Annotated in this window: 56 protein-coding genes (2 of these 56 cut by a window edge); 27 read left to right on the top strand and 29 right to left on the bottom strand. The window is 56.2% G+C overall.

Annotated features, from left to right (window positions below):
* The 5 genes from ACNT1W_RS00630 to ACNT1W_RS00610 form a co-directional block, all read right to left on the bottom strand.
* On the bottom strand, positions 1–80 hold the 5' portion of the coding sequence (locus ACNT1W_RS00630; protein ID WP_017894300.1) for a Tex family protein. The gene continues 2,254 nt to the left of window position 1, outside the view; the window shows 80 of its 2,334 coding nt (coding positions 1–80); its start codon is at positions 78–80; its stop codon lies off the left edge, out of view.
* Positions 81–432: 352 nt separating this feature from the next.
* Complete coding sequence (greB, locus tag ACNT1W_RS00625) at positions 433–906, bottom strand: transcription elongation factor GreB (protein WP_115183602.1); 474 nt, start codon at positions 904–906, stop codon at positions 433–435.
* Between the two features lie 85 nt (positions 907–991).
* The gene (locus tag ACNT1W_RS00620) at positions 992–1,855 is read right to left on the bottom strand and encodes a fumarylacetoacetate hydrolase family protein (RefSeq protein WP_012147300.1); all 864 of its coding nucleotides are present in this window, start codon (positions 1,853–1,855) and stop codon (positions 992–994) included.
* A 69-nt stretch (positions 1,856–1,924) separates the two neighbouring features.
* Entirely contained in the window at positions 1,925–2,959 is a 1,035-nt protein-coding gene (locus ACNT1W_RS00615) for a cupin domain-containing protein (protein WP_112364257.1), read from the bottom strand.
* A complete protein-coding gene (locus ACNT1W_RS00610) occupies positions 2,960–4,450 on the bottom strand; it encodes an aldehyde dehydrogenase family protein (RefSeq protein ID WP_419246280.1) in 1,491 nt (496 codons plus the stop codon).
* 113 nt (positions 4,451–4,563) lie between these two features.
* On the opposite strand from ACNT1W_RS00610, the gene ACNT1W_RS00605 reads away from it, so the two are divergent.
* From ACNT1W_RS00605 to envZ, 3 genes are all read left to right on the top strand, one after another.
* Positions 4,564–5,508, top strand: coding sequence for a LysR family transcriptional regulator (locus tag ACNT1W_RS00605; protein WP_419246279.1), 945 nt, complete (start codon positions 4,564–4,566; stop codon positions 5,506–5,508).
* A 331-nt stretch (positions 5,509–5,839) separates the two neighbouring features.
* Positions 5,840–6,559 (top strand): two-component system response regulator OmpR, encoded by a 720-nt coding sequence (gene ompR / locus ACNT1W_RS00600; protein WP_004709363.1) that lies wholly within the window; start codon positions 5,840–5,842, stop codon positions 6,557–6,559.
* Entirely contained in the window at positions 6,556–7,935 is a 1,380-nt protein-coding gene (gene envZ / locus ACNT1W_RS00595) for a two-component system sensor histidine kinase EnvZ (RefSeq protein ID WP_012147296.1), read from the top strand. Before ompR ends, envZ begins: the two co-directional genes overlap by 4 nt.
* Before the next feature lie 16 nt (positions 7,936–7,951).
* Here the strand turns inward: envZ and ACNT1W_RS00590 are convergent, their stop codons facing one another.
* From ACNT1W_RS00590 to ACNT1W_RS00560, 7 genes are all read right to left on the bottom strand, one after another.
* Positions 7,952–8,431: a type II toxin-antitoxin system VapC family toxin gene (locus ACNT1W_RS00590; RefSeq protein WP_012147295.1), complete on the bottom strand. Its 480-nt coding sequence runs from the start codon at positions 8,429–8,431 to the stop codon at positions 7,952–7,954.
* Positions 8,428–8,691 carry a FitA-like ribbon-helix-helix domain-containing protein gene (locus ACNT1W_RS00585; protein ID WP_012147294.1) on the bottom strand — a complete coding sequence of 88 codons (264 nt, stop codon included), beginning with the start codon at positions 8,689–8,691 and terminating at the stop codon, positions 8,428–8,430. The genes ACNT1W_RS00590 and ACNT1W_RS00585 overlap by 4 nt, the downstream gene beginning before the upstream one ends.
* Positions 8,692–8,816: 125 nt before the next feature.
* Positions 8,817–10,436: a phosphoenolpyruvate carboxykinase (ATP) gene (pckA, locus tag ACNT1W_RS00580; RefSeq protein ID WP_012147293.1), complete on the bottom strand. Its 1,620-nt coding sequence runs from the start codon at positions 10,434–10,436 to the stop codon at positions 8,817–8,819.
* A gap of 196 nt (positions 10,437–10,632) precedes the next feature.
* Positions 10,633–11,511 (bottom strand): Hsp33 family molecular chaperone HslO, encoded by an 879-nt coding sequence (gene hslO, locus ACNT1W_RS00575; protein ID WP_419246278.1) that lies wholly within the window; start codon positions 11,509–11,511, stop codon positions 10,633–10,635.
* A 25-nt stretch (positions 11,512–11,536) separates the two neighbouring features.
* Positions 11,537–11,944 (bottom strand): ribosome-associated heat shock protein Hsp15, encoded by a 408-nt coding sequence (gene hslR / locus ACNT1W_RS00570; RefSeq protein ID WP_419246277.1) that lies wholly within the window; start codon positions 11,942–11,944, stop codon positions 11,537–11,539.
* Positions 11,944–12,621 (bottom strand): GMP/IMP nucleotidase, encoded by a 678-nt coding sequence (gene yrfG, locus ACNT1W_RS00565; RefSeq protein WP_012147290.1) that lies wholly within the window; start codon positions 12,619–12,621, stop codon positions 11,944–11,946. Before yrfG ends, hslR begins: the two co-directional genes overlap by 1 nt.
* A 98-nt stretch (positions 12,622–12,719) precedes the next feature.
* Entirely contained in the window at positions 12,720–14,852 is a 2,133-nt protein-coding gene (locus ACNT1W_RS00560) for an intracellular growth attenuator family protein (RefSeq protein ID WP_375190583.1), read from the bottom strand.
* 465 nt (positions 14,853–15,317) lie between these two features.
* Between ACNT1W_RS00560 and nudE the strand changes: the two genes are divergently transcribed.
* Entirely contained in the window at positions 15,318–15,872 is a 555-nt protein-coding gene (gene nudE, locus ACNT1W_RS00555) for an ADP compounds hydrolase NudE (RefSeq protein WP_012147288.1), read from the top strand.
* Between the two features lie 51 nt (positions 15,873–15,923).
* On the opposite strand, the gene mrcA is transcribed toward nudE, so the two are convergent.
* Positions 15,924–18,482, bottom strand: a complete 2,559-nt coding sequence (gene mrcA / locus ACNT1W_RS00550) for a peptidoglycan glycosyltransferase/peptidoglycan DD-transpeptidase MrcA (RefSeq protein WP_259191290.1) — start codon at positions 18,480–18,482, stop codon at positions 15,924–15,926.
* 122 nt (positions 18,483–18,604) lie between these two features.
* On the opposite strand from mrcA, the gene pilM reads away from it, so the two are divergent.
* From pilM to trpS, 12 genes are all read left to right on the top strand, one after another.
* Positions 18,605–19,447 carry a type IV pilus biogenesis protein PilM gene (gene pilM, locus ACNT1W_RS00545; protein WP_419246276.1) on the top strand — a complete coding sequence of 281 codons (843 nt, stop codon included), beginning with the start codon at positions 18,605–18,607 and terminating at the stop codon, positions 19,445–19,447.
* Entirely contained in the window at positions 19,447–19,983 is a 537-nt protein-coding gene (locus ACNT1W_RS00540; protein WP_329909721.1) for a PilN domain-containing protein, read from the top strand. Before pilM ends, ACNT1W_RS00540 begins: the two co-directional genes overlap by 1 nt.
* Positions 19,976–20,497, top strand: coding sequence for a hypothetical protein (locus ACNT1W_RS00535; RefSeq protein ID WP_419246275.1), 522 nt, complete (start codon positions 19,976–19,978; stop codon positions 20,495–20,497). The genes ACNT1W_RS00540 and ACNT1W_RS00535 overlap by 8 nt, the downstream gene beginning before the upstream one ends.
* Entirely contained in the window at positions 20,490–20,852 is a 363-nt protein-coding gene (locus ACNT1W_RS00530; RefSeq protein ID WP_261414698.1) for a hypothetical protein, read from the top strand. The genes ACNT1W_RS00535 and ACNT1W_RS00530 overlap by 8 nt, the downstream gene beginning before the upstream one ends.
* Positions 20,849–22,090 (top strand): DNA uptake porin HofQ, encoded by a 1,242-nt coding sequence (hofQ, locus tag ACNT1W_RS00525; protein WP_419246274.1) that lies wholly within the window; start codon positions 20,849–20,851, stop codon positions 22,088–22,090. The genes ACNT1W_RS00530 and hofQ overlap by 4 nt, the downstream gene beginning before the upstream one ends.
* Before the next feature lie 350 nt (positions 22,091–22,440).
* Positions 22,441–22,962, top strand: a complete 522-nt coding sequence (gene aroK, locus ACNT1W_RS00520; RefSeq protein WP_004391482.1) for a shikimate kinase AroK — start codon at positions 22,441–22,443, stop codon at positions 22,960–22,962.
* A 91-nt stretch (positions 22,963–23,053) separates the two neighbouring features.
* Entirely contained in the window at positions 23,054–24,154 is a 1,101-nt protein-coding gene (gene aroB, locus ACNT1W_RS00515) for a 3-dehydroquinate synthase (RefSeq protein ID WP_012147281.1), read from the top strand.
* Positions 24,155–24,309: 155 nt separating this feature from the next.
* On the top strand, positions 24,310–25,332 hold the full coding sequence (locus ACNT1W_RS00510; protein WP_419246273.1) for an SPOR domain-containing protein: 1,023 nt from the start codon (positions 24,310–24,312) through the stop codon (positions 25,330–25,332).
* 255 nt (positions 25,333–25,587) lie between these two features.
* Positions 25,588–26,400, top strand: coding sequence for an adenine-specific DNA-methyltransferase (gene dam / locus ACNT1W_RS00505; RefSeq protein WP_012147279.1), 813 nt, complete (start codon positions 25,588–25,590; stop codon positions 26,398–26,400).
* Between the two features lie 63 nt (positions 26,401–26,463).
* Positions 26,464–27,141, top strand: coding sequence for a ribulose-phosphate 3-epimerase (gene rpe, locus ACNT1W_RS00500; RefSeq protein WP_012147278.1), 678 nt, complete (start codon positions 26,464–26,466; stop codon positions 27,139–27,141).
* Positions 27,134–27,832, top strand: coding sequence for a phosphoglycolate phosphatase (locus tag ACNT1W_RS00495; RefSeq protein ID WP_012147277.1), 699 nt, complete (start codon positions 27,134–27,136; stop codon positions 27,830–27,832). The genes rpe and ACNT1W_RS00495 overlap by 8 nt, the downstream gene beginning before the upstream one ends.
* Positions 27,833–27,834: 2 nt before the next feature.
* On the top strand, positions 27,835–28,839 hold the full coding sequence (gene trpS, locus ACNT1W_RS00490; RefSeq protein ID WP_012147276.1) for a tryptophan--tRNA ligase: 1,005 nt from the start codon (positions 27,835–27,837) through the stop codon (positions 28,837–28,839).
* A gap of 51 nt (positions 28,840–28,890) precedes the next feature.
* On the opposite strand, the gene cysG is transcribed toward trpS, so the two are convergent.
* Genes cysG through nirB form a run of 4 tightly spaced genes read right to left on the bottom strand, consistent with a single transcriptional unit; the run spans position 28,891 to position 34,046 of the window.
* The gene (gene cysG, locus ACNT1W_RS00485) at positions 28,891–30,294 is read right to left on the bottom strand and encodes a siroheme synthase CysG (RefSeq protein ID WP_419246272.1); all 1,404 of its coding nucleotides are present in this window, start codon (positions 30,292–30,294) and stop codon (positions 28,891–28,893) included.
* Between the two features lie 49 nt (positions 30,295–30,343).
* The gene (gene nirC, locus ACNT1W_RS00480; RefSeq protein WP_419246271.1) at positions 30,344–31,144 is read right to left on the bottom strand and encodes a nitrite transporter NirC; all 801 of its coding nucleotides are present in this window, start codon (positions 31,142–31,144) and stop codon (positions 30,344–30,346) included.
* Positions 31,145–31,173: 29 nt separating this feature from the next.
* Positions 31,174–31,500 carry a nitrite reductase small subunit NirD gene (gene nirD / locus ACNT1W_RS00475; protein WP_012147273.1) on the bottom strand — a complete coding sequence of 109 codons (327 nt, stop codon included), beginning with the start codon at positions 31,498–31,500 and terminating at the stop codon, positions 31,174–31,176.
* Entirely contained in the window at positions 31,497–34,046 is a 2,550-nt protein-coding gene (nirB, locus tag ACNT1W_RS00470) for a nitrite reductase large subunit NirB (RefSeq protein WP_115183613.1), read from the bottom strand. The genes nirD and nirB overlap by 4 nt, the downstream gene beginning before the upstream one ends.
* Positions 34,047–34,350: 304 nt before the next feature.
* Between nirB and ACNT1W_RS00465 the strand changes: the two genes are divergently transcribed.
* Positions 34,351–35,619 (top strand): cytosine deaminase, encoded by a 1,269-nt coding sequence (locus tag ACNT1W_RS00465; protein WP_419246849.1) that lies wholly within the window; start codon positions 34,351–34,353, stop codon positions 35,617–35,619.
* A gap of 67 nt (positions 35,620–35,686) precedes the next feature.
* Here ACNT1W_RS00465 and tsgA read toward each other — a convergent pair whose 3' ends face one another.
* The 4 genes from tsgA to ACNT1W_RS00445 all read right to left on the bottom strand — a co-directional run bounded on the left by tsgA (position 35,687) and on the right by ACNT1W_RS00445 (position 39,785).
* On the bottom strand, positions 35,687–36,871 hold the full coding sequence (tsgA, locus tag ACNT1W_RS00460) for an MFS transporter TsgA (protein ID WP_012147270.1): 1,185 nt from the start codon (positions 36,869–36,871) through the stop codon (positions 35,687–35,689).
* A gap of 189 nt (positions 36,872–37,060) precedes the next feature.
* A complete protein-coding gene (locus ACNT1W_RS00455; protein WP_259191341.1) occupies positions 37,061–38,041 on the bottom strand; it encodes a LacI family DNA-binding transcriptional regulator in 981 nt (326 codons plus the stop codon).
* A gap of 95 nt (positions 38,042–38,136) precedes the next feature.
* Positions 38,137–39,444: a 6-phospho-beta-glucosidase gene (locus ACNT1W_RS00450; RefSeq protein WP_017894273.1), complete on the bottom strand. Its 1,308-nt coding sequence runs from the start codon at positions 39,442–39,444 to the stop codon at positions 38,137–38,139.
* On the bottom strand, positions 39,441–39,785 hold the full coding sequence (locus ACNT1W_RS00445; protein ID WP_259191342.1) for a PTS lactose/cellobiose transporter subunit IIA: 345 nt from the start codon (positions 39,783–39,785) through the stop codon (positions 39,441–39,443). Before ACNT1W_RS00445 ends, ACNT1W_RS00450 begins: the two co-directional genes overlap by 4 nt.
* Before the next feature lie 354 nt (positions 39,786–40,139).
* Here ACNT1W_RS00445 and ppiA point away from each other — a divergent pair, with 354 nt between their 5' ends.
* The 3 genes from ppiA to btsR all read left to right on the top strand — a co-directional run bounded on the left by ppiA (position 40,140) and on the right by btsR (position 43,281).
* Positions 40,140–40,709 (top strand): peptidylprolyl isomerase A, encoded by a 570-nt coding sequence (ppiA, locus tag ACNT1W_RS00440; RefSeq protein ID WP_012147266.1) that lies wholly within the window; start codon positions 40,140–40,142, stop codon positions 40,707–40,709.
* Positions 40,710–40,870: 161 nt separating this feature from the next.
* The gene (locus tag ACNT1W_RS00435) at positions 40,871–42,556 is read left to right on the top strand and encodes a sensor histidine kinase (protein WP_112363696.1); all 1,686 of its coding nucleotides are present in this window, start codon (positions 40,871–40,873) and stop codon (positions 42,554–42,556) included.
* Positions 42,556–43,281, top strand: a complete 726-nt coding sequence (gene btsR / locus ACNT1W_RS00430) for a two-component system response regulator BtsR (RefSeq protein WP_012147264.1) — start codon at positions 42,556–42,558, stop codon at positions 43,279–43,281. The genes ACNT1W_RS00435 and btsR overlap by 1 nt, the downstream gene beginning before the upstream one ends.
* Here btsR and ACNT1W_RS00425 read toward each other — a convergent pair whose 3' ends face one another.
* Both ACNT1W_RS00425 and ACNT1W_RS00420 read right to left on the bottom strand, forming a co-directional pair.
* On the bottom strand, positions 43,282–43,566 hold the full coding sequence (locus ACNT1W_RS00425) for a type II toxin-antitoxin system mRNA interferase toxin, RelE/StbE family (RefSeq protein WP_012147263.1): 285 nt from the start codon (positions 43,564–43,566) through the stop codon (positions 43,282–43,284).
* 17 nt (positions 43,567–43,583) lie between these two features.
* Positions 43,584–43,853, bottom strand: a complete 270-nt coding sequence (locus tag ACNT1W_RS00420; protein WP_012147262.1) for a hypothetical protein — start codon at positions 43,851–43,853, stop codon at positions 43,584–43,586.
* Between the two features lie 230 nt (positions 43,854–44,083).
* On the opposite strand from ACNT1W_RS00420, the gene ACNT1W_RS00415 reads away from it, so the two are divergent.
* The 3 genes from ACNT1W_RS00415 to argD all read left to right on the top strand — a co-directional run bounded on the left by ACNT1W_RS00415 (position 44,084) and on the right by argD (position 47,633).
* On the top strand, positions 44,084–45,610 hold the full coding sequence (locus ACNT1W_RS00415) for a helicase HerA-like domain-containing protein (protein ID WP_419246270.1): 1,527 nt from the start codon (positions 44,084–44,086) through the stop codon (positions 45,608–45,610).
* Between the two features lie 98 nt (positions 45,611–45,708).
* The gene (locus ACNT1W_RS00410) at positions 45,709–46,284 is read left to right on the top strand and encodes an aminodeoxychorismate synthase component II (RefSeq protein WP_012147260.1); all 576 of its coding nucleotides are present in this window, start codon (positions 45,709–45,711) and stop codon (positions 46,282–46,284) included.
* Positions 46,285–46,415: 131 nt separating this feature from the next.
* Positions 46,416–47,633 (top strand): bifunctional acetylornithine/succinyldiaminopimelate transaminase, encoded by a 1,218-nt coding sequence (gene argD, locus ACNT1W_RS00405; RefSeq protein ID WP_115183618.1) that lies wholly within the window; start codon positions 46,416–46,418, stop codon positions 47,631–47,633.
* 37 nt (positions 47,634–47,670) lie between these two features.
* Here argD and ACNT1W_RS00400 read toward each other — a convergent pair whose 3' ends face one another.
* Positions 47,671–49,746, bottom strand: a complete 2,076-nt coding sequence (locus ACNT1W_RS00400; RefSeq protein WP_115183619.1) for a YccS/YhfK family putative transporter — start codon at positions 49,744–49,746, stop codon at positions 47,671–47,673.
* A 54-nt stretch (positions 49,747–49,800) separates the two neighbouring features.
* On the bottom strand, positions 49,801–50,433 hold the full coding sequence (gene crp / locus ACNT1W_RS00395; protein WP_004718520.1) for a cAMP-activated global transcriptional regulator CRP: 633 nt from the start codon (positions 50,431–50,433) through the stop codon (positions 49,801–49,803).
* Positions 50,434–50,812: 379 nt separating this feature from the next.
* Between crp and ACNT1W_RS00390 the strand changes: the two genes are divergently transcribed.
* Positions 50,813–51,220, top strand: coding sequence for an OsmC family protein (locus ACNT1W_RS00390; RefSeq protein ID WP_012147257.1), 408 nt, complete (start codon positions 50,813–50,815; stop codon positions 51,218–51,220).
* A 39-nt stretch (positions 51,221–51,259) separates the two neighbouring features.
* Here the strand turns inward: ACNT1W_RS00390 and ACNT1W_RS00385 are convergent, their stop codons facing one another.
* From ACNT1W_RS00385 to ACNT1W_RS00375, 3 genes are all read right to left on the bottom strand, one after another.
* Positions 51,260–52,129, bottom strand: coding sequence for a phosphoribulokinase (locus ACNT1W_RS00385; RefSeq protein WP_012147256.1), 870 nt, complete (start codon positions 52,127–52,129; stop codon positions 51,260–51,262).
* A 151-nt stretch (positions 52,130–52,280) separates the two neighbouring features.
* Positions 52,281–52,514 (bottom strand): YheU family protein, encoded by a 234-nt coding sequence (locus ACNT1W_RS00380; RefSeq protein WP_012147255.1) that lies wholly within the window; start codon positions 52,512–52,514, stop codon positions 52,281–52,283.
* Positions 52,511–53,491, bottom strand: coding sequence for a hydrolase (locus tag ACNT1W_RS00375; RefSeq protein ID WP_012147254.1), 981 nt, complete (start codon positions 53,489–53,491; stop codon positions 52,511–52,513). Before ACNT1W_RS00375 ends, ACNT1W_RS00380 begins: the two co-directional genes overlap by 4 nt.
* A gap of 118 nt (positions 53,492–53,609) precedes the next feature.
* On the opposite strand from ACNT1W_RS00375, the gene ACNT1W_RS00370 reads away from it, so the two are divergent.
* Both ACNT1W_RS00370 and ACNT1W_RS00365 read left to right on the top strand, forming a co-directional pair.
* Positions 53,610–54,212, top strand: coding sequence for a LysE family translocator (locus ACNT1W_RS00370; RefSeq protein WP_419246269.1), 603 nt, complete (start codon positions 53,610–53,612; stop codon positions 54,210–54,212).
* 10 nt (positions 54,213–54,222) lie between these two features.
* Entirely contained in the window at positions 54,223–55,005 is a 783-nt protein-coding gene (locus ACNT1W_RS00365) for a PhzF family phenazine biosynthesis protein (protein ID WP_261139884.1), read from the top strand.
* On the opposite strand, the gene ACNT1W_RS00360 is transcribed toward ACNT1W_RS00365, so the two are convergent.
* The gene (locus tag ACNT1W_RS00360) at positions 55,006–55,986 is read right to left on the bottom strand and encodes a LacI family DNA-binding transcriptional regulator (RefSeq protein ID WP_012147251.1); all 981 of its coding nucleotides are present in this window, start codon (positions 55,984–55,986) and stop codon (positions 55,006–55,008) included.
* Positions 55,987–56,229: 243 nt separating this feature from the next.
* Between ACNT1W_RS00360 and ACNT1W_RS00355 the strand changes: the two genes are divergently transcribed.
* Positions 56,230–56,272: the start of a GNAT family N-acetyltransferase gene (locus ACNT1W_RS00355; RefSeq protein WP_419246268.1), read on the top strand. 875 nt of this gene lie beyond the right edge of the window; 43 of the gene's 918 nt are visible here — the first part of the coding sequence; its start codon is at positions 56,230–56,232; its stop codon lies beyond the right edge, outside the window.

The following is a 56,272-nucleotide window of genomic DNA, read 5'->3' as shown; positions in this document are numbered from 1 at the left end:
AGCAGACGGATGGCGGAGTCAACTTGCTCCGGCCGGGCCTGCAGTTCTGTTGCAATAATGCGGCTCAGTGGGTCATTCATATGTCTGGTATCTGTTGGGAATGGTTAGTAAACAGGGGGACAGTTATACGGATTGCGCGGGGAAAATGCCAGTGAAGCGGGCCGCCTCTCGGTAGCCATGGCGCGCAAAACGGCCTGTACCGCGGCGGCGGGCGGCCGCTCGGAAAAAACTGAAATCTTTTAAGTTTGATTTTAGCCCGAGATACTCGGGCCTAGCGCACCGAGGGGCCATTATGGGACACATCCATGTGTCCCACCCTACGGGCCGACTGGCAGTCGTTCCAATTTGCTCCCGGCAAATTGGTCGGCGGGCAAGCCCGCTACGACCCCTTCGGCACGCTCTCCCTAATAATGGACTGGTTAGTCGCCAGCTCTATTTAACGTACTCGATCTCATTCACATACCACAGCGCATCTCCTGCCGGAGTGTTGACGGTGGCGGCGTCCCCCACTTCTTTTTTCAGCAGGGCGCGGGCCATCGGTGAATCGATGGAGATGTAGTCCCGGCGGCCAAAAATCTCGTCATAGCCGACGATGCGAAAGCGTTTAATCTCACCGTCTTCGTTTTCCACCACCACCCAGGCGCCGAAGAAGACTTTGCCTTCTTGCTGCGGTGAGTGGTCGACGACCTTCAACTGTTCGAGGCATTTGGTCAGGTAACGTACCCGGCGATCGATTTCCCGCAGCCGTTTTTTGTTGTACTGATAGTCGGCATTTTCACTTCTGTCGCCGAGGCTGGCCGCCCAGGTCACTTTTTTAGTGACCTCTGGCCGATCTTCACGCCAGAGGTAGTCCAGCTCTTGTTTCAGTTTGTCGTACCCTTCACGGGTGATAAGCGGTGTTCTCATGCAACCTGTTACCGTGGCAATAGTGGAACCTATAGCGCGAAGTGTACGACAGATACGGGGCCAGAGGCATCGAAAATAGGGCCAGTCAGGGGACGCTGTCGGCGATCGTGACCGACATCGCACCTATGCGCTCGATACTGACCTCGATGCGGTCGCCAGCCTGTATCGCGGAGACCCCAGACGGCGTACCAGTATAAATCACGTCCCCTGGCCACAGGGTAAACATCGCCGAGGCATAGGCGATCAGGCGTTGTACGTTATAAATCAGGTGGCGGGTGTTGGAGTGCTGCCTGAGTTGGCCGTTGACCCGAATGCTGAGATCCAGGGTGTTCGGATCGCCGATTTCGTCAGGGGTGACAATCCACGGGCCGAGTACCGAAAACCCATCGGCCGATTTACGAAAAGAGGGAAACTCCGAGCCGCGCACGGTCATGTCTATGCCGATAGCGTAACCGAACACCGCCTCCAGCGCCTGATCGACGGGCAAGTTCCGGGCACGTTGACCAATGATCACCGCCAGTTCGACCTCTGGATCGGTTCGTCGGCCGGGGATTGGCAGAGGTATGATTTCGTTCGGCCCGCACAATGAGCTGTTGGCCTTGAGAAACAGACCGTATTCGCTGATATCGGTATAGACCTTGCCATGGTTGATTTGCTGGTCGGCATTGGCTTCGGCAATATGATCGCGGTAATTAATTGGCGCAGCGACAATTTTTCCGGGATTGGCCACCGGTGCGTTCAGGCTTACCTGCTCCAGCGGGTAGTTTTCCAGCCGTTCCCAGTTCGCACCCAGCTGTGAGGCAATGTCGGGGAAATGGCTAATCATCCAGTCGACAGGCGGTGTGGGCCAGTGGGCGGGGGGGATGTCGTGAAACATTGGCGTGATGTCGTACACCCGCTGCTGCCGGATGATCCCTATCCGGTCGTGATTGAAGCGGCAGATCTTCATGATATAGGCCCTCTGAAAGCAAAAATGTGATGGTGTTAGCCGCTGAATGGGCCGATTGAGCTGGTGGTATTAGCCCTCAGGCGTGATCTCGTGCCGCCAGATCCCCAGTTTTTCCAGCACCGGCCGATCGGAAAAGCTAAAGCAGACCGTATCGCCGTCAGGTGCCGACAACTGATAGCTGAGCCACGAAGGCAGCGCAAAAATGTCTTTCGGTTTTAGCCGGAAGTGAATCCCGCCGGTTAACCGGACTTCCAGTTCTCCCTCCATCACCACCAGCACCTGGCTGGCATTGCCACGTTGGTAGAGGCTGGTAAAGCCTCTTGGCAGCAGCGTGATGACGGTGCCGAGGGTGGGAATGGCCCAATCGCCGTTGGCCGGATTGATATAACGCAGGCTGATGGCGCTGGCCGGGTCGATCTCGCTATGGCGCTTTAATTGTTCCAGCGCTTCGCGGGTGCGTTGATACGGATAGTTAAATATCGGCGAGGGCTGGCTCTGCCCCGTTGGGCGGTACTCCAGCGGTATCAGGCCGGTACCGTAACGGGCCAGAGCATCGCCCTCAGGGCGTGGCTCCAACGTTTGGCCTGCGGGCAGGCGATCTTGCCGAAACCCGGCCTTGAGAAAGTGCAGCAGCGGGGCATCCAGGCCATCGAGCCAGAATATCGGTTTATCGGTGTCATTTTGGTGCTGGTGCCAACGCCATGAAGGGGTAATGATAAAATCCCCCGGGTGCAGCGTAGTCTTTTCGCCGTCCACCGTGGTGTTGCCGCCTTCGGCTTCCAGAATAAAGCGCAGCGCGGTGGGGGTGTGGCGATGCAATGGGGCAATTTCACCCGGCAGCACCATTTGCATTCCGGCATACAGCGTGTCGGTGATGCGTGACGAGCCCGGTGGCAGCGACGGATTTTCCATGACCAGCACGCGGCGTTCGGCACGTTCGATGTCGATCTTTGAGCCGATATCCAGCAGCGCGTCTTTGACCTCAGCGTAATGCCATTGATAGGGCGTAGCCTGAGGTTCTGGCTGATTGGGGACCAGGCCATGCAGTGACTCCCATAGCGGGAACAGATGTTTCTTTTGCAGTTGCTGAATATCGATGCTCATTTAGTCATTCCTCTGCGGGTCGGTGACCCCCACATTTTGATAGACGTGTTTGTATTCGATAAAGCTGTCCAGCGAGGCGATACCGTTCAAACGCCCCAGGCCGCTCTGCTTGTATCCACCTTCTTCGAACTCATCGTGAATTTGCGCCCAGTCGTTGATCCACACGCTGCCGGCCTGAATTTCCCGCGCTACCCGGTGCGGGCGGTTGGCATCCATCGACCAGATACTGGCGGCCAACCCGTAGTCGTTATGATTGGCGGAGGCGATCGCTTGCGCTTCGTCGTCAAAGGCCTCCAGCGTGAGCACCGGGCCGAAAACCTCCTGCTGCACAATGTCCATATCGCTGTTGGGCACTTCCAGCAGGGTCGGCCGGTAGAACGCGCCTTTGGCCAGGGGGCCTTCCACTACCGGTCCACCGCGAACCACGGCCTTGGCCCCCTGGGCCAGCGCGGCAGTGACCATGGCATCGACCCGCAGGACGCTTTGTTGGTCGATCAACGGCCCCAACTCAACGCCCGCCTCCAGCGATGGCCCGATTTTTACCGCCTCCAGCAAGGCGGCCATGCGGGCTTTAACCTGCGGATAGATAGCGCGCTGCACCAGTAAACGGCTGCCGGTAACACAGAATTGACCGCTGAAGGTGGTGAGTGAACGCACGATCATCGGCAAGGCGCGATCCAGGTCGGCGTCTTCGAACAGCAGGTGCGGCGTTTTCCCACCTAATTCCAGCGAGATGCGTTTGACCCGCTGCATGGCGTTGGCCGCCAATGTGCGTCCGGTGCGGGTGCTGCCGGTAAAACTGATGCCCGGGACTGACGGGCTGCTGACCAGCAACATGGCACCTTCGCTGCCGCTTTCGGTGAACAGGTTCACCACCCCCTGCGGCAGGCTGTCGACTTCGGCCAGAATGCGGGCGAATGCCGCGTTAACCTGAGCGGTCTGAGCCGGAAGTTTGATGACGACGGTATTGCCCGCGGCCAACGCCGGGGCCAGCGATCTGATGGTAAGAATGGCCGGTGAATTCCACGGAGTGATCACCCCGACCACGCCCAGCGGCTCGTACAGCACCCGGGATAAGGCGCCGGGCTGGATCTCCATGGCACGCCCGTAAGTGGTCAGGGCCAGTGCGGCGGCATAGCGCAGTTTGCTGGGAATGAACTGAACCTCAAAGCGGGCTTCACTCAGCGGTTTACCGTTGTCCTGCGCCAGGATCCGGGCCAGGGTTTCTGCATGCTGCTCAAATCGATCGGCCATTTGATTCAGGCAGCGGGCCCGCAACTGTCGGTCGCGGCTCCATGCCGGCACAAATGCGCGTTGGGCGGCGGCAATCGCCATCGCGGCTTCCTCGGTGCCGCCGTCGGCAAATTCTCCCAGTTCGGAGCCATCCGCCGGGCTGATACTGATGCCTTGTTTGGTCGAGTCCTGCCATTGGCCATCGATCCAGTGCAGTGCTTTTGGCCTGGCTGAGTGGGTCTGGTCACCTGTCTGCATAACCGCTCCTGTGATGCATTTTTGTTAATGAAATGAAAATTCTTATGTACTGAGAGAATATCTGCTGCCTACAATCAATCAATCGAATGTGATTTATTGGGCGAATAAGAAAAATGAATTTGAAGAACGTCGATTTGAATTTATTGGTGGTGTTTGACGCTATCTTTCGCCAGCGTAGCGTCGGCCTGGCGGGGCAGATGCTGGGTATCAGCCAGCCGGCAGTGAGCCATGCGCTGGCTCGCCTGCGTCAACTGTTTGACGACCCGATGTTTGTGCGGATTAATAACGAAATGCGCCCGACTGACCGGGCCAGTGAACTGATGCCCTCCGTCGAGCGGGTGCTGTCGATGATCCGCGACGATGTTTTGCAACCGGTGGGGTTTGATCCTGCGGCTAACCGCAGAACGCTAACGCTCTGTATGCCGGACATCGGAGAGCAGTATTTTTTACCTCCTCTGATTAACCATCTGGCCCAGGTGGCCCCGGGGATGGCGGTGGTCAGCCATGAGCTGGCTCCGGCGCAATTGGAAGAGGCGCTGGAAAGCGGACGGGTCGATCTGGCTATCGGCTATTTTCCCGACCTGCGTCGCGCCGTTTTTTATCAGCAGCGGTTATTTTACAGTGGATTCTGCTGTGCGGTGCGCCAGGGCCATCCGCAGATTGGCAAAACGCTGTCATTGCCGCAGTTCTTGCAGGCAGAGCACGTCACTGCCCGTTTGCGCATCCGCAGCCAGGAAATTGCCGAACAGGCGATGAGGGAACAGGGGATTGTGCGCAACGTCAAACTGCAGACCAGCCACTTTCTGAGCCTGACCCAGATCATTGCCCAAACGGACCTGCTCGCCACGGTGACCTATGAGGCGGCACAGTTACTGCAGGCTGCGGGCAAGGTGAATATTTATCCGGTGCCTTTCCCAATACCTCAGTTCCCGGTGATGCAGTATTGGCATGAGCGCGCTCATCATGACCGTGGCAATCAATGGCTGCGGGGCGAAATACGAGGGTTATTCCAACGCGATGACGACAATAGTGCCGATGAATGCACGGCAGAACATTAGGTGCATTGTCACTGGCGGCTTAGACTGAGGCTACACTCGCCGGAATCAGGGCTAATCAGGTTATAAATACGTTATTAATTTGAGGGCCAGTCCCCAGCAGTCCACGGTGATGATGTCATTCTTCCGGGAGGGCTGAGTGAGCTTTTTACCGCGAAACGAGACAATAATGTGCGGATTAATTAGTCTGCGGAATGAAAGATATTGATAACTCGGTAAAAGAATAAGCTTTGTAACAATTTAGTCTAGAATATATACCAATAATCGCTGTCCGAATTGCCATGGTTTTTTAACAATATTCACGTCAGGCAATAAAGCCTTTGGGAGTACTACAATGCAAGAGAATCATAAGATTCTGGTCGTCGATGATGACATGCGCCTGCGCGCGCTTTTAGAGCGTTATTTAACCGAACAGGGTTTTCAGGTTCGCAGCGTAGCCAACGCTGAGCAAATGGATCGCTTGCTGACACGTGAATCCTTCCACCTGATGGTGCTGGACCTGATGTTGCCGGGCGAAGACGGGCTTTCTATCTGCCGCCGTCTGCGCAGCCAAAGCAACCCTATGCCGATCATTATGGTGACCGCCAAAGGTGAAGAAGTCGACCGTATCGTCGGTCTGGAAATCGGCGCTGACGATTACATCCCAAAACCGTTCAACCCGCGTGAACTGCTGGCCCGTATCCGTGCGGTATTGCGTCGTCAGGCTAATGAACTGCCGGGCGCGCCTTCGCAAGAAGAAGCGGTGATTGCCTTTGGCAAATTCAAACTGAACCTGGGTACCCGCGAAATGTTCCGTGAAGACGAGCCTATGCCGTTGACCAGCGGCGAGTTCGCGGTACTGAAGGCGTTAGTGAGCCATCCGCGTGAACCGCTGTCGCGTGACAAGTTGATGAACCTGGCCCGCGGCCGTGAATACAGCGCCATGGAACGCTCCATCGACGTGCAGATTTCTCGTTTGCGTCGTATGGTTGAGGAAGATCCTGCGCATCCACGTTATATCCAGACCGTTTGGGGTCTTGGCTACGTCTTCGTCCCGGACGGCAGCAAGGCATGAGACGATTACGCTTTTCACCGCGTAGCTCGTTTGCCCGAACCCTGCTATTGATCGTCACCTTGCTGTTCGTCAGCCTGGTGACGACCTATCTGGTGGTGCTGAACTTCGCCATCCTGCCCAGTTTGCAGCAGTTCAACAAGGTATTGGCCTACGAAGTTCGTATGCTGATGACCGATAAGCTGCAGCTGGAGGATGGGACCTTACTGGAGGTGCCGCCGGCGTTCCGTCGTGAAATCTATCGCGAACTGGGGATTTCTCTCTACACCAACTCGGCGGCGGAGGAGAGCGGTCTGCGCTGGGCGCAGCACTATCAATTCCTCAGCCAGCAAATGGCTCAGCAGCTCGGTGGGCCAACCGACGTCCGGGTAGAAGTGAACAAAAACTCACCGGTGGTGTGGCTGAAGACCTGGCTGCAGCCGGATATCTGGGTGCGCGTTCCGCTGACTGAGATTCACCAGGGCGATTTCTCGCCGCTGTTCCGTTATACCCTGGCAATTATGCTGTTGGCGATAGGCGGTGCCTGGCTGTTTATTCGTATCCAAAACCGCCCGCTGGTGGAGCTGGAGCATGCGGCTCTGCAGGTCGGCAAGGGTATTATTCCGCCGCCGTTGCGTGAGTATGGCGCATCTGAAGTACGTTCGGTAACGCGGGCCTTTAATCAGATGGCATCGGGCGTTAAGCAACTGGCGGATGACCGCACGCTGCTGATGGCCGGCGTCAGCCACGACCTGCGCACACCGCTGACGCGCATCCGTCTGGCAACCGAGATGATGAGTGCCGAAGACGGCTATCTGGCGGAGTCGATCAATAAAGACATTGAAGAGTGCAATGCCATCATTGAGCAGTTTATTGACTATCTGCGCACCGGCCAGGAGATGCAGACCGAGTTAAGCGATCTGAATGGCATTCTGGGTGAAGTGGTTGCGGCCGAGAGTGGCTATGAGCGGGTTATCGAAACTGCCATGGCACCGGGTGAACTGATGATGAATGTGCATCCGCTGTCGATCAAGCGTGCGGCGGCGAATATGGTGGTGAATGCGGCACGTTACGGCAACGGCTGGATCAAAGTCAGTAGTGGCCGTGAGCTGCAGCGCGGCTGGTTCCAGGTGGAAGACGACGGCCCGGGCATTAAACCGGAAGAGTTGAAACATCTGCTGCAGCCGTTTGTCCGTGGCGACAGCGCACGCAGCACCAGCGGAACCGGGCTTGGCCTGGCTATCGTACAGCGTATTATTGATGGTCATCACGGCGCTTTGGATATTGGCACCAGCGAACGCGGCGGGTTGTTGATCAGGGCTTATATTCCGTTGCCGATGGAAAAGAAAGAGTCGGCCAACGGGCATCAGGCAGTGAAAGACAGCGCCAAACTCCCCTGACAGCGAAGCTGCCCTGTCAGGGTTTTCTGCTCATGACGTAATATTCCGCCGCTTCTTCATGCAGACGCCGACCGGTGCTGGCTTGCCAGGGGTCGATTAATTCAATTCCGCAATGGATAAAGTCTTTGGTATTACGCGTGGCCAGGGCAGCACCGTAATGCAGGCAGGTGGCGGCGATTTGGGTGTCTGGGAAACTGACGCCGATGCCTTGGCGGCGGTTGGCACCCATTAACTCCGCATGCTGCAGAGCGCAGCCAGTGTCAAAGGGTAAAACCCTGTCCAGAAACTCTTCCTGCAGCATTACGCCGAGATTGGACTGTAACTCAAACTGCTTTTTGCCATGGGGCATGCAGGCTATGCCAGTATATAGCTCCGCTATCACGACAGCGCTCAGATAGAATTGATACGTATCTTGTTGATCCAGCCACCTTAAAACATGGTAATGAGGTGCCGGGCGCAGTAACTCTGAAATTACATTGGTATCGAGAATAATCATACCTGGTCATCATCGTCATCAAAGGTGACAATGCGCGCTGGTGTTTTATCACGCGGTGGGATTTCCAGTTCAACGCCACCCAACTCGGCAAAGTGTTGATGTATGCGAGTACCTAAACCATAGCGTGGCGTTTTTTTCACTAATGCCTGTTTCAAAATCATACGAGCTTCCTCCTCCATGGAATGGCCATTTTTCGCTGCCGAAACGCGCAGCAACTCTTTTACTTCGTCGTCCAGATTCCTGACGGTTATGGTAGCCATTGAAACCTCCTTTGCTATCAATGATTGCAGTGCTTATTATCCCTTTGTGTTGATTAAATAACAACCGATAAAAATAAAAAAAGGCGTGGGATCCACGCCTTAGATGAAGCTGTAAAAAGAAGGTTTTACAGTTTTGGACCGGCGCTGACCAGCGCGGCACCTGCCGGGGTATCGGTGTATTTGTCAAAGTTGGTGACAAAACGCTCGGCCAGATCCTGTGCCTTCTCTTGCCATTGCTCAAGGCTGGCGTAAGTGGCACGTGGATCCAGGATATCCGGGTTAACGCCCGGCAGTGAGGTTGGCATCGCCAGGTCGAAGATAGGCAGAGTAATGGTTTCTGCCTTATCGATTTCACCGCTGAGGATCGCGTCGATAATGCCGCGGGTATCCTTGATCGAGATACGTTTGCCGGTGCCGTTCCAGCCGGTGTTCACCAGATAGGCCTGCGCGCCGGCGGCCTGCATGCGTTTCACCAGCACTTCGGCGTACTGCGTTGGGTGCAGCGACAGGAAGGCTGCGCCGAAGCAGGCGGAGAAGGTTGGGGTCGGCTCGGTCACGCCGCGCTCGGTACCGGCCAGCTTGGCGGTAAAGCCAGACAGGAAGTGGTACTGGGTCTGGTTAGCGGTCAGGCGAGATACCGGCGGCAGTACGCCGAAGGCGTCTGCGGTCAGGAAGATCACCTTGGTGGCATGACCCGCTTTGGAAACCGGCTTCACGATATTCTGGATGTGATAGATCGGATAGGAAACGCGGGTATTCTCGGTTTTCGAACCATCATTGAAATCTATGGTGCCGTCAGCCAGAACGACGACGTTTTCCAGCAGCGCATCGCGTTTGATGGCGTGATAGATATCCGGCTCGGCTTCTTCAGACAGCTTGATGGTTTTGGCGTAGCAGCCGCCTTCGAAGTTAAACACGCCGTCATCATCCCAACCGTGCTCGTCATCGCCAATCAGTTGGCGTTTCGGATCGGTGGACAGGGTGGTTTTGCCGGTGCCGGACAGGCCGAAGAATACCGCCACGTCGCCTTTCTCGCCTACGTTGGCCGAGCAGTGCATTGAGGCGATGCCTTTCAGCGGCAACAGGTAGTTCATGATGGAGAACATACCCTTTTTCATTTCGCCGCCGTACCAGGTGCCGCCAATCAGTTGCATGCGCTCGGTCAGGTTGAAGGCGACAAAGTTTTCCGAGTTCAGGCCCTGTTGCTGCCAGTTCGGGTTAGTGCATTTGGCGCCGTTCATGACCACGAAGTCCGGCTCGAAATCCTGCAGCTCTTCATCCGTCGGACGGATGAACATGTTCTTAACAAAGTGCGCCTGCCAGGCTACCTCGGTAATAAAGCGAACTTTCAGACGGGAGTCGGCGTTGGCGCCGCAGAAGGTATCCATCACAAACAGACGTTTGCCGGAGAGTTGTGTGGTGACCAGCTGTTTCAGGTCTGCCCAGGTTTCCGGGCTGAGGGGTTTGTTGTCGTTTTTACCTTTACCCTGATCGGCCCACCACACGGTGTCGCGGGTGATGTCGTCACGGACGATGTACTTATCTTTCGGGGAACGGCCGGTAAAAATACCGGTGTCGACGGATACAGCACCCAGTTTGGTTACCACCCCACGCTCAAAACCTTCCAGAGATGGGTCTGTTTCTTCCTTGAACAGCAAGTCATAACTCGGGTTGTGAACGATTTCGCCGACGTTATGAATCCCATAAGCGGCCAGATCCTGAGGGGTTATACCTTTAACACGCATGTCACTACTCCTTGGTCACAGAATTTCTGGCGCCAATTGTAGGGATTCAGCAGCGAGTAACCGCGATAGGTATCAAATATTTAACGTTTTAGTCGGTTTTTCGTTACGTTATGAGAGATAGCACACGGAAAAAAGCAAACGTGCAAACGAAGAAAACCGGCAGGCGCAGGGCACGCCCGCCGATATAAGGTGCTACTTAGTGCAACTGCTCGCTTTCACCGGTGTTACCGGTGTACAGCGCGGCTACGTCCATGGCATCGAAGACATAGTGATTGCCGCAATAATCGCAGTGCATATCAATATTGCCGTCCTGCTCCAGCATTTGAGCCACTTCTTCCGCCGGCAGCGTGATCAGCGCATCGGCGCAACGCTGGCGTGAACAGGTGCAACGGAAGACAACGTCCTGCGGTTCATACAGGGTGACTTCTTCCTGATGATACAGGCGATACAGCACTTCGTTGGCCGGCAGGCCGAACAGCTCTTCGCTTTTCACCGTGTTGGTCAGTTGCACCAGATGATCGAAATCATCGGCGTTACCGTCCTGCGCCGGCAGGGCCTGCAGCAGCATGCCACCCGCGGCCGGTTGACCTTCAGACTCACCGGTACGGATGAACAGGCGGGTAGGCAACTGCTCTGACTGACGGAAGTAAGCCTCGAGGCACTCGGCCAGCGTTTCCCCTTCCAGCGCCACTACGCCCTGATAGCGTTCGCCCTCGGTGGGGGCGATGGTGATCACCATGACGCCATTGCCGATCATCTGGTGCAGCGTGCTGTCATCAGCAATTTCGCTCTGTACGCGTGCTACGCCACGCATTTCCTGGCGGTTGTTACCGTTAATCACCGCCAGCTTCAGCGGACCGTCGCCTTGTAACTGCACGGTGATGTCGCCGTCAAACTTCAACGTTGCGGTCAGCAGGCTGGTGGCAACCAGCAGTTCACCCAGCAGTTTTTTGACTGGTGCCGGATAGTCGTGGTTGTTCAGAACCTGCTGATAGGTTTCGCTGACGGTAACCAGCTCACCGCGCACCGCGTAGTTTTCAAACAGGTAACGGTGCAATTGGTCATGGTTAGACATAGTTTTCTCTCATTGCGGTGAGGGGTTATTCCTGCTCACCAAATTTAAATTTAATCAGGTCGCGCCGCTCTTTCTTGTCCGGACGGCGGTCCGGATGCGGCATGGTCAGCGCATTCATTTTGCGCGCGAGCGCCACTTTCTCTCGGTTGACGATGCTGGCCTCGGTTTCCTGATACATTTGCTGCGCCTCGTCGGCGCCGCGCCGTTGGCTGGTCAAAGCCAGCACGATCACCGTGCGTTCTTCATTTCCCTGACGCAGTTTGATCTCGGCGTTAAGCTCGACAATCTTGCTCGGTTTGCCGCGCTGTCCGTTGTAGTGCACCTTGCCGCCGTCGATCATCTCCCGTGCCAGTGCGCGGGTCTTATAGAAACGTGCCGCCCATAGCCACTTGTCCAGCCGGACGGCTTCGTCGCCTGCTGCTTTTCCTTTCATCAATTCCCCCTGGCCAGCGCCGGTATCAACAGGCGGTAATCGCGCATCGATGGGTAATGCTGGAAGGTTTTCTCCGCCATGCTGGAATCCGGGTTTTGCACGCCCAGGCAGTAGCGAATACCGAAGGTACGGGCGGCATCCAGTATCGGTTCGCCGTCGTCGACAAACAGCGTACGCTGCGGATCAAAACCGGTGTGTTGCTGCACTGCCTGCCACAAACGCTGATCTTCTTTCGGATAACCAAATGTGTGGGTGGAAAGTAATAAATCAAGGTGCCGATCCAAACCGGTATGCTCAATTTTTACCGCCAGGCTGTGCGGATGGGCGTTGGTCAACAAAATCGTCTGGTGGCCCGCCGCACGTAGTGCTTGTAAAAACGGCTCGGTATCCTCACGCAGACGAGCACGGTTGCCTACCTCGCTGGTCATGCGGTAAATATCCATATCCAGCCGTTCGCTCCAGTAATCGAAGCAGTACCAGTTCATGGTGTGCTGTACGGCCAGATATTCCTGATGAATAATTTTACGCGCTTCATCGAAGGGAATAGCCCGCTGCTCGCTCAGGGCCTGTGGTACCAGGCTGAGCCAAAAGTGGCTGTCGAACTCCAGATCGAGCAGGGTACCGTCCATATCCAGCAGCACGGTATCAATCTCACTCCAGTCAAACTCGGGAACCATGAAAACTCCATAGGCGAACCTTCGGCGGTCCGCAGGATAAGGGGAATAGCGTTAGCGTAGCATAAGCTGATGACAGGGCGCAGGCCGGGGCTAGTGGCTCAGGGCATCGGCCGCAATGACATCGGGGCGAGCTGCGGGTTAAAGCAGCTTTCGTAGTAGCGCTGGATATCGGCGATGCGGTGCTGATTGATGCGACGGCGCTGCACCAGTTTCCAGCTGTTGTAGCCCAGCACGACGGCGACGCTCAGCAGCAGCAGGCTGGTGCCGAGATAGCGCCACAGGGTGATGATATCTGGTTCGCTGTGCAGTGCAATATGACGGGTACCGTTGGCATCGACGCTGATATTGGTGATCACGCCCTGCGCCTCGAACGGCGTATGCAGCAGCATGCCGGCAAGGCGTTGTAGCTCATTCCACTGGTCAAGTGCGTTGTATTCGTTTAGCGGCACCGTCGGCTGCGGATGATTCACCAGCTGTTTGCCTTCATCACTGGTGATCAGGAACCCCCCCGGTGGCGGGCTGTTGAGCGCGGCGGCGGCCTGCCTGGTTTCGCTGTAGACGAAGGATGATGCGGCCACTTTGGTCAGGCTCTCCAGCGATTCGGCGCTCACCGGGCGCAGCAACACGTTCACCCCTTGCAGCGAGCCTGATTTGGCACGTTTCACCAGGGTGCCCCAATTTTTGACGTTGCCCAGATTGACCAGTGCGTTCTTCAGCCGGACGCAGTCATTATCCGCTTGGCACAGATCCTGCGTTTTCAGCACGATATCGGAAAAATCATCCAGCAGGATCATGCCGGATTTTTCGATTGCGCTGGCCAACTGTGGGTTGAGCTTTTGGTCGGAGCCGTCAGGGTGCAACTGGGTGTTGACCGTCGCCAGCAGGGCTGAGGCCTTGTCGATCACTTCCGACTCCGGCTGCGGCAGAGGCGCCGCGTTGTTCCAGTAAATTCCGGAACAGTCGAACGGCATAAAGCTGGCGGAGCGCGTGCCACTGGTTAACGGTGGTACGTAGCACATGCCCGTGCCCTGGGCTTTCAGGGTATCCCCGATGCGTAACGTTGCGCCTTCCAGTGCCTGTACGTTGGTCACTTCAATTTTTTGCGCGCCCTGTAGCCAGGCCATGCTCAGCTTGAGCGGCAGGCTGAGCGGGATATAGGTCAGCAACAGCAGCAGTACCAAAAGTGAACTGGCCATGAGAACCGCGTTCCTGCCCCATTGCTGCAGCGGGAAGTTTTTCACCTCATCATGCAGCGAAAGGTAGCGACCCTGGCGCAGCACCTGGCGGTTAAGGTAGATATCCACGTCGGTGGTTTTACCCAGATCCTGAGCGATGTATGGCTGCCAGTGCGGCGGATAAATCAGGTCAATGATGCCGAGTGAAATATTGCTGATTTGCCCCTGGTTGGATTCGCCAAACAGCCCCCAGCGCTTGGGGGTACCCCGCAGGCAGTGCACTTCTTTTAGTTCGCGTGTGGCAGGGCGGCGGAACAGGTTCCAGCAGCCCCAGGCGATCATCAACACGGCGACGACAATCATCCAGGGGATCACCACGACCGGGCTTATCAGGCTGAAGAACAGCAGCAGCAGAGCCGCCGAGATAATGGCGGCCTCTTTGATACCGTTCGGGCGATTGAGTGCGTGTTCTTCCGGGCTTTCCTTGCGGATGTTCAGCAGTTCGACATGCTCGCTCTCTTCCTTGCGGATAGAGGCGTTTTGGCTCGGGGTCGCCTTCACCACTGGCGGCAGCGGCCGATCGTGAATATGGTCTTTCAGCGAATGCCCGTTGAGAGAGATCACCAGCGGCAACGTCTGGGTTCTAATCACTTCCACATGGTTATCGGCGCTGATGTACTGCTCCCAGAACGGCGGCAGATGCACCTCTTCGGCGTCCAGATAATAGCGCCATTTATTGGGTTCATCGCTGGCCAGACCGTAGCGGGTAATGGCGTGGGTGACCGGGTAGACGTTGTCGCTTTGCGGCGTCAGCGCCAGTTTGGCAGAAGGCAATGAGTTGCTGCCGGGCAACAGTTTGTTGCTCAGCTTGTTTTGTTGGCCAAGATAGTGCTCAACGGCGGCGCGTTCTTCGCCGGTCAGCTTGCGGTGGGTGGGTTTGATAAAGGGCAGCGTACGCATCAGCAGCGGCTGATTGCGGGCTTTGAACCAAAGATACAGGCCGGCGGCAATCAGGCAGGCAAGCACTAAGGCCAATATCAACACTATTGTGCTCATGCTATCCCCATCCTGTACCCGTGAACCTCACCAACCTGATGAATCCTGGACTATTATACGCAGCCAAATCACCAAGAGACACCCTGATCCGTAACGAGAGAACAGATTCTCTGTCAGGATCTCACTTATTGGTAAAAATATTCGTCTTATTGCCCTTTCTTACCTGTGTGATGATAGCAACCAGGTTGCACTGTCGATATCGGCATTATCTTATTTTAATGCGCTCTTTTTACTGGATGAGAACAGAAAAGCGGCGGGTACTGGCTAGGCTTGTTAAAAAAAAGTAAATTACTGCTTGTGCTCGTTGCGGCAAAGGTTCTCATTAACGCACAATGTGATCAAGATCGGATTTGGTCAGCGTTTGAACGCATGCGGACTACGCGTCACGCCCATCATTATTCTGGTTACCCGCGTTAGCACGCCCGATGCTGTGGCTTGCTAGCGGATAACTCATTTGAGGCAATCATGGATAAACACCTGCAAAAACCCAAAATTCTGAAAGTGGAAACGGTCGCGCGTTCGCGTTTATTTAACGTTGAATCGGTCGATCTGGAGTTCAGTAACGGTGTACGGCGGGTGTATGAGCGGATGCGGCCCTCAGATCGCGAGGCCGTGATGATTGTGCCGGTGATTGGCGACGATTTGCTGCTGATCCGTGAATATGCCGTGGGCACCGAATCTTATGAGCTTGGCTTTCCCAAAGGCTTGATTGATCCGGGTGAAGGCGTGCTGGAAGCGGCTAACCGTGAGCTGATGGAAGAGGTAGGTTTTGGTGCCAGACGCTTTGATTTCCTCAGCAAGCTGACGATGGCCCCGTCGTACTTTTCCAGCAAAATGAATATTGTACTGGCGCACGATCTCTACCCGCAGAGTCTGGAAGGGGATGAGCCGGAGCCCTTGCCGCAGGTGCGTTGGCCAATAGCGGATATGATGGCGTTGCTGGCAGAGCCTGATTTCCGCGAGGCGCGCAACGTGAGTGCGTTGTTCCTCACCGAGGCATTTTTACGCGGTTCCCGCTAAGCGCGACGGTTAAATGAAAAAGGGCCCAGATGAATCTGGGCCCTTTTTTTGTTAGAACAACTCGTGGCTTTCGCCGCCGGGATCCGTCAGCGTAGTGCCGGTATCTCGTGAAGGATAGTCCGTCGGCTGAGTTCCTTCGATAAAGTACTCGGAACGGCTGCCGCCGCCACCGCCGGAAAGCTTACCGCTGCTCTTGTCGATGGTAACGCTGATAATGCCCGGTGGTGGGGTCACCTTCTGCTCTGGAATGCCTTCCAGTGCGGTTTTCATAAAGTCATCCCATGCCGGTTGCGCACTCTTGGCACCGCCTTCACCGCCGGAAACCTGATCCGGGATCGCACCGGATACCGTTGCACGGCCAAGGTCACGGCGGTGGTCATCGAAGCCAATCCATACCGACGTCACGGTATCCGGGCCATAGCCGGAGAACCAGGCGTCTTTTGAGCTGTTGGTGGTACCGGTTTTGCCACCGATATCACGGCGTTTCAGGTCACGACCTGCACGCCAGGCGGTACCCATCCAACCCGGTTCGCCATAGATATTGCTGTTCAGCGCATCGTGCATCAGGAACGCCAGCGGGGTGCTGATAACGTGCGGCGCATACTGCTGATCGCCATCCTGCTGAACCTGAGCGGGGGTCACCTGCTCCAACTGCGGCATTGGCACGTTGCCATTTTTGCCTTCCTGCGACGTCGCGACATTTTCAATGTTGTCTTCGGAAAGCACGGCCGAGCGGTGAGTGTCACCATAAATCACCGGCAGATTACAGCTGTCGCAGACAATCTTCGGCTTGGTTTCGAACACGGTGTTGCCGTTATCGTCTTCAATCTTGGTGATGAAGTACGGATCCACCAGATAACCGCCGTTGGCCAGCACCGCGTAACCGCGTACCAGCTGCATTGGGGTGAACGAAGCCGAGCCCAGTGCCAGTGATTCGGTATGCACGATGTTTTGCGCCGGGAAGCCGAAACGCTGCAGGTATTCCGCTGCGTAGTCGACGCCCATAGCACGCATCGCGCGCACCATCACCACGTTCTTCGATTGTCCCAGCCCCTGACGCAGGCGAATCGGACCATCGTAGGTTGGCGGTGAGTTCTTCGGCCGCCAGTCGGTACCGGCACCTGGATCCCAACGGGTGATCGGCAGGTCATTGAGGATAGTGGCCAGGGTCAGGCCCTTGTCCATCGCTGCGGTATACAGGAAGGGCTTGATATTGGAGCCGACCTGACGCAGCGCCTGAGTCACGCGGTTGAACTTGCTTTGGTTGAAGTCAAACCCGCCGACCAGGGCTTTCACCGCGCCGTCATTCGGGTTGATCGAAACCAGGGCTGAGTTGACGTCCGGCACCTGTGACAGCCACCAGTTTTCACCCACCTTGCGAACCCACACTTGTTGGCCGGCCTGCACCACATCGGTGACGCGTTTCGGCGTTGGGCCTTGCTGAGTGTCGGATCTATAAGGTCGTGCCCAGCGCATGGTGGACATTGGCAGCGCCACATGGCTACCGTCTGCCATCATGGCCGTTGCCTCTTCGGCGCTGGTTGAAATAATCACCGCCGGCGACAATGGGCCGTAGTTCGGCAGATTCTTCAAGGAATCGACGATCTGCTTTTGGTCCCAGGCCGCTTCACCCACTTTCCACAGCACGTTGGACGGGCCGCGGTAGCCGTGGCGCATATCGTACGCCAGCACGTTGTTACGCACTGAGTCCTGCGCCGCCAACTGCAGTTTTTTGGTGACGGTGGTGTAGACCTTGTAGCCGTCGGTATAAGCATTGTCACCGTAACGCTTGATCATCTCCTGACGCACCATCTCGGAGAGATAGGGGGCGGAGAAGCTGATTTCTGGCGCATGGTAATTGGCCACCAACTCTTCACTGCGCGCCTGATCGAACTGCGCCTGAGTGATGTAATGCTCATCCAGCATCCGCGACAGCACCACGTTGCGGCGAGCTACGGCGCGATCGTGGGAGTAGAGCGGATTGAAGGTAGATGGGGCTTTCGGCAAGCCGGCGATGGTCGCCATTTCGCTTAAGCTGAGCTGACTGACGTCTTTACCGAAGTAAACCTGCGCCGCAGCACCCACGCCATAGGCGCGATACCCCAGATAGATTTTGTTCAGATACAGCTCGAGGATTTCGTCTTTGGTCAGCATCTGCTCGATGCGTATTGCCAGGAAGGCTTCCTTGATCTTGCGCATCAGGGTGCGTTCCGGGCTTAAGAAGAAGTTTCTCGCCAACTGCTGGGTAATGGTACTTGCCCCCTGTGACGCATGGCCAGAGACCAGCGCAATAGAGGCAGCACGGAAGATACCGATTGGGTCGACGCCATGATGCTCATAGAAGCGGCTGTCTTCGGTGGCGATAAACGCATGCACCATAACCGGCGGAATTTGGTTCAATTTTAGCGGAATACGGCGTTTCTCACCGTATTGGGCGATCAGCTCGCCATCGGCGCTGTAAACCTGCATCGGTATTTGCAGCCGCACATCTTTCAGCGTTGCGACGTCAGGCAGCTGTGGCTCGACATATTTGTACAAGCCAAAAATCGAGGCTGCCCCCAACACGATGCAACACACTGCAAGGATTAGTAAATACTTTACGAACTTCACCTGAGATTTCCCATTTTCATGTCATTTGGGCAGTTTATAAACAACCGCGCGGTAGTATAAAGGCAAGCCTGCAACATGGATATGTTCTTTTGTTATCTGACGATAAGGAGGTCGGGCAAAATATGATCACTCAAGCATGGCAGGTGGGGCTGGATATACAAAGTCACTGCGTTCGTGCCCTGGCAGCACAGCGCCGTCGCAATGGCTGGCAACTGCGTCACTGGTGGCAACAAAGGTTGCCGCAACCGGTGCTGCGTGAGGGCTGTCTGGAGCAGAGCGACGCGCTGATCCAGGCGTTGCGCCAATGGCGGGTTCAGTTACCAAGACATATTTCCTTACGCATTGCTCTGCCCGCGCAGCGGGTTTTACAGCACAGGTTGCCACTGCCGGACGCCAGGCTGAAAGAGCCGGCGCGCGGTGACTACATCACCAGCCAGGGGCTGAAAAAGTTTCCTCTGGATAGCCAAACGTTGGCGCTGGACTACCGCCAATCCCTGCCCGAACACGCGACTCTGCTGCTGACCGCTGCCCGTCAGCAAGAGCTGCAACAGTGGCTGAACTGTTTGCGTCAGGCCAATTTACAGCCGCAGGTGGTTGATATTGCCCCATGCGCCCTACGCGTGATGGCGGCGGCCGCAGGCGTGTCGGGCGAAGCCGGTTTGCTGCACCGCCTCGATGAAGAATGGTTATGGGTGACCGCACACCGAGCGGAGTTTGCCTATGGCCAGGTATCGATTCGGGAAGCGGACGGGGCAAATCAGGCGTTGGCCGCAATGCGTACCGCCTGCCCATCGCTCGGCGAACATCAGATTTACTATAGCAGCGTGATGGATGAGCAGCCTCCGTCTGGAAGCTTGCCGTGGTCACCGCTCAGCGCTTTCAGCCAGCTGCGTCCTCCGTTACCCCCATTGCCGGCGGCATTTGCCCTGGCCGGCGGGTTGGCGCTGCGCGCTGAGGACAACTGATGTATCAGGTTAATCTTTTGCCCTGGCGCATAGGGGGCCAGCGTCGCCGCTATGCCTTTTGGCTACGCATATTCATCTTGCAGTTGGTGCTGGTGTTGGCGGTTCTGATGGTGGTTTTTGGCCTGTTGAGTCAGCAACAGGTACAGCGGCATGAGGCACTGCTGATGCTGAGCGGCCAACAGACAGAATTGACCGAACGCTATCAACAATTGCAACAGGCGGTGGCGCGTCTGGCACGCTTAACCGCGTTGGCGCAACAGCATGACAACAATCGGGTGCATAACCGGCGTTACCTGCAGCTGTTGCAGCAGCTCTCCACCCTGTTGCCTGCCCCGGTGTGGCTTATCGCACTGGAAAGCCACTCGCAGAATATCACTTTACGGGGACTTGGCCGGCGTTATGAGGCGGTGCTTCAGTTTGAGCAGCAACTGACGGCGTTACCCCTGTTACAGAACTACCGCCTGGCAGAGGTGGTACAGCGCCAGGATGGTCTGTTCTCGTTTACCTTGATGGCGCAGTGGGGGCCGGGTGGATAAGTCATTGCCGCTGTGGTTGGCGAGGGGGCTGAGTTTGCCGGGTTGGAAACTGTTGGCCATCCAGTGGCTGGTGTTGGGCAGCCTGATCCTGCTGTTCGGCCTGCTTCTGCTGCAAGGGAAATGGCAGCAACTGGCCGACACCGAGGCGCAGCAGCAGCGTCTGATGCAACAGATGACCCCCTTGTGGGAGCAACTGGCTCGTATGCCGACGCTGGATCAGGTGAATCAAAGTCTGCAGCAGGTCAGCCGCCCGCCTGCCGCCGATAGCGATTTGGCGAGCACGTTGCAACGAGCGGGGGCCGGGCTGCAGCGTTGGCAGCAGCAGGGTGATTCGCCGCGCCAAACCCTGATGCTGCATCTCAATTACGGCAGTTTATTAAGGCTGCTGGAGCGTTTTCCAGCCCAGTTGCGTATTGATCAAATGACCGTTGAGGCGCAGGTGGGGGAACTAGCGGCGCATTTCATTCTCCAGGCGGCTTTGGCAGAGGCAGAGGCGGTAAACCCCAATGAATAAATGCTGTGGGTTCTGGTTACTGTGGCTGCCTCTGGCGCTGATGGCCCAGCCTCAGCCACGCGATCCTTTTAAGCCATTACCCTTGCCCGACTGTCCGAGCGCGGCGGAGTTACCGGTGAATTGGCAATTGAAGGGCACCATTGGGCAAGCGGCGTTACACCATGCCTGGGTGGTTACGACCGCCGGGCAGTGGCTGCGATTAAAACCCCAACAAACCCTGTTAGACGGGCGTTGGCGGGTGGAGCAGGTCGTTAAGGGGCAAGTAACGCTGAAAGCGAACCAGGGCGATCCGCTGTGTCCGGCCGCTGAGAATGCAGTGGTGTTGACCCTGAGAAACCATAAGGAAGAAAAATGAAAGGATGCCATTGGTTGGCCGGGTTGCTCTGGGGTGTGGCTATCGCCGGTGCAGCACAGGAGCAAGAACCCGTTTCGCTGGAGTTTCAGGAGGCTCCCATTACGCTGGTGTTGCAGGCGCTGGCGGACTATCAACAGCTGAATATGGTCACCGCTGCCGGTGTGGGGGGCAACCTGACGCTGAGGTTGGATAATGTGCCCTGGCACCAGGCACTGGCGGTGATTTTGCGTATGGGGAAGTTGTCAATGACGCTGGAAGGGAATGTCATGATGGTCTCTCCTGAACCCAATGAGCAAGAAAAGCAGCGCCAACAGCAGGCGTTGGCACAAAAACAGCCGCTGAAAAGCGTAACCCTGCCGTTGAGTCATGCCGATGCCGAAGAGGTTGCGGAAAACCTGAACGCGCAGGGTGGAATATTGCTGAGCGAACGTGGCAGCGTGGTGGCAGATAAACGCACCAATGCGGTGTTGATCCGCGATACAGCATCGATCGTGGCGTTATTAACGCAAAGGATCGGCGAAATGGATACGCCTTTGGCTCAGGTGCAATTGGCGGCGCATATCGTCACCATCAACAGCGAGAGTTTACGTGAGCTTGGCGTGCGCTGGGGGTTGGCTCCCGACGACCGGCCGGCCAGCTCATGGCAGATGGACGGCTTTAACGTCGGGTTACCACTGGAGCGCAGTGCTGTCAGCGCGGGTTTCCATCTGGCGCGAATTGGCGGGCGATTATTGGATCTGGAGTTGATGGCTTTGGAGCAGGAGAACCGGGTAGAAATCATTGCCAGCCCACGCCTGCTGACTGCGAACCTGCAAACCGCCAGCATAAAGCAGGGGACTGAAATTCCCTATGAAGTGAACAGCGGTTCCAGTGGGGCGACGTCGATGGAGTTCAAGGAAGCAGTGCTGGGCATGGAGGTGACGCCGAAAATTTTGCCCAATGGCCGCATCACCCTGACGTTGCAAATCAGTCAGAACATGCCCGGGCGTTCAATCAGCCGTGCGGCCGGCGAAACGTTGGCGATAGATAAACAGGAAATCAAAACTCAGGTGACGGTAAAAGATGGCGAAACCGTTGTTTTGGGAGGCGTATTTCAGCGCCATAGCACCGAGGGGGCCGATAAGGTTCCCGGAATTAGCGACGTGCCGTTGCTGGGTTCCCTGTTCAAACAGAGCAGCAAACAGCATAAACGGCGCGAACTGGTGATATTCATTACTCCGACATTGATTAAGGCCTGAGCAACCGGGTGTGCGGTTCGTGGGAAATCGCCTAAAGTTGATGAGCAGATGCACTTTTTTATCACCTTCGAGGCATCTGCGTTTGACGCTGCGACCGATTTAGCTTACAAGGGTTACCGAATTGAGCACCGAGGTTTTTTTGTTAGCGCCAAGACGCCGTTAAAAACGTATGGTTTCCCTCCTGCGGCGTGGATTGCGATTTATTCGGTTGCCAAACTACCAAGAGTGTTGAGATAATTTTCCGTCTGATCTCGCACTATCGTTCATGAGGTTTCAGTTTAGGTCCCGCCGCTGATTTGATTGGCGGGGCGGGTTAACATTAACGAATTGTCTTAGTAATACCGAAAAACATGGCAGAGAAACGCAATATCTTTCTGGTTGGGCCTATGGGTGCCGGCAAAAGCACTATTGGCCGTCAGTTAGCTCAGCAACTCAATATGGAGTTTTTCGACTCCGATCAAGAAATTGAGCGACGTACCGGAGCTGACGTGGGCTGGGTATTCGACGTGGAAGGTGAAGAAGGTTTCCGCGATCGTGAAGAAAAAGTCATTAATGAACTGACGGAAAAGCAAGGCATCGTGCTGGCTACCGGCGGCGGTTCGGTTAAATCGCGTGAAACGCGTAACCGTCTGTCGGCGCGTGGCGTAGTGGTGTATCTGGAAACCACTATCGAGAAGCAATTGGCCCGTACCCAGCGCGACAAAAAGCGTCCGCTGCTGCAGGTTGATTCTCCTCCGCGTGAAGTGCTTGAAGCGCTGGCGAAAGAGCGCAATCCGTTATACGAAGAAATTGCAGATGTCACCATCCGCACCGACGATCAAAGCGCCAAAGTGGTTGCCAACCAGATAATCAACATGCTGGAAAGCAACTGATAGCGGTTTCCGTGTTCGCCACGGCAAATGCGGAAGACTGATTGTGTTCCCCGCGTTGCGGGGATAAACCACATTGAGAACTGAGCGCGACATGGAGAGAATTACCGTAACGCTTGGGGAGCGCAGCTACCCGATAACCATAGCCGCCGGATTGTTTAACGATCCGGCTTCTTTTATGCCGCTGAAGGCGGGTGAACAGGTCATGCTGGTCACCAACCAAACCCTGGCGCCACTCTATCTGGACCACGTCCGGAAGGTGTTGGAGCAGGCAGGCGTCATGGTGGATCAGGTGATTTTGCCTGATGGCGAACAGTATAAATCTCTGGCCGTACTCGAGCAGGTGTTCTCGGCACTGTTGGAAAAGCCGCACGGTCGTGATACCACGCTGATTGCCCTTGGGGGCGGCGTGATTGGCGATCTTACCGGCTTTGCCGCCGCCTGTTATCAGCGCGGTGTCCGCTTTATTCAGGTCCCTACCACGCTGTTGTCGCAGGTGGACTCTTCCGTTGGCGGTAAAACCGCCGTCAATCATCCGCTCGGCAAGAACATGATCGGCGCCTTCTATCAACCCGTTTCTGTGGTGGTTGATCTCGATTGCCTGAAAACCTTACCGGCGCGTGAGCTCTCCTCTGGTTTGGCTGAAGTGATCAAGTACGGGATTATTCTCGACCACGATTTCTTCGTCTGGCTGGAAAACAATATCGATGCCCTGGTGGCGCTGGATATGCAGGCTCTGGCCTACTGTATCCGTCGCTGCTGCGAGCTGAAAGCTGAGGTGGTTGCTGCTGACGAACGCGAAAGCGGGCTGCGCGCGCTGCTGAATCTGGGCCATACTTACGGCCATGCGATCGAAGCCGAAATGGGCTATGGTGTATGGTTGCACGGTGAGGCCATTGCCGCCGGTATGGTGATGGCGGCAGAAACCGCGCACCGTCTCGGCCAGTTCTCCCGCGAAGATATTGAACGTATTAAAGCACTGTTGTTGCGCGCCGGTTTACCAGTGTGTGGCCCGCAGGAAATGGCTCCGGGAACTTATCTGCCGCATATGATGCGCGATAAGAAAGTCCTGGCCGGTGAATTGCGCCTGGTACTGCCGACGGCCATTGGCCAGGCGGAAGTCCGTGGCGGAGTGGGGCATGATATGGTGCTCGCTTCGATCGCAGCTTGCTTTCCTGACGGAATGTCTAAGTAAATCGGACGAAGTAACAGTGGCTTAGCCGCCGTTTACATCTATATTAATTAATGTGCAAAGCATGACTGACGTCGCTTTGCCATCATCGGGTTAATCTGCCCGTGCCACGGTAGGTATACAGTGGTGGGCTTTTGCCTCTAGTTGGAGGGTTTCAGATGGATGAGTTTAAACCGGAAGACGATCTCAGACCTGATAGCAGCGATCGTCGTCCTGCACGTTCGCGTAAACCGGCTCCGGGACCGCGTTTTGCCATTTCACGTCAGCATTTAATGATTGGTATCGGTATTTTGGTGCTGTTGTTGCTGATTATCGGCATTGGCTCGGCGTTGAAGGCGCCAACCAAGCATGAGGCGGCACAGGATAGCGCACAGAATGGCGCAGCCAAGGACATTAATCTGTCAGGTTCTTCGTCACTGACTGCCGGTAATACCGGTGTTCCGGGCGGAACCACGGATACCAATGACAATAACGGCGTGAGCAGCAGCTCGCAGCCGCAAACCGTCAGCGTTCCTCCGATCTCCAGCACCCCGACGGAAGCGCCACCGCAGCCACCGCAGGGCGGCGCGCAGCAGCGTGTCGATCTGCCGGGCAATATGTCGGATGCATTGTCAGCGCAGCAGGGTCAGGTTGATGCCGCTACGCAGGGCATGACGGGCCCAGCTTCGACGCTGCCAACGGCCCCGGCAACCCTGATGAACGGCGCTGCGGCGAAAGAAACCGTCCGCCCGGTTCAGGGTACTGCGCCACAGCAACATAAAACACCGGCGAAAACCGTCAGCAAGCCGACGGCCACGGCCACACAGCATAAATCGCCAACCACGGTGTATACGCCGGCACCAACCTCTTCTGCCAAAGCGGGAGCAGCCAGCGCCAAGGCAGGAGCCGTTAGCGGCAGCGGCGGTTCGCTGCAGTCTGCACCGGCAAGCCATTACACTCTGCAACTGAGCAGCGCCTCGCGTTCCGATACGTTGAACGCCTACGCCAAGCAGCAGAAATTACAGCATTATCTGGTCTATTCGACTAAACGTGACGGCAAGCCTTGGTACGTGCTGGTGAGTGGCAACTATGCCTCTTCTGCGGAAGCCAAGCGTGCTATTGCGACGCTGCCGGCAGATGTTCAGGCGAAAAAACCCTGGGTCCGGCCTGTAAGTCAGGTCCAGCAGGATCTGAAAAAGTAACCCGATAGATTTCAAGCTGCATTCAGGCATTGAAGGGGCGCACAAACTGCGCCCCTGTTACTCAGGGCGGACAGAGTCGCCCATGACCGATGGCTGGAGTTGCCTGCGGACAGGCCGAATAACTGTGCGTGGCCAAGGGTGCTGCGGCTTGAAGGATGAAGGGTATCAATCACTTAAATTTGTGCGCTGATGTGCTGTCTGAAACAGAGTACAATCCGCCGCTCTGAATTGTATAATAAGTAGCTAATTGACGGCATGAAGAAAAACCGCGCTTTTTTAAAATGGGCTGGTGGAAAATACCCGCTGGTGGACGAGATCCGTCGTCACCTACCAGCAGGCGACTGCTTAATCGAGCCCTTCGTGGGTGCGGGTTCAGTCTTCCTGAACACGGAATACGACGCCTATATTCTCGCCGACATCAACAGCGATCTTATTAATCTGTATAACATCGTTAAACTGCGTACGGATGACTTCGTGCGTGATGCCCGCCTGCTTTTCACCGATGAATTCAATAAGTCAGAACAGTTTTACCTGCTGCGTGAAGAGTTCAATATGAGTGCCGATGCTTACCGTCGTGCGCTGCTGTTTCTTTACCTGAACCGCCACTGCTATAACGGCCTGTGCCGCTATAACCTGCGCGGGGAGTTCAACGTGCCGTTTGGACGTTATAAGAAACCGTACTTCCCGGAGGACGAGCTGTACTGGTTCGCTGAAAAATCCCGCAACGCCACTTTTGTCTGCGAGCATTACCGCGATACCATGGCAAAAGCCGAGCGTGGTACCGTGGTGTATTGCGATCCGCCGTATGCGCCATTATCGGCGACGGCGAATTTTACCGCCTACCACACCAACAGCTTTAGCATGGCCGACCAGCAGAGCCTGGCGCTGATGGCGCACCAGCTTGCGGTAGAAAGTCAGGTGCCGGTATTGATTTCCAACCATGATACCGAGCTGACGCGTGATTGGTACCAGCACGCCTCGCTGTACGTGGTGAAAGCGCGCCGTACCATCAGCCGCAATATTCTTGGTCGCAGCAAAGTGAACGAGCTTTTAGCGCTGTATCGTTAAACCGGGGTTACGCCCCGGCGTAGTTATCCTATGGATTTCGAACCCTACGTTTGGAGATAGCGGATGAAAAAATTTTTGATTGCCCCGTCCATTTTGTCAGCAGACTTTGCCCGTCTGGGTGAAGATACTGCCAACGTGTTGGCCGCAGGCGGCGACGTAGTGCATTTTGACGTAATGGATAACCACTACGTTCCCAATCTGACCATCGGGCCGATGGTTTGTCAGGCGCTGCGTAATTACGGCATCACCGCACCGATTGACGTTCACCTGATGGTGAAACCGGTCGACCGCATCGTGCCGGATTTCGCTGCAGCGGGCGCCAGTTACATCTCTTTCCATCCGGAAGCCTCCGAACACGTCGATCGCACCATTCAATTGATTAAAGAGCACGGCTGTAAAGCCGGCCTGGTGTTCAATCCGGCAACGCCGCTCAGCTACCTCGATTACGTGATGGATAAAATCGACGTGATCCTGCTGATGTCGGTCAACCCTGGTTTTGGCGGTCAGTCGTTTATCCATGGCACTTTGGATAAGCTGCGTCAGGTGCGCAAAATGATCGACGAAAGCGGTCGTGATATCCGACTGGAAGTGGATGGTGGCGTGAAGGTCGACAATATCGCCGAGATCGCTGCCGCCGGTGCGGACATGTTTGTCGCAGGTTCCGCTATCTTCAGCAAGCCGGATTATCGTCGGGTGATCGACGAAATGCGCAGCGAGTTGGCGAAGGTGACGCATGGCTGATTTTGGAGCCATCCGCGCTCTGGCTTTCGATCTCGATGGCACGCTGGTAGACAGCGCGCCGGGGTTGGCAGCCGCTATCGATCTGGCCTTGGCGGAAATGGGCCTGCCGCAGGCCGGTGAGGCCCGGGTGGGCACCTGGATTGGCAACGGCGCCGACGTGCTGGTACAGCGTGCGCTGCGCTGGGCAGAAGTGGAAGCCACGCCGGAGCACTGCGGGCAACTGCGCGAGCGCTTCGATCATTTCTATGCGCAAACCGTCGACAGCGGCAGTCGCCTGTTCCCACAGGTGAAAGAAACCCTGGCTCAACTGGCTGCGCAAAATTACCCGATGGCGCTGGTGACCAACAAGCCAACGCCGTTTGTTGCGCCGTTACTGGCCGCATTGGGCATTATTGATTACTTCTCGCTGATTATCGGCGGTGACGACGTGGTGGAAAAGAAACCGCACCCGGCGCCGCTGTATCTGGTCCTCGGCAAGCTTGGCCTGCGCGCCAACGAGTTGCTGTTTGTCGGCGACTCCCGCAATGATATTCAGGCTGCGCAAGGGGCAGGTTGTCCAAGCGCCGCACTGACTTACGGTTATAACTACGGCGAGGCCATTGCCCTGAGCCATCCCGACCGCGTGTTGGAGCGCTTTGCCGATTTGTTGCCCGCTCTTGGGCTGTCATCTTTAGAGAATCAGGAAATTTAAACATGAGTAAGCCCATCGTATTTAGCGGCGCGCAACCGTCCGGTGAACTGACCATTGGCAACTACATGGGTGCACTGCGTCAGTGGGAAAAAATGCAGGATGATTACGACTGCATCTACTGCATCGTTGACCTGCATGCGATCACCGTACGTCAGGATGCAGAAAAATTGCGTAAGGCCACGCTCGATACGCTGGCGCTGTATCTGGCCTGTGGTATCGATCCGCAAAAAAGCACCATCTTCGTGCAGTCGCACGTACCGGAACACACGCAGCTGAGCTGGGTGTTGAACTGCTACACCTATTTCGGCGAACTGAGCCGCATGACCCAGTTCAAGGACAAATCCACTCGTTATGCAGAGAACATCAACGCCGGCCTGTTCAGCTACCCGGTATTGATGGCGGCGGATATCCTGCTGTACCAGACCAACCAGGTGCCGGTCGGCGAAGACCAGAAACAGCATCTGGAGTTGAGCCGTGACATCGGTCAGCGTTTCAACGCGCTGTACGGTGACGTGTTCAAAGTGCCTGAGCCGTTTATTCCCAAGTCCGGCGCCCGCGTGATGTCGCTGCAAGAGCCGACCAAGAAGATGTCCAAGTCGGACGATAACCGTAATAACGTGATCGGCCTGCTGGAAGATCCGAAAGCGGTGGCTAAAAAGATCAAACGCGCGATGACCGACTCGGAAGAGCCGCCAGTGGTGCGTTATGACGTGGTGAACAAGGCAGGGGTATCCAACCTGTTGGATATTCTCTCCGGCGTGACCGGCAAGAGCATCCCTCAGTTGGAAGCCGAGTTTGAAGGGCAGATGTACGGCCACCTGAAAGGCGCCGTCGCTGACGCGGTCTCCGGCATGCTGGGTGAGCTGCAGGAGCGTTATCATCGTTTCCGTAATGACGAGGCCCTGCTGCAGCAAGTGATGCGTGATGGTGCTGCCAAGGCCCGTGCACGCGCTCAGGAAACGCTGGCTAAGGTTTACCAGGCTGTGGGCTTTGTTTCCCCGCAGTGAAGCTCCGAGCAAAAAGAAAAGCGGCCACTGGCCGCTTTTTTTACGTCTGTATCAGGCCATTTGCGCCAGTGGTTGCGGCGGCTCCTGGCTTGAGAACCAGTTCAGCTTGCTGCGCAGGCTGACTACGCTACCGACGATGATTAAACTTGGGCTGGCAGCCTGTAAGGCCAGCGTCCCCAGTTGGCTCAATTCCCCTTCGATCACTCGCTGGCGGCAGGAAGTGCCGTTTTCTACCAACGCCACCGGCGTAGCGGCAGGCATGCCGTGGGCGATCAGTTGGCGTTGGATGTCCGCCGCCTGCGTCAGGCCCATGTAAAACACCAGAGTTTGTTGCCCGGCAGCCAGCGTTGACCAGTCCAACCCACAGTCACTCTTGGCGTGGCCGGTCACCAGCCGCACGCTCTGCGCATGATCGCGATGGGTGAGGGGAATGCCGCTGTAGGCCGAACAACCGGAGGCGGCGGTAATGCCCGGCACCACCGAGAATGCAATATTGGCGTCGGCCAGGGTTTCCAGCTCTTCACCACCGCGGCCGAAGATAAAGGGGTCACCGCCTTTCAGCCGCACCACGCGTTTACCGAGCTGCGCCTGCTGCAGCAAAATTTGGTTGATCTGCTCCTGCGGCACGCAATGGTGGCCGGCCCGTTTGCCGACAAAAATGCGTTCGGCATCGCGGCGCACCAGTGTCATGATTTCATCAGACACCAGCCGGTCGTAAACCACCACGTCAGCCTGCTGGATTTGCTGCAGGCCTTTCAGCGTCAGCAAACCGGCATCGCCCGGCCCGGCGCCCACCAGCACCACTTCGCCGCACTCTTGCGGTTGATGGCTAAACAGTTGCTCAATTTGCCGCTCCGCCAGCGCTACGTCATTATTGGCCAGTGATTGTGCCAGCCGATCGTGGGCAAACAGCTTTTCCCAAAAACGGCGGCGTGAGCCGATGTCGCTGAAGTGCTTTTTCACCCGCTGACGTAGTGAACCGCCCAACTGTGCCAACTTGCCAAGATGTTGGGGCAGTACGGCTTCCAGCTTTTCGCGCAGCAGTCGTGCCAGCACCGGGGCTTTACCGCCGGAGGACACTGCGACCATAATCGGCGAGCGATCGATAATCGACGGCATGATAAAGCTGGCGCGCTTCGGATCGTCGACCACGTTGCAAAATACCCGCTGCTGGTTGGCACATTGGTATACCAACGCATTGACCTCGACCTTGTCGGTAGCGGCGATCACCAGCCATTTTTCCGCCAGTAACTCTGCGCTGAATTCACCGGCCGCCAGCGTGAGGCGGCCAAGATCAGCCCACTCGTGGAACTGTGGGGTGAAGCTACAGGCGTTGACGGTCAGAGCCGCACCGGCGTCCAGCAGCAGGCGGGCCTTGCGCTCGGCAATCTCACCGCCACCGACCAGCAGGCAGGCTTTGTGTTGCAGTTGGCAGAAAATCGGCAGGTAATCCATCGGCAATCCTCGGGGCAATCAGCAGTGGGGCGCAAGGCGCCCCGGAATATTATGCGGTCTGGCGAGCTACGGCTTTATCAGCCTGTGGCCGTTCGGCGCGTGGGGTGGCGTACCAATAACCCAGCCCCATCAACACGGCACCGGACAGGGTATTGCCCAGCGTCACCCACAGCAGGTTATGACCGATCCCGCTCAGGGTATAGGCTTCGCTGTGATTGCCGAACCAGGACAGGGCGAACAGCGTCATGTTAGCGACCGAGTGTTCATAACCGGAAGCGATAAAGGCCAGCAGACACCACCAGATGGCGATGAATTTGGCGGCACCCTCAACGCGGATGGCCATCCAAATCGCCAGACAGACCAGCCAGTTACACAGCACGCCCTTGAAGAACAGCACTTCTGCCGGTGCAGTGGTTTTCGCCAGTGCCACGCTGTGTACCAGACTGGTGTCCACCGGCAACAGGCTGCCGCCGCCGTAATAATACATCAGCGCCACCAGTACCGAACCCAACAGGTTACCCAGCCAGGTTTGCGGCAATACGGCCCACATCTGGCCCTGCGTAATGGTGCCAGCTTTGACGCCCAGCGTCAGGAACATGGTATGACCGGTGAACAACTCCGACCCGGCAATGATCACCAGCGTCAGCGCGATGCCGAAGGTGGCACCCATCACCAGTGGACGAAGTGACGGATCGACCAGATTGCCGAGGGTGAAGATCAATATGATGCCGAGGCCGACGTAGGCCCCGGCCATTGCCGAGCTGATCCAAAAGCCCAGCGGGCTGTGCTTTGCCAGCCTGACGATGCGCGCCGCGTTGGCGGCACATTTGTTGATGGTATCGGTGAACATGCTGCTTCCCCTGAGGTTAAATAAAAATATCAGGCCGCGACCTGTACCATGCCGTCCACAACCCGGCTGGTGAAATGCGCGACGCAGCGACTGTCATCTTCCAGACAGTAGCCGTCGTGCAGGCGGAAATGCTGTTTTTTTAGCGGGCTGGCGACCCACAGCTCACCCTGATGTTCGGCAATCAGCCCACGTGACAACACGCTGGCCTGGGCGAAGGGATCAATATTGCTGATGGCAAACACCTGCTCGTCGGCAAAGGGGCGGAAAATCGCCACCTGTTGGTCGCCGACCAGGGCACACACGCCGGTGCCAGGCAGAATATCGGTGATGGCGCAAAGGGTTGTCCACTGGCTCATACGTTGTTCTCCTCGGCTTCAAGCAGGGTGACGGGAATGCGTTCATCCGGACGTGCCGGACGGTGCTGTTCGCGCTCGGCGACCACCTGGACGTTAGGATCGCGCAGGCTGCTGTTGATAAAGTGGGCGAAGCGCACCTGGGTTTCAGGGTGCTCAAGGGTTTCTTTCCACTCGCAGACAACCGCATCACGCAGGCGGGCGATCTCGGCTTCCAGTTGGTCGTTGATCCCCAGCTTGTCGTCAATAATCACCTTACGCAGGTAATCGATACCGCCTTCCAGGCTTTCCAGCCATACCGAGGTGCGCTGCAGTTTATCGGCGGTGCGGATATAGAACATCATAAAGCGATCGAGGTAGTGCTCCAGCGTCTCGCGGTCGAGATCGGCTGCCAGCAGGTCGGCATGGCGTGGTTTCATCCCGCCGTTACCGCATACGTACAGGTTCCAGCCGTTTTCGGTTGCGATAATACCGACGTCTTTGCCCTGAGCTTCGGAGCATTCACGGGTACAGCCGGAAACGCCAAACTTCATTTTGTGCGGGGTGCGAATGCCCTTGTAGCGATGTTCCAGTTTGACGCCAAACCCGACGCTGTCACCGACGCCAAAGCGGCACCAGGTGCTGCCGACGCAGGTTTTGGACATGCGCAGCGCCTTGGCGTAGGCGTGGCCGGTTTCAAAGCCGGCGGCAATCAGTTTGCTCCAGATGGCCGGCAGGTCGTCTTTCTGTGCGCCGAACATGCCGATGCGCTGGGAGCCGGTCAGTTTGGTGTAAAGGTTATATTCCTTGGCGATCTGGCCAACCACCATCAACCCTTCCGGGGTAATTTCGCCGCCGGGGGAGCGTGGGATCACCGAGTAGGTACCGTCTTTCTGGATATTGCCGAGGAAGTTGTCGTTGGTGTCCTGCAGCGCCGTGTGTTGCGGCTTGAGAATGTACTCATTCCAGCACGAGGCCAGCAGCGAGCCTACGGTCGGTTTACAGACTTCGCAACCGTAGCCCTTGCCGTATTTGGCCAGCAGTTCGTCGAAGGATTTGATGCCTTCGACGCGGATCAGGTGGTACAGCTCCTGGCGTGAATAAGCGAAGTGTTCGCACAGGTGGTGGTTCACCTCAATGCCCTGTTTGCTCAATTCGGCGTTCAGCACCTGGGTGATCAGTGGAATACAGCCGCCGCAGCCGGTACCGGCCTTGGTTTCTGACTTGAGCGCGGCCACGGTATGGCAACCCATGCTGACCGCTTTGATGATATCGCCTTTACTGACGTCGAAGCAGGAACAGATTTGCGCGCTTTCCGGCAGTGAATCGACGCCAATGGCCGGTTTGCTGCCCGCATGCGCCGGCAGGATCAGGCCGTCCGGATTTTCCGGCAGTTCGATAGCATTCAGTGCCAGCTGCAGCAGGTTGCCGTAGTCGCTGGTGTCGCCCACCAGTACTGCGCCCAACAGGGTTTTGTTGTCGGCGCTGACCACGATGCGTTTATAAACTTCTTTGCTTTCGTCCAGATAGACGTAGCTGCGTGCGCCTTCGGTGCGGCCGTGAGCATCACCGATACCACCGACGTCGACGCCCAGCAGTTTCAGCTTGGCGCTCATGTCGGCACCCATGAAGGTATTTTCACGACCCAGCAGATGGTCGGCGGTAACCTGCGCCATTTTATAGCCTGGGGCTACCAGTCCGAAGGTGCGCTCACGCCATGAGGCGCATTCGCCGATGGCGTAAACGTCAGGATCGGAGGTCTGGCAACTGTCGTTAATCACGATGCCGCCGCGGCGGGCAGTGGCCAGACCGCACTGATGGGCCAGTTTGTCCTGGGCGCGGATGCCGGTGGAGAAGACGATAAAGTCCACTTCCAGCGCGGTACCGTCGGCAAACTGCATGGTTTTGCGCGCCTGTTCACCGCCGTTGACGATTTCCTGGGTATTTTTACCGGTATGGACTTTGACGCCCATGCGTTCAATCTTGCGGCGCAGTTGATCGCCGCCCATCGGATCGAGCTGTTCGGCCATCAGTACCGGCGCAAACTCGATAACGTGAGTTTCAACACCGAGGCTTTTCAGCGCACCGGCGGCTTCCAGCCCCAACAGGCCACCGCCGACCACCGCACCGCGTTTGCTGCGGCGGGCGCAGGCTTCGATGGCGTTCAGATCTTCAATGGTGCGGTAGACGAAACAGTCCTGACTTTCGGAGCCTTTGATCGGTGGGATCCACGGATAAGAACCGGTGGCCATGATCAGTTTGTCGTAGTAGACGGTGCGGCCGGTATTAGAGTGAATGACTTTCTCGCTGCGGTTAATGGTGATGGCGCGTTCACCAACCAAAACTTTCACGCCCTGCTTCTCGTAAAAGCCTTCACGTACCAGTGAAAGTTCTTCGGCGGTGTGGTGGGAGAAATAAGAAGAAAGGTGTACGCGATCGTAGGCGATGCGCGGCTCTTCACAAAATACGGTGATGTCGAATTGGTCTTTGTCTGCTTTTTCCAACAGATCTTCGATAAACCGGTGGCCGACCATGCCATTGCCGATGACAGCGAGTTTGACTCTGCTCATTATTGCCTCAAAATTCTGGTTTCCTAGCGTTACCTTATTCCTCCCTGTGGGCAATTTATTGATGCAAATCAAGCGCCCCTCCATATACCTCTAATGTGGTATATGAATGATTTTTATCGTTATTTGATAAGTTGCGGTTTTTATTCATCTTTAGCTGAAACGAGCCAGTTAATGCGAATTCTACCCATTCGGGAGTAATGGGTGGGGGTAATAAATTATTGGCGTCTTTGTCAGTAGGATGAGCTGCCAGTATGATGAATGAAACAGGCTGGAACAGCAGAGGTGAAGGGTGGCCAAGAGTCCATTGAAGTTTATCGATAACCTGCGTCTGAGCGGGCATGAAGGGCTGTGGCAATTGGCCATTGAGCAGGGGCGCATCGCCCATATCGTGCCGCAGCCGGAAGGGCGGGAATGGCGCAGCGACGTGCTGGATGCACAGGGCGGGCTGGCGCTGCCGGCGTTTGTCGAACCGCATATCCATCTGGATACCACCCAGACCGCCGGGCAACCGGCCTGGAACCAGTCAGGCACCCTGTTTGAAGGCATTGAGCGCTGGGCCGAGCGCAAGGCGCTTCTGACCCACGAGGATGTCAAACAACGCGCCTGGCAGACGCTGAAATGGCAGATCGCCAACGGCGTACAGTACGTGCGTACCCACGTTGACGTTTCTGACCCGACCCTGACCGCGCTACGTGCGATGCTGGAAGTGAAACGGGAAGTCGCACCCTGGGTCACGCTGCAAATCGTCGCTTTTCCACAGGAAGGCATTATGTCTTATCCCAACGGCGAGGCGCTGTTGGAAGAGGCGCTGCGGCTGGGCGCTGACGTGGTAGGAGCCATTCCGCACTTTGAGTTTACGCGCGAGTACGGCGTGGAGTCCCTGCACAAGGCATTCGCCCTGGCGCAGAAATACGATCGGCTGGTGGATGTTCACTGTGATGAGATAGACGACGAACAGTCGCGCTTTGTCGAAACCGTGGCGGCGTTGGCGCTGAAGCTGGATATGGGCGCCAGAGTCACCGCCAGCCACACCACGGCGATGCATTCCTACAATGGGGCTTACACTTCACGGCTGTTCCGCCTGCTGAAAATGTCCGGCATCAACTTTGTCGCCAACCCCCTGGTCAATATTCACCTGCAGGGGCGCTTCGACAGCTATCCGAAACGGCGCGGCATCACCCGGGTGAAGGAGATGCTGGAGGCGGAAATTAACGTCTGCTTCGGCCATGATGATGTGTTCGATCCCTGGTACCCGCTGGGCACTGCCAATATGCTGCAGGTGCTGCATATGGGGCTGCACGTGTGCCAACTGATGGGATATGGCCAGATCGACGACGGGCTGAAACTGATTACCAGCCACAGTGCACGTACTCTGAACCTGACCGACTATGGTTTGAAGGCTGGCAACAGCGCCAATCTGGTGATATTACCGGCCGATAGCGGCTTTGATGCGGTGCGCCGACAGACGCCGGTGCGTTACTCGATACGTCAGGGCACGGTGATTGCCGAAACCCTGCCGGCAGAAACCACGCTGTATCTGGCGCAGGATGAGAAGGTGGATTTCCGGCGTTGAGCTGGGGGTTATCAGCATAAAAAAGGGCGCCGAGGCGCCCTTTTCATATCACGTCATTGACGACAGATCAGTGGGTCACGTGACCGTGGCTGCGGTGCTTGGTTACGAAACCGAGCAGCAGACACATCACGAACACCGCCAGGTACAGACCATTGGCGGTAGTCAGCGCCGCGTGTGCGCCGCCTTTGGCTACGATCGGGCCGGTAACCACGAAGGTCAGCATGGTGCCGATGGTGCCGCAGGTCAGGATGAAGTTAACCAGTTTCGGTGAGGAAACCTTGGTCTGCAGCGAGCCCAGAGTGATCAGGGTGGTGTAGATGGCGCTGGAAACGAAGCCCAGAGCCATAATGTAATAGCTCAGGTGTTCCGGGTTATCGGTGCTGACGAACAGGTACATCGCACCGGTCGCCAATGCGGCCAGGATAGTGACGATGCGCTGCAAATCGAAGAAGCGCAGGATAAAGCTGAATACCCACATGCCGATCATGTACGAGGTCCAGAAATCGCTCACCAGCTTACCGGCCTGGCTGATATCCATCCCGAACGACTTGGTGGCGTATTCCGGCACCCACTGAATGAAGCCAAGCTGGCCGAGGATGTAGCACAGTGCGGCGATCGACAGGAACAGCACGCCGATACCCCATTTCTCTTTCACTACCGGCTGGCCGGCGTCGGCGCCCTTGTTGCCCAGTACCGGGAACTCGGAGAACAGGGTCAGCACAAAGATACCTACATACAGCAGGCCGATGCAGGCGTAAACCCAGTACCAGCCGATCTGACGCGCCAACAGCATCGCTGCGACAATCGGGAAGATCATCCCAGCCATGCTGAAGAAGGAGTCAGTGAACAGCAGGCGCGAACCGCGTTGGCGGCCGGCATACATATGGGTGATCAGGAAGGTGCCTATCGACATGGTGATACCGCTGACCACGCCAAGGATAAACATGCACAACGAGAACATGGTCAGGCTTTTACCGAGCATCAGCCCGGCAATAGCCAGTACCATCAGCACAAAGCCAAACATCAGTTGACGTTTAAGCGGGATAATTTCCATCAGCCAGGCATTGAGGAAGATCGAAATCAAAATACCGGCGTTAAGGAAGGTGAAAGTATTGCTCATGCTGGAAACCGGCAGATTAAAGTACTCTGCAATGTTCCCCATCACCATCCCTGTGACGATAACTAAAGCACCGGTCAGCGCGTAAGAAAAGTAGCTGATCCAGGTAAGCCGTAGACGGTTGCTATCATTCATTATTTAGGCCTGATTAAGTCTATAAAGAGTTTAAAACTGGATTAAGGCCGCTGGCTTTTCCTGGCAAAGCAGAAAAAAGTCCCGATCAGGCCACCAGGGAGCGGATCCTAGCACAGACAACGGGAGTTTTTGTGATGCCTATCTACTTTTTGATGCAATCAATGAGTAGTTCTGAAATATTTTTGTGATCTATTTGCTCGCCGTCACGATCGAGTCGCGGCTGATGACTATCGGCGCAAAGCTAACCGGTGGCGTGGCCGGGTCAATCAGCAGGCGTGCGGCATATTGCGCCATTTCGCTAATCGGGAAATGCACGCTGGTCAGCGCTGGGCGGACAAAGGGGGCGCGTTCGCCGCTGTCGTAACAGATAAGCGAGATATCTTGCGGCACCCGCAGGCGGTGTTCGTTGACGGCCAGCAGTGCGCCGATAGCCATTTCTTCATTGCAGCAATAGATGGCGGTGGGCAGGGTTTTCATTTTCAGCAGTTGATCGGCGCAGCGATAACCGCTCTCCAGATCGTAAAGCCCTTCGGCGCAGGCGACCGGCTTGATATGCGCTGCCTGCATGGCCTGTTCAAAACCCTGCAGCCGCAAGAGACTGGAAGGGCGGTCGCGCGGGCCGCTGATACAGGCGATGTGGCGGTGGTCGGCATCAATCAATTGTTGTGTTGCCATGCGGCTGGCGTACTGGTGATCGAAAGTGACGCAGTGCGCTTCCAGGCCGGGCACCAGGCGATCGAGCAGCACAAAGCGGCGTTGCTCCGCTGCCAGTTGGCGCAATTGGTCATCGCTGAGGAAACGGACGTGCAGGATCACGCCATCGCAGCGCAGATTGAACAGCCGCTGGATCGCCTGCCATTCGTTTTCCGCACTGTTACGCCCCTGGGTCACCAGCAATTGCTTGCCGTGGGATTCGGCTTCGGTTTGCACAAAGTCCATCAGTGCGCCGAAGAAACCGCCGCGATAGGAGGTAGTGACCAATCCCAGGGTGTTGCTGTGGCTGGAGGCCAGCGCACGGGCGGCCGGGTTGGGCGTGTAGCCAAGTTGGGCCACCGCCTTTTCAACCTTCTCGCGGGTTTGCCCCTTAACGTTGGTATCGCCATTCACTACGCGTGACACGGTGGCGCGGGACACGCCCGCCAGGGCTGCGACATCTTCCAGTGTCACCATCATCCGACTCCTGATTACGACAAAAATGGGGCCGACTCAGCGACCCCTGTATACTAGGTATAGCAATGTATCAGCAACCGCGGTTGGCCCGACGGTTATTTAAACTGAGGCAGATAAGGCGCGTTCACCGCCAGCACTTCATCCAACAGCGGCTGTGCCACATTGGCATTGCCGACCAACGGGTTGGTGACCAACGCCAGCAGGCCACTGCGGCGATCGCCGTGCACTGCGGCTTCGATGGTCAGGCGCTCATAGGCTTTCACCTGTTGGGTCAGCGCGTGCATGGAATCCGGCAGCGTGCCGAAGGTCAGCGGATGAGCACCCTGAGCATCGACGATACAGTTGGTTTCTATCACCGCGTCGTCCGGTAAACCGCGAATAGCGCCACGGTTTGCGGTATTAACGACTAATTGCGTTCCGAGATTATTATGGATCGCACGAATTAGCTCCAGCGCCACTTCCGAATAATATGATCCACCGCGGAAACTTAACTGCTCCGGTTTGCTGTCGAGATGTGGATCGGCATACAGCTCAAACAGCTCTTTCTCCACCTTCATCACCTGCTCGGCGCGGGTACCGCGTTCGGCTGCTGCGGCAATTTCCTCGGCCAGCATTTCTTTGGTTTGGTAGAAATAGCGGTGATAGGGGCAAGGGATCGCCCCGACGGCGCGCAGGAAGTCCGGCTGCCAAGGTTCTTCCTTGATGTTGTTCATGGTCAGCGCGGCACCGTCGCACAACATGTCGATCACCTTGCCTGTGACGTCATGCCCGTTTTGCAGCACCTGATGTACCCACACCATGTGGTTCAGCCCGGCGAACTGCAGCTGTACCTCTTGAGAAGGGACTTTCAGCATGTTGGCAATCATGTGATGCATGCTGATCGGCACATTGCACAGGCCGATGATTTTCGCTTTGGTGTAGCGGGAGACCGCTTCGGTGACGATGCCGGCTGGGTTGGTGAAGTTGATGATCCAGGCTTCAGGCGCCAGTTTTTCCACCCGGCGTGCAATATCCAGCATCACCGGAATGGTGCGCAATGCCTTGGCGAAGCCGCCAACGCCGGTGGTTTCCTGGCCGATTAAATCGTATTTCAGCCCCAGGCGCTCGTCGGCGGCGCGTGCCGGCAACTGACCCACGCGGAACTGGGTCAGGACGAAATTGGCGTCGCGAATGGCCTCATCCAGTTCGAAATGCACGCTGACCTTTACCTGCTCCAGCCCGTGGCGCGCCAGCATGCGTTCGGTCAGCGCGGCAATAATCTCGACCTTTTCGCGGCCAGGCTCAACGTCAACCAGCGCCAGTTCGGTGACCGGCAGTTCTTCGATACGCTGGATCAAGCCATCGACCAATTCTGGCGTGTAGCTGCTGCCGCCGCCGATGACAGCGATTTTTAACGATTTCATGCACGAATCTCCATTTTGGCCTGACGGCGGTAAAGCTCAATCATGTCATCCGCCAGATCCTGGATCACCATGGCGTTCATCAGATGGTCCTGGGCATGAACGGTAATCAGGTTGATGGTCAGTTTGCCGCAGCCTTCGTCCAGGCCGATCAGCTGGGTCTGGATCAGATGGGCCTTTTTTACCGACTGTTTGGATTCGGCCATGTGCCTGGCTGAAGCTTCAAAGTCGCCGGCACGCGCTTGTTGCAGCGCCATCAGCGCACTACTGCGGGCGCCACCGGAGAACACCAGCAGCTCCATGATGGTGCTTTCAAAATCGGGGCTGATTTCAGTTTCAGTCATCAATTCACTCACATTATTTCTCCTGTATTGCACGGCGGTGGTGCCGGCGGACATTCATTATTCTTATCTTTGCGCTAAATGAGAGCGCTCTCATTTATCTAGAGTAACGGGAATGGGAAATGAAACCGGGAGTTGTGTCGCAAAAAACGACCAAGGCGTAAAAAGGGCAAAAAATGCGTGATGCAGTTGGCAAAAAGGTCTAAGGCGATCATACTTTTGGCAGTAAAATCCGGGGCTGACTGAGATAAGTCCCACTATTAAGTAAATATAGGTAAATGGCTGGCACTCGCAGGTGCAGCTCTTTAGAATCAATGCGCTTTTCCGTTGTTTGTCTCTTAGAGAAAGGACCCGTTAATGTTCAAACGTACTTTAGTGACCTTCGTTGCGCTGTGTTCCCTGACAGCAATGGCACCTGCCGCGCTCGCCGCCGGTGAAACTCATGTCATGCTGACTACCTCGGCTGGGAATATCGAATTGGCGCTCGACAGTCAGAAGGCTCCGGTTTCCACCAAGAACTTCGTCGACTACGTGAACAGCGGCTATTACAACAACACCATTTTCCACCGTGTGATCCCGGGCTTTATGGTTCAGGGCGGTGGCTTTACTGCTGACATGCAACAAAAATCCACCCAGGCACCGATCAAGAACGAAGCGGATAACGGCCTGCGCAACCTGCGCGGCACCATTTCGATGGCGCGTACCGCTGACAAAGACAGTGCCACCAGCCAGTTTTTCCTCAACGTGGCAGATAACGCCTTCCTGGATCACGGCCAGCGCGATTTCGGCTATGCGGTATTCGGCAAAGTGGTCAAAGGGATGGACGTGGTAGATAAAATCTCCCAGGCACCGACTGGCAACGTCGGTCCGTACCAGAATGTTCCGAGCAAACCTATCGTCATCCTGTCAGCAAAAGTGCTGCCATAATGATTTTGCGCCGGCCCCAGGTGGGCCGGCTGCGTTGCTTTCCCCGGAAGCCTTGCCTGCATCACTGTTTTTTCCCCCTCCACATGCTTTAATCGCCAGCTTATAACCAGACCGGAAACCCGGCGTTCTGCATCTGTTTTGTTAAGGGATGAGCTGCTGCCATGTTTGAATTTAGCCAGGTTCTGCTGCTGTTGCAGCAGATGTGCGTTTATCTTGTCATTGCTTATTTACTGAGCAAAACCCCGTTATTCATTCCGCTGACGCAGGTGACCATTCGCCTGCCGCACAAGCTATTGTGCTACGTCATTTTCTCGGTGTTCTGCATCATGGGCACCTATTTCGGTCTGCATGTCGAAGGTTCCATTGCCAACACCCGCGCTATCGGCGCCGTATTGGGCGGCCTGTTGGGTGGGCCTTCGGTCGGGCTGCTGGTGGGGCTGACCGGTGGCCTGCACCGTTATACCCTGGGGGGCATGACCGATATCGCCTGTGCGGTATCAACCGTGGCGGAAGGGCTGGTGGGCGGGCTGGTGCATAGCATCGCCATGCGTCACCGGCGTATCGATCTGCTGTTTAATCCGCTGTTTGTCGCCGGGGTCGCGCTGGTGACCGAAGTGCTGCAAATGGTGATTATCCTCGCGATTGCACGGCCGTTCGACGAGGCGCTGCGGCTGGTGGAACATATCGCTTTGCCGATGTTGATCGCCAATACGGTGGGGGCCGCGATGTTCATGCAAATCCTGCTGGACAGGCGAGCGATGTTCGAGAAATACACCGGTGCGTTTTCCGCCAAGGCGCTGAAGATTGCCGAACGTACCGAAGGGATCTTGCGACAGGGGTTTGATCAGGAAAACAGCATGAAGGTGGCGCGGGTGATTTATCAGGAGCTGGGTATCGGCGCCGTAGCGATAACCGACCGCGATAAATTGCTGGCGTTTATCGGCATCGGTGACGACCACCACCTGCCGGGCACGCCGATTTCATCAAAGCACTCGCACCGCGCAATCGACAACAACGAAGTGGTCTACGCCGACGGCAATGAGCACTCCTACAGCTGCTCGATTAACCCCGGTTGCAAACTGGGTTCGACACTGGTGATCCCGCTGCGCGGTGAGAATCAGCGGGTGATCGGCACCATCAAACTGTATGAACCGAAGAGCCGGTTGTTCAGCACCATCAATCGTACGCTGGGGGAAGGTATCGCCAGCCTGTTATCCGCGCAGATTATGGCCGGCCAGTATGAGCGCCATAAACAGCTGCTGGCGCAGTCAGAAATCAAATTACTGCATGCGCAGGTCAATCCGCACTTTCTGTTTAATGCCCTGAATACGCTGGTAGCGGTGATCCGCCGTGACGGCGACCGGGCCTGTGAGCTGGTGCAGTCACTTTCGACCTTTTTCCGCAAGAACCTCAAGCGTTCCGGCGATGAGGTCAGCCTGGCGGACGAACTCGAGCATGTGAATGCCTACCTGCAAATCGAACTGGCGCGTTTTGCCGATCGGCTGGAAGTCGTGGTTTCGTTGCCGCAAGACCTGTTGGCAGTACGGTTGCCGGCATTTTCACTGCAGCCGATCGTGGAGAATGCCATTAAGCATGGCACTTCGCAGCTGTTGGGGGTGGGGCGGATTGATATCGGTGCGCGGCGCGAAGGGGAATGCCTGTTGCTGCAGGTGACCGACAATGCCGGATTATTCCAATCGCAGCCGAACAACAGTGGGCTGGGGATGAACCTGGTGGATAAGCGTATCCGCGTACGCTACGGCGATGATTATGGTGTACAGGTAGCCTGCGAGCCGCAAACATTCACCCGGATTACAATCAATGTCCCCTTGGCGAGGGCTGCCTGATGTTAAACGTACTAATTGTCGATGACGAACCCTCCGCGCGCGATAACCTGCGGCATTTGCTGGAGGCGGAAGAAGGCATCTCTATTGTCGGCGAATGCGCCAATGCGATAGAGGCCATCAGCGGCATCCATCGCCTGCAGCCGGACGTGGTGTTTTTGGATATCCAGATGCCGCGCATCACCGGGCTGGAGATGGTAGGCATGCTCGATCCCAACCGTATGCCGCACATCGTCTTTCTGACCGCCTATGACGAATACGCGGTGCAGGCCTTTGAAGAACATGCGTTTGACTATCTGCTGAAGCCGGCGGAACCGAAGCGGCTGAGCAAAACGTTACAGCGCCTGCAGCAGCAACGGGGGCAGCAGAATATCGCTGCGCTGGACGAAAGCGCCGGCTACCTGAAATACATTCCCTGCACCGGCCATAGCCGCATCTATTTGCTGCGCTTTGATGAGGTGGTGGCTATCCGTTCACGGTTGAGTGGGGTGTTTGTGGTCCGCAATGACGGCATGGAGTGCTTCACCGAGCTGACACTGCGCACGCTGGAAATGCGAACGCCGCTGGTGCGCTGTCACCGCCAGTATCTGGTTAACCTGGAGCAGGTGCGTGAAATTCGCTTTGATGACAACGGCGCGGCGGAAATGATCATGCCGGTCGGCGAGCCGGTACCGGTCAGCCGTCGCTACCTTAAAGCGCTGAAAGAAGAGCTGGGGCTGCGTGGTTGATTAACCCTTTGGCCATTGGCGTCGGGCGTGTACTACCGCCAATATGATAAGCAGGTCGTTGGTTAATTCATAAATCAGCAAATAAGAATGATGAATAACCCATTCACGAGTACCCGGAACCCGGCCCGCTTTTCCACTTGATGGGTTTTGGGCTAGTCGGGCAGCAGCCGCGGAAATTAAAGCATCAATCTCTGCGGCGGCTGTTGGGTTCTTTGACGCCAAATAATCATAAATTGCAATACGGTCGGCAATGGCGGGTTCCGTCCACTTGAGTTTCAGTTTCACGATATTTCCTTATCGTATTACCGCATTGATTTTTCCCTGCGCTCGGCGAAGTAAGCTTCAACATCTTCATCATCAACGATTTTCCCTTCATGAAGCGCTTTCCGGCTTAATTCCACTTTTTCTTGTAGCCATTGTTCGTATTCTTTTTGTTGAGATTGGCGACTAACAAAATCCCGCATGAAATCTCGTAACAGTTGAGATGCAGTACGATCTGCTGCTTTTGCCGCGCTGGCGAAAGCCATTTTTAATTCATCATCCACTCGGATCACCACGGTAGATTCAGACATGATATGTACCTCGTATATACAGCGTCTTGCTTACTATATCACTGCTGTTTTATTGTTCAAGTCGACCATAATCGGCTAACCCTGTGTTAAGCGGAATCCTAAATTCATTCTCCCGCGAGCAGGTTGGTAGCTACGTTTTTGTTTGTCCTTGACGGGGTTACGCCACGCTTATAGCTTTATTGACATCCACTGGCGCTTTTCGCGCCACGTCAGCGTCCAAGGAAAAGAAAATGAGTGAAGCACGGATTATTGCCAAAGCGATGAAAGACGGGAAACCCGAACAGGATCTGGTTATCTTGCCCGCGTTGGCCAACCGCCATGGTTTGATCACCGGTGCAACCGGGACCGGTAAAACCGTGACGCTGCAAAAAATGGCCGAGCAATTCTCGCGTATCGGCATTCCGGTATTTTTGTCCGACGTGAAGGGCGACCTGTCGGGGATTGGCACCGAAGCCGTGCCTTCCGAAAAACTGCAGGCGCGCCTGACGGCCATTGGCGTCACTGACTGGCAGCCGCAGGCCTGCACCATTATTCCGTGGGATATCTATGGTGAGAAGGGCCACCCGATCCGCGCCACCGTGTCTGACCTGGGGCCGCTGCTGCTGGGCCGCTTGCTGGATCTGAACGAAGTACAAAGTGGCGTGCTGCAGTTGGTGTTCAAAATTGCCGACGATAACGCGTTGCTGCTGTTGGATATGAAAGATCTGCGTGCCATGGTGCAGTACGTGGGTGACAACGCCAAACAGTTCCAGACCCAATACGGCAATATTTCTTCGGCTTCGGTGGGCGCTATCCAGCGCGGGCTGTTAACACTGGAAGAGCAGGGGGCCAACCAGTTCTTCGGCGAGCCGATGCTCGATATCAATGACCTGATGAAAACCGACGCCAACGGCCACGGAGTGATTAACCTGCTGGCGGCGGACAAACTGATTAACCAACCGAAACTGTATTCAGTATTCCTGCTGTGGCTGCTGGCCGAACTGTTCGAACACCTGCCGGAGGTGGGCGACCCGGAACAGCCGAAGCTGGTGTTCTTCTTTGATGAAGCACACCTGCTGTTCAACGATGCGCCTGCGGCACTGCTGACCAAAATTGAACAGGTGGTACGCCTGATCCGCTCCAAAGGCGTCGGCATCTACTTTGTGACCCAGAACCCGCTGGATATCCCGGACAGCGTGCTGGGCCAGCTAGGCAACCGCGTACAGCATGCGTTGCGTGCCTTTACCCCTCGCGATCAGAAAGCGGTGAAGGCTGCGGCACAAACCATGCGAGCCAATCCGGCCTTCGACGCCGAGACGGCGATCACCGAACTGGGCGTCGGCGAGGCGCTGGTGTCGTTCCTGGATGAGAAAGGGCGGCCAAATGTGGTGGAGCGAGCGATGGTGATCGCACCGGAATCCAAGATGGGCATGTTGGGGGCCGAAGGGCTGAACAGTGCGATCAACAAGTCGCCGCTGTATGGTCGTTACGAGGATATGGTTGACCGCGAGTCCGCTTATGAGAAGTTGTCGTCGGAAGGTTTTGCTACCGTTGGCACACCGCAACCGGGCCAGCCGACACAGCAACCGCAGGCGCAGCAGCCGGCGGGCGGTGGCCTGATGGGCGGTCTGAACGATATCCTGTTCGGCTCTACCGGTCCGCGCGGGGGTAAGCGTGATGGCATCGTCCAGACCGCCGCCAAGAGCATGGCGCGTGACCTTGGTCGCCAGATCCTGCGTGGGGTGCTGGGCTCGATTATGGGCGGCCGTAAAAAGTAAGCTGAAATTATCGCTGGCGGCAGCATTGCAGGGGCGTTGTATAATGCACCGGTATCAATCGGGGCGAGCCCCTTACCCTGCTGTCCGTTGGAACCCCTATGCTGCTGCTAATCGATAACTACGATTCTTTTACCTATAACCTTTACCAGTACTTCTGCCAATTAGGCGCCGAAGTGCTGGTGAAGCGTAACGACGAACTGCAACTGGCTGATATAGAAAGGCTGGCCCCGCAGCATTTGGTGATCTCTCCTGGCCCTTGCACCCCGAACGAAGCCGGTATCTCGCTGGCGGCCATTAGGCATTTTGCCGGCAGGCTGCCGATCCTCGGTGTTTGCCTGGGGCACCAGGCACTGGGGCAGGCTTTTGGCGCCAAGGTCGTGCGTGCCCGCGAGGTGATGCACGGCAAAACCTCGGCGATCCGCCATCTCGACAGTGGCGTTTTTCATGGACTGAACAACCCGCTGACCGTGACCCGCTACCACTCGCTGGTGCTTGAAGCCGCTACTTTGCCGGACTGTTTTGAAGTGACGGCCTGGAGCGAGCGCGACGGCGTACGCGATGAGATTATGGGGATCCGCCACCGCCAACTGGCGCTGGAAGGGGTGCAGTTCCACCCGGAGAGCATCCTTAGCGAGCAGGGGCACCAGCTGTTGGATAATTTCCTTAAAAGTTAATCGGTTAGGTTTTTTTTAACCGTGAAGACGATTTGCGTTTGCCCTTTATTGGTTTTTTATGCATATTTTGTGATTATATTTTCACTCAATTGCAACCAAAAGACTGAGTCATATTCAGGGTGGGCCACATAATGACCGAAAAAACCGCAGTAAGCCGCAGTACCTTTGATCAGGTTATCCTGCCTGTTTATGCACCCGCGCAGTTTGTTCCGGTCAGGGGCAAAGGCAGCCGCGTGTGGGACAGCCAAGGGAAAGAGTACATTGATTTCTCTGGCGGCATTGCGGTGACGGCGTTAGGGCACTGTCACCCGGCCCTGGTCGAAGCGCTGAAACAGCAGGGCGAAACCCTGTGGCATACCAGCAACGTTTTTACTAACGAGCCGGCGCTGCGGCTGGCCACCAAGTTGATTAACGCCACCTTTGCCGACCGGGTGTTTTTCGCCAACTCCGGCGCGGAAGCCAACGAAGCGGCCTTCAAGCTGGCTCGGCATTACGCCATTACCCGCCACAGTCCGTATAAAACCAAAATTATCGCGTTTTATAACGCTTTCCATGGGCGCACGCTATTCACCGTCTCGGTGGGTGGGCAGGCCAAGTATTCGGATGGTTTTGGGCCAAAACCGGCCGACATTGTGCACGTGCCGTTCAACGATTTGGCGGCGGTGAAAGCAGTGATGGACGACCATACCTGTGCGGTCGTGATGGAGCCAATCCAGGGCGAAGGGGGCATTACTCCGGTTAATGCCGAATTCCTCAAGGGCGTGCGTGAACTGTGCGACAAACACCAGGCACTGCTGGTATTCGACGAAGTACAAAGCGGCATGGGGCGCAGCGGCAAACTGTTTGCCTATATGCACTATGGCGTAACGCCGGACATTCTCACCACGGCCAAAGCGCTTGGCGGCGGTTTCCCGGTCAGCGCCATGCTGACCACCGAAGAGATTGCCTCGGTGATGCAGGTCGGTACCCACGGCACCACCTACGGCGGCAACCCGCTGGCCTGTGCGGTGGCGGAAGCTGCGCTGGACGTGATCAATACGCCGGAAGTGCTGAGCGGCATTGAGTTGCGTCATGGGTTATACGTGCAGGCGTTAAAGAAAATTGGCGATAAGTACGGTATTTTCAGCGATATTCGCGGCATGGGCCTGCTGATTGGTGCTGAATTAACACCGCAATACCAGGGTAAGGCGCGCGATTTCCTGACCGCCGCCGCCGCACGTGGGCTGATGATCCTCAATGCCGGGCCAAATGTGATCCGCTTTGCGCCTTCGCTGGTGGTGGAGACCCAGGACATCGACGAAGGGATGGCGCTGTTTGAGCTGGCGGTGCAGGACGTGATTAACGCGTAATGCGTTGCATTGATGACAAGGGCGCCAGACGGCGCCCTTATTGATCGCGCAGTTTGCGTTTCAGCCAGATGCCGTGGTGTGGGCGTTGGCTCCAGGCCAATGACGAGATGGTATGCATCACGCTCAGGTGTGAAAGAATACGCCGCAGGTGGCGCTCCATTTCGGTCACCGGCATATCTGGGTGCAAATCCGGCGGCTGCATAATGCTGTTGCCACTGCTCGGCCCGTCGTACTCCAGCCGTTGCTGACAGCTCTGCAGCGCGATCTCGCAAGATTGCAGATACTCCTCCGCCAGTTTTGGCGTCAGCATATAGTGCTCGCGCGCCAGAATAGTCATCGCATTCAGATGCTCGACAATAAACTGGCTGTGCGTCACCCACAGGCGCATATCCGCCAGGTAGTTCGATTCAAACCCCGGTTCCTGCATCGCCTGATTCAGTGAGGTGAATAACGCGTTGTGCGCCTGATTGACCTGCATGCGTGCGTAGGCCAGTGCAGTGGGATCCGGCTCTTGCTCTTCCAGCAACAAACGTAACGCCTGCTGATCGTTCTCCAGCGCCTGATGGGCATTCTTGCGCAGCAGCCCGCTTTGCCACTGAGGCCACAGCCAAATGGTACTGCCGAACACCAGCACGCAGCCAATCAGGGTGTCGATCAGACGCGGCACCAGGAAATTCGTGCCGTTCAGCGCCAGTAATTGCAGGGTATAGACCGCCGTCACCGTAAAACCAATCACCGCCAATCCGTAATTTTTACGTGACACCATATAGGCCAGCAGCGTAATCACCAGCATCACGCTCAGGGTTTCGGCCTCGGGCAGTTGTAATTGCAGCAGACCGGCGGCGATTACCAGCCCGGCCAAAGTACCGAGTGCACGGTGCTGGATGCGCACCCGGGTGGCGTTGTAGCCGTTCTGGCTCACCAGCATGATGGTGAGCAGGATCCAGTAGGGTTTCGGCAGGTTGAAAATCATCCCCAGGCTGCTGCCTGCCGCCAGCGTGACGCCTAATCGTGCCGCATTACGCAGGGCATTGGATTTGAACGACAGATAACTGACCAGCGCCGGCCAAAACGGCAGGCGGTTTTGATTGGCCATCAGGTCACGCCGGTAGAGTGGATGCTGGGTACGCAGCAGGCGGGCGATGCGACTGAAGTGATAGTAGCAGAACTGACCCACCGGATTATCCGGGTGCTGTGCCGCCACTTTTTCCAATGCTGCCAGTTCATTGCCCATATTGAAGCGCTGCGAATGCTGGTGGTAGAGAATATCGTGCGCCACCGTGCGTAGCCGGCCGGCAATCACCTGTGCGTTGCGGCGGATAATGGCTTCGGCCTGGCTCTGTTCTACCAGTTTTTGTACCTCTTCCGGCAGGTGCAGGCTGACGGTGATGTGTTCCTGCAAATCCAGCGCGACCTGAAAGGTTCGTTGCAGACGTTTTTGCTCGAGGTTACTGGCGTGCGGCAGAAAGTTTAGCTGTTGATACAGCAGGGTGATCAGGTCCATCACCTTTTGCTGACGAACCAACAACGGCGGTAACGCGGTCTGTGGATCGGTATGCTGGGTTAGCAGTGAGTATTTGGCCTCGAAGTAGTCCGCCAACTCCAGATAGAGCTGATTGAGCGACTCGCGCATCGGCTGCTCTTTCCACAGTTTGAACCAGAACCAGGTGAACAGCCCGTACCAGGCGGTGCCGACCACATATAACAGCGGCGCATGCCAAAGCGGTACTGAACCGGCCATGCTGAGGGAGAAGATGGCGGCAACCAGCGCAGCGGGCAGCAGACGGGCGTGTAACGGGCTGATTTCACCGCTGACGCCGAGCAGCAGCGCCAGGCCGAGCATCAGTATCGGCAGCGGCAACTGCCATAACAGGGCTTGCTGCAGTAACAAACTGCTGAGTGCGAACAGTGAACCGCCGACGATCAGGCGTTTGAAAAAACGTTTGTGAGGCGTGTCCAGCCCGGCGATGTTACAGCAGGCGGGAACCAGGGAAAATAACAGGCCGTATTGCAGTTGGCCGATCAGCAGGCCAAGCAGTACCGGCAGGCAAAGCACCAGCGTTTGCCGCAGTGCGTAATTAACTTCCGGGTGGTAGATCAGTCGGCGCCACATGATGACTCGGGGCATAAAAAAACGGCGCGAATCATCGCGCCGTTTTTTCAGTAATTAACGCGTGCCGTAAACGACAATAGTTTTGCCGTGGGCGGAGATCAGGTTTTGATCTTCCAGCATTTTCAGAATACGACCCACGGTTTCACGTGAGCAACCGACGATCTGGCCAATTTCCTGGCGGGTAATTTTAATCTGCATACCATCCGGGTGGGTCATGGCATCAGGCTGTTTCGCCAGGTTCAGCAGGGTTTGCGCGATGCGGCCCGTAACGTCCAGGAAAGCAAGGTTACCCACTTTCTCAGATGTGATCTGCAGACGGTTTGCCATCTGAGCTGACAGGCGCATCAGGATGTCCGGGTTAACCTGAATCAACTGGCGGAATTTCTTATAGGAAATTTCAGCCACTTCACAGGCGGTTTTCGCCCTAACCCAGGCGCTACGCTCCTGACCTTCTTCAAATAATCCAAGCTCGCCGATGAAATCCCCCTGGTTAAGGTAGGACAGGATCATCTCTTTACCTTCTTCATCCTTAATCAGCACCGCGACGGAGCCTTTGACGATGTAGTAAAGCGTTTCGGCCTTTTCACCTTGGTGAATCAGCGTACTTTTGGATGGATATTTGTGGATATGGCAATGAGACAGGAACCATTCGAGAGTAGGGTCTGTTTGCGGTTTGCCGAGAACCATTCGCTGTTATCCTCTGTTGTTATCGCTGCCTTGTGTCACAGGGGTCAGAGTTCCCTGTAAAACGTGCTGTCGCCGTTCTTTTAATGGTGGCTGGCAGCAGGTTTTGAGGCGTGTCATAAATATACGCTGTCGCCCTAGCATATTAACTTGCCGGGAGAGCTGCAAGCTACATTCTGTTAACATACCGGTAAAGGAGCCTTTCCCTGGGAGTTTCCCTGAAATCAGTGTCCCGGAAAGATTTATTGCGGCTCTGTTTGTAGCACAGAGTGAGGCGGGTGTCTTGTGTTGTCTCGCTTCAGCATGATTAGCATCAGGTTCCGTTGCCAGTTTCTATGCGAAAGCGTAGTCTGATTTTAAGAAATTAACCGGAGTGACCAGTATGCAGGCAAGAGTTAAGTGGGTGGAAGGGTTGACGTTTCTGGGCGAATCCGCGTCTGGCCATCAGGTGCTGATGGACGGCAACGCCGGGGATAAAGCCCCCAGCCCAATGGAAATGGTACTGATGTCAGTGGGAGGTTGCAGCGCGATAGATGTGGTGTCGATCCTGCAAAAAGGACGTAACGACGTGCGCGACTGCGAGGTGAAATTAACCTCCGAGCGGCGTGAGGAGGCACCACGACTGTTTACCCATATCAACCTGCATTTCATCGTCACCGGTAAAGATTTAAGTGACAAAATTGTTGAGCGCGCGGTGAATCTTTCCGCCGAGAAATACTGTTCGGTGTCATTGATGCTGAGCAAGGCCGCCAGCGTGACCCACAGCTTTGAGATCCGCGCAGTGTCCTGACGGATAAAGGAGCGCGGCTTGTTGCCGCGCTCCGGTAAGCTATTCGATTTTTTTGCCTTCCAGCAGTTGCTGCACCAGCGGCGCCATAATCAACTCCATCGCCAGCCCCATTTTGCCGCCCGGCACCACCAGCGTATTGATATGCGAGATAAAAGAACCCTGCAGCATCGCCAGCAGATAAGGGAAATCGATCTGATCCAGGCCGCGGAAGTGGATCACCACAAAGCTCTCGTCCAGCGAGGGGATCGCCTTGGCGGCGAACGGGTTGGAGGTATCTACCGTCGGCACCCGCTGGAAGTTGATATGGGTGCGGGAAAACTGCGGCGTGATGTAGTTGATGTAGTCTTCCATCGAACGTACCACCGAATCCATCACCGCTTCACGAGAGTGGCCGCGCTCGCCGGTATCGCGGATTAACTTTTGGATCCATTCCAGGTTAACGATAGGCACCACGCCGACCAGCAAATCGACATGCTTGGCCACGTCGTTGTGCTCGGTCACTACGCCGCCGTGCAGCCCTTCATAAAACAGCACGTCGGTCGGTGCCGGTAAGGCTTCCCACGGGGTAAAGGTGCCGGGTACCTGGTTATAGGGCACCGCTTCATCGTAGGTGTGCAGATACTTGCGTGAACGGCCGGTGCCGTTGGTGCCGTATTCGCTAAAGCTTTGTTGCAGCAGGCCAAAGTCGTTGGCCTCGGGGCCGAAATAGCTGATATGACGGCCAAGATCGCGCGCTTTGCGGATCGCCGCGTCCATTTCCGGCCGGGTATAGCGATGGAAACTGTCGCCTTCCAGCTCCGCGGCGCGGATGTTCAACTGCTGAAAGATTTTACGGAACGCCACGCTGGTGGTGGTGGTGCCGGCACCGCTGGAGCCGGTCACTGCGATAACGGGATGTTTGGCGGACATGGTGATGGGTCACTCCGTGTTTAATGCGCCGGTGTCAGATATCATTATTGGTCTGTTTGACACCCTTTCGCCTAGGGCAAAATACTGCGCGTTGGTTTGCAATCCTTCATTGTTACCTGATTTTTTCCGTCAGTCATAGAACCGATAAGCACTAAATTTCCTCTTGTCCGGCGCGGAACTGCCCGCGCGGCATGATGTTGATGGTCTCATGCAGTTCCGACCACACCAGCAGCACCTCGCCGTTTTTCAGTTGGCGGCGCACGTCTTCCACTTTCTGTTCCAGCGAACGTTCATGCTCGCCGTAGTCGGTACCTTCGCGCAGCACAAAGGACTCGATCAGGCTATTGAGGGTCTCGGTTTCCAGTTCTTTCCAGGGGATGATCACTTGGTTGTTTCCAGGTAAGGGGCAAGCCAGGATGGAATACGGTATTCCAGCCACATATGGGGTTTTTTCAATGTGCCGCCGACAAAACCGACGTGACCGCCAAACTCGGTCAATTGATATTCAATATTGTGCGGCAGCGTGGCGGTTTCGGGGATCACTTCGTCGGTCATAAAAGGATCGTCCTTGGCATGGATGATCAACAGCGGCGTTTGGATCGACGGTAACAACGGCAGGGCGCTGCAACGGCGGTAATAATCGGTGGCGTCGCTAAAGCCATGGATGCGCGAGGTAATGGCATCATCAAAGTCGCGGATCCGACGCAATGCCTTGAGCTGCGGCAGTTTGAGCGGCAGCGTATCAGGATAGTGCAGCAGTTTGCGGGTGGCGTTTTGTTTCAACTGCCCGAGCAGGTAGTGCTGATAGACCCGCGAGAAGCCTTGGTCCATCCGCCACGAACAGGGCTCCAGCATCAGTGGCGCAGAAACCACCACCGCCGCCTGCAGCAGGCTGTCGGCGCCCTGTTGTGCCAGATAACAGGCCAGCATGTTGCCGCCGAGAGAGACGCCAACGGCAGCGGTGGGGGCTTCTCCGTAGGTAGCACGCAGCCACTGGAGGAAGAAGCGTGCATCTTCCGTTTCACCGGAATGGTAGATGCGCTGCTTGCGGTTCGGCACACCGCTGCAACCGCGAAAATGCATTACCACCCCGAGCCAGCCCTTTTCACGCCAGGCATTGAGTTGGCCATGGGCATAGGGGCTGTAGAAGTTGCCTTCCAGGCCGTGGAACAGCACCACTCGCGGCTTGCCGCTGGCCTGAGCCGGATCTTCGCTCCAGGCGAGATCGACAAAGTCGCCGTCGGGCAGTTCCAGCCGTTGCCAGTGGGGTTTCAACTGCACGCGGCGACGCACCAGCCGTGGCAGCAGCGTTTGCAGGTGTGGATTACTGGCCCCGGTCAAAGGGCGAAAGGATTCATGCATAACCTGAGTAAAATTCTTATTGGCAACTATTGTGGGATGATTAGTGCGCTGTTAGCTTCACTAGCCTGAGTTAACAATAATACTGCAAAAAATGACCTGGGTGAGGAGCGCCCGCCTGATGGATGCGAGTTTATTTCTTTCGATGCTAGGTTTTCTGTGGGTGGCCGCGATCACACCTGGCCCCAACAATATGTTACTGACCACTTCCGGTGCCAACTTTGGCTTTATGCGTTCACTGTTGCTGATGATTGGCATCATGCTCGGCATGCAAAGCATTTTGCTGCTGGTGGCGTTCGGCGTCGGCAGCCTGATTCTGGTTTATCCGGCGCTGCATCTGGTGCTGAAAATTCTCGGTAGCCTGTATCTGCTGTGGCTGGCATGGAAAGTGGCTACCGCCGCTTATGAAAAGCTGGAAACCGACGTGGCACCGCCCAAACCGATACGGCTCTACCAGGGTTGGCTGCTACAGTTCCTTAATCCCAAGGCCTGGCTGATGGCGCTGGGGGCGGTGGCCAGCTTCAGCCTGGCGGGTGCTCAATACAACGCCTCGATTCTGGCGATCTCACTGGGCATATTCGTGGTGAACATCATTGCCGGCGTGATTTGGTTGGGATTTGGCACGGTGATTGGCCGACTGCTGCGCAGCAAAAAGGCCTGGATCATTTTTAACGTTTCTATGGGGTTGCTCACCGCGGCCTGTGTGTTACTCATCTGGTATTAAGGAATTGCGGATGGCAGAAAATTACTTCCATATTGCGGCCTTCACCGGTAAAGGGTTTCGGGGCAATCCGGCCGGCGTCTGCCTGTTGAAGCAGCCGTTGTCGGCTGTGGAGATGCAGGCTATCGCCAATGAACTGAGCCTGCCGGAAACCAGCTTTGTCTGGGACGATGGCGATATGTCGGCCATCCGTTGGTTTACTCCCCAGCGAGAAGTCGATTTGTGCGGTCATGGCACGCTGGCGGCGGCACACGTGATGTTCAGCGTGGTGAACCCGGCGCTGCAGGATATTCGTTTCCGCTCGGCGAGCGGCGACTTGTACGTTAAACGCGACGCCGAAGATGGCGAACGCCTGGTCCTGGATTTCCCGTCCCGGCCACCGCAGAAGGTTGTGGAGCCTGAAGGGTTGGCGGCGCTGCTGGGGGCTAATCCGCAGGAAGTGTGGCAGGCCAATGCGCTGTTGGTGGTATTGGAAAACGAAGCGCAGGTCAGGGCATTACAGCCGGATATCCCGGCACTGATTGCCCTGGTTGGCCGGGCCGTGATTGTCAGTGCTCCGGGTGAGACGGCGGATTTTGTCTCGCGCTATTTTACCCTCGACGGCGGCGAAGATCCGGTGACCGGCTCCGCACACTGCACGCTGATGCCCTACTGGAGCGCACGTCTTGGTCGCCATCAGCTGCACGCCCGGCAGATTTCGGCGCGCGGCGGCGAGTTGTTCTGTGAGCTGAAGGGCGATCGCACCTTGATTGGCGGCTATGCACACACGTTTTTGCGTGGGGAATTGAGCTTGTAATCAGGCTGAGCCACGCTCAACCAGCCGCCACTCAAGCACTTCATTGCGCGGTGGTTGTTGCGGATTTTTGATTTTTTCCAGCAGCAACTGCACGCTGCGCACGCCGAACTGGTGCATCGGTTGTTCGACGGTGGTCAGCGGTGGCGTGGTGACGGCCCCGAATGGCACGCCGTCAAAGCCCATTACCGCGACATCTTCGGGAATGCGCAATCCCTGTTGGTGCAGGGTGCTCATCGCCCCACCGGCGATCACGTCGGAGATGGTGAATACCGCATCCGGTCGCGGCCCGGCATCCAGCAGGCGAGCCATGGCCAACGCACCGGCGGCATATTCCAACCCCTCGACGTATTCCACCTGACAATAGTCGAATCCGGCTTCGGCCAGCGCCTGTCGATAACCTTGCTCTCGCTGCTGCGAGTAGAGATAGCGCATGTCGCTGTTGATCAGGGCAATACGTCGTCGGCCCCGTGCAGCTAAATAACGCACGCCGGCCCTCGCCGCCTGATGGTTGTCGATGGTGACTGAAGAGGCACGGAACTCGGGATCGCCTTCGCCGCATTGTACCCAGGGAAAATCGCCAATCATTGCGGTCAGGCCGGGCAGGCAACTGACGGCGTCCATGGTAATCACGCCGTCGACCACTTTACCGCTCAGCAGGCTGAGATAGGCGGACTCCCGGGTTGGATTGGATTCGGAGTTGCACAGCAAAATGTGGTAGCCGTGGCGTTCGGCTTCTTCTTCGATACCGCGTACTACCAGGGAACAAAAAGGATTGGTGATACTGGAAACCAGTACCAGCAGCATACGGCTACGCGAAGTGCGTAGCTGACGCGCCAGCAGGTTGGGTTGGTAGTCGCATGCGCGGATCGCCGCCAGTACCTTGTCGCGAGTGGCCGGTTTGACGATTTGCTGGCCGTTCAATACCCGTGAGACCGTCGCGGCAGAGACGCCGGCGAGTTTCGCCACCTTTTCGATCGACATGGTTTGCTGTTCCTTCTGCCCAATTGCCCCGCACAATATGCCCAAGCGCGGCAAAAAGTCTGCGCCTGGCCTCAGGATTGTGATGTGGGTTACAAATTCATCTTATCAGCCCCTTTCAACAGATTAATCAGGTTGCCGAAAAAAAGAAATCGATTACATTTTGCTCATGGTGAAAATGAAATCGATTACATTTTGCGATTTCACGTTATTTCGCTGAACCCATAATCTGAAAAGAGGGGGCGGATGCAGGTGCAACTGAGAGTAGCGGAAAACAGTGATCGCCAGG

The organism is Serratia sp. NFX21 (genome assembly GCF_048517035.1).
In the GTDB taxonomy this organism is placed as follows: Bacteria; Pseudomonadota; Gammaproteobacteria; order Enterobacterales; family Enterobacteriaceae; genus Serratia; species Serratia quinivorans.
The sequence above is the reverse complement of the archived record's forward strand: the minus strand, read 5'-3'. Positions and strand labels throughout refer to the sequence as shown.

What these genes read in the sequence shown, in the direction of transcription:
- ACNT1W_RS00435 (WP_112363696.1), top strand. Translation starts at nt 40,871, where the DNA reads ATGTTTGAATTTAGCCAGGTTCTGCTGCTGTTGCAGCAGATGTGCGTT.
- pckA (WP_012147293.1), bottom strand. Translation starts at nt 10,436, where the DNA reads ATGCGTGTTAAAGGTATAACCCCTCAGGATCTGGCCGCTTATGGGATT.
- ACNT1W_RS00610 (WP_419246280.1), bottom strand. Translation starts at nt 4,450, where the DNA reads ATGCAGACAGGTGACCAGACCCACTCAGCCAGGCCAAAAGCACTGCAC.
- ompR (WP_004709363.1), top strand. Translation starts at nt 5,840, where the DNA reads ATGCAAGAGAATCATAAGATTCTGGTCGTCGATGATGACATGCGCCTG.
- ACNT1W_RS00370 (WP_419246269.1), top strand. Translation starts at nt 53,610, where the DNA reads ATGGATGCGAGTTTATTTCTTTCGATGCTAGGTTTTCTGTGGGTGGCC.
- ACNT1W_RS00410 (WP_012147260.1), top strand. Translation starts at nt 45,709, where the DNA reads ATGCTGCTGCTAATCGATAACTACGATTCTTTTACCTATAACCTTTAC.
- ACNT1W_RS00420 (WP_012147262.1), bottom strand. Translation starts at nt 43,853, where the DNA reads ATGTCTGAATCTACCGTGGTGATCCGAGTGGATGATGAATTAAAAATG.
- rpe (WP_012147278.1), top strand. Translation starts at nt 26,464, where the DNA reads ATGAAAAAATTTTTGATTGCCCCGTCCATTTTGTCAGCAGACTTTGCC.
- hslO (WP_419246278.1), bottom strand. Translation starts at nt 11,511, where the DNA reads ATGTCTAACCATGACCAATTGCACCGTTACCTGTTTGAAAACTACGCG.
- argD (WP_115183618.1), top strand. Translation starts at nt 46,416, where the DNA reads ATGACCGAAAAAACCGCAGTAAGCCGCAGTACCTTTGATCAGGTTATC.
- btsR (WP_012147264.1), top strand. Translation starts at nt 42,556, where the DNA reads ATGTTAAACGTACTAATTGTCGATGACGAACCCTCCGCGCGCGATAAC.
- yrfG (WP_012147290.1), bottom strand. Translation starts at nt 12,621, where the DNA reads ATGGTTCCCGAGTTTGACTGGAGTGAGATTGATACCGTGCTGCTGGAT.
- aroB (WP_012147281.1), top strand. Translation starts at nt 23,054, where the DNA reads ATGGAGAGAATTACCGTAACGCTTGGGGAGCGCAGCTACCCGATAACC.
- pilM (WP_419246276.1), top strand. Translation starts at nt 18,605, where the DNA reads ATGATCACTCAAGCATGGCAGGTGGGGCTGGATATACAAAGTCACTGC.
- ACNT1W_RS00455 (WP_259191341.1), bottom strand. Translation starts at nt 38,041, where the DNA reads ATGGTGACACTGGAAGATGTCGCAGCCCTGGCGGGCGTGTCCCGCGCC.
- ACNT1W_RS00620 (WP_012147300.1), bottom strand. Translation starts at nt 1,855, where the DNA reads ATGAAGATCTGCCGCTTCAATCACGACCGGATAGGGATCATCCGGCAG.
- ACNT1W_RS00415 (WP_419246270.1), top strand. Translation starts at nt 44,084, where the DNA reads ATGAGTGAAGCACGGATTATTGCCAAAGCGATGAAAGACGGGAAACCC.
- ACNT1W_RS00360 (WP_012147251.1), bottom strand. Translation starts at nt 55,986, where the DNA reads ATGTCGATCGAAAAGGTGGCGAAACTCGCCGGCGTCTCTGCCGCGACG.
- trpS (WP_012147276.1), top strand. Translation starts at nt 27,835, where the DNA reads ATGAGTAAGCCCATCGTATTTAGCGGCGCGCAACCGTCCGGTGAACTG.
- ACNT1W_RS00375 (WP_012147254.1), bottom strand. Translation starts at nt 53,491, where the DNA reads ATGCATGAATCCTTTCGCCCTTTGACCGGGGCCAGTAATCCACACCTG.
- nudE (WP_012147288.1), top strand. Translation starts at nt 15,318, where the DNA reads ATGGATAAACACCTGCAAAAACCCAAAATTCTGAAAGTGGAAACGGTC.
- tsgA (WP_012147270.1), bottom strand. Translation starts at nt 36,871, where the DNA reads ATGAATGATAGCAACCGTCTACGGCTTACCTGGATCAGCTACTTTTCT.
- envZ (WP_012147296.1), top strand. Translation starts at nt 6,556, where the DNA reads ATGAGACGATTACGCTTTTCACCGCGTAGCTCGTTTGCCCGAACCCTG.
- crp (WP_004718520.1), bottom strand. Translation starts at nt 50,433, where the DNA reads ATGGTTCTCGGCAAACCGCAAACAGACCCTACTCTCGAATGGTTCCTG.
- ACNT1W_RS00605 (WP_419246279.1), top strand. Translation starts at nt 4,564, where the DNA reads ATGAATTTGAAGAACGTCGATTTGAATTTATTGGTGGTGTTTGACGCT.
- ACNT1W_RS00540 (WP_329909721.1), top strand. Translation starts at nt 19,447, where the DNA reads ATGTATCAGGTTAATCTTTTGCCCTGGCGCATAGGGGGCCAGCGTCGC.
- ACNT1W_RS00450 (WP_017894273.1), bottom strand. Translation starts at nt 39,444, where the DNA reads ATGAAATCGTTAAAAATCGCTGTCATCGGCGGCGGCAGCAGCTACACG.
- ACNT1W_RS00585 (WP_012147294.1), bottom strand. Translation starts at nt 8,691, where the DNA reads ATGGCTACCATAACCGTCAGGAATCTGGACGACGAAGTAAAAGAGTTG.
- ACNT1W_RS00530 (WP_261414698.1), top strand. Translation starts at nt 20,490, where the DNA reads ATGAATAAATGCTGTGGGTTCTGGTTACTGTGGCTGCCTCTGGCGCTG.
- ACNT1W_RS00390 (WP_012147257.1), top strand. Translation starts at nt 50,813, where the DNA reads ATGCAGGCAAGAGTTAAGTGGGTGGAAGGGTTGACGTTTCTGGGCGAA.
- ACNT1W_RS00445 (WP_259191342.1), bottom strand. Translation starts at nt 39,785, where the DNA reads ATGACTGAAACTGAAATCAGCCCCGATTTTGAAAGCACCATCATGGAG.
- dam (WP_012147279.1), top strand. Translation starts at nt 25,588, where the DNA reads ATGAAGAAAAACCGCGCTTTTTTAAAATGGGCTGGTGGAAAATACCCG.
- ACNT1W_RS00385 (WP_012147256.1), bottom strand. Translation starts at nt 52,129, where the DNA reads ATGTCCGCCAAACATCCCGTTATCGCAGTGACCGGCTCCAGCGGTGCC.
- ppiA (WP_012147266.1), top strand. Translation starts at nt 40,140, where the DNA reads ATGTTCAAACGTACTTTAGTGACCTTCGTTGCGCTGTGTTCCCTGACA.
- ACNT1W_RS00400 (WP_115183619.1), bottom strand. Translation starts at nt 49,746, where the DNA reads ATGTGGCGCCGACTGATCTACCACCCGGAAGTTAATTACGCACTGCGG.
- hofQ (WP_419246274.1), top strand. Translation starts at nt 20,849, where the DNA reads ATGAAAGGATGCCATTGGTTGGCCGGGTTGCTCTGGGGTGTGGCTATC.
- greB (WP_115183602.1), bottom strand. Translation starts at nt 906, where the DNA reads ATGAGAACACCGCTTATCACCCGTGAAGGGTACGACAAACTGAAACAA.
- ACNT1W_RS00495 (WP_012147277.1), top strand. Translation starts at nt 27,134, where the DNA reads ATGGCTGATTTTGGAGCCATCCGCGCTCTGGCTTTCGATCTCGATGGC.
- ACNT1W_RS00560 (WP_375190583.1), bottom strand. Translation starts at nt 14,852, where the DNA reads ATGAGCACAATAGTGTTGATATTGGCCTTAGTGCTTGCCTGCCTGATT.
- hslR (WP_419246277.1), bottom strand. Translation starts at nt 11,944, where the DNA reads ATGAAAGGAAAAGCAGCAGGCGACGAAGCCGTCCGGCTGGACAAGTGG.
- cysG (WP_419246272.1), bottom strand. Translation starts at nt 30,294, where the DNA reads ATGGATTACCTGCCGATTTTCTGCCAACTGCAACACAAAGCCTGCCTG.
- ACNT1W_RS00365 (WP_261139884.1), top strand. Translation starts at nt 54,223, where the DNA reads ATGGCAGAAAATTACTTCCATATTGCGGCCTTCACCGGTAAAGGGTTT.
- aroK (WP_004391482.1), top strand. Translation starts at nt 22,441, where the DNA reads ATGGCAGAGAAACGCAATATCTTTCTGGTTGGGCCTATGGGTGCCGGC.
- nirB (WP_115183613.1), bottom strand. Translation starts at nt 34,046, where the DNA reads ATGAGCAGAGTCAAACTCGCTGTCATCGGCAATGGCATGGTCGGCCAC.
- nirC (WP_419246271.1), bottom strand. Translation starts at nt 31,144, where the DNA reads ATGTTCACCGATACCATCAACAAATGTGCCGCCAACGCGGCGCGCATC.
- ACNT1W_RS00510 (WP_419246273.1), top strand. Translation starts at nt 24,310, where the DNA reads ATGGATGAGTTTAAACCGGAAGACGATCTCAGACCTGATAGCAGCGAT.
- ACNT1W_RS00590 (WP_012147295.1), bottom strand. Translation starts at nt 8,431, where the DNA reads ATGATTATTCTCGATACCAATGTAATTTCAGAGTTACTGCGCCCGGCA.
- ACNT1W_RS00615 (WP_112364257.1), bottom strand. Translation starts at nt 2,959, where the DNA reads ATGAGCATCGATATTCAGCAACTGCAAAAGAAACATCTGTTCCCGCTA.
- nirD (WP_012147273.1), bottom strand. Translation starts at nt 31,500, where the DNA reads ATGAGCCAGTGGACAACCCTTTGCGCCATCACCGATATTCTGCCTGGC.